This window comes from Snodgrassella sp. W8124, from assembly GCF_016100875.1.
Classification (GTDB): Bacteria; Pseudomonadota; Gammaproteobacteria; order Burkholderiales; family Neisseriaceae; genus Snodgrassella; species Snodgrassella alvi.
On the sequence record NZ_JACFRP010000001.1, the window covers coordinates 1476696 to 1534201 of the forward strand.

A 57506-nucleotide genomic window follows, 5' to 3' on the forward strand; every position below is an offset into this window, starting at 1 on the left:
CAACCATATAGACCAAGCTTATCGAAGCAGTAAATTGCCAGTATCTGATTAGCGTAAACAAAATTTTGCGTATAATAACGATATTATACGCAACGATATCCCTGAAGGATTACCTATCATGAGCACTAAACCTACCGCACCGGAAACAAAAAACAAAAAAAAAGCGGTTAAAACTGGTCTGAGTACATTCACCAAAATTCTACTGACTTTATTTCTGATTCTGGCCATATTTGTTGTCTGGTTTGTTTTTCACGCATGGCAAGTTCTGAATTCCACCTCTGAAACCACAGAATTTGCCTCGCAGGCAAGCTTTGAAGTACTGACCCCGACCGGTGCACCGGTAACAGGCAGTAATGTTCCAACACCAGTATTTTCACCTAATCCTGCTATAGCTGCTTCAGAGAGTACAGAACCTGACACTGCTTCCGAACCTGCTCTACCTGCTACTACCGGCAGAGCTAATACCAGAGACAGAGCCACCCCGGAAAATACACAAGAAATTCGGCCTATTACGCCCACAAACGTACCCGCTGCCACTAATAGAGAAAATAACTCTGAAACTCCTGTTAATACCGCTCCGACAACAAAACCAAAACCCGCAGCAAACGGAAATAACGGCAAACCGCTGGATAATCTGTTTTAAACCAATATTCACAGCAACAATAACGCCCATCCTGATAATGGGCGTTATTTATGGCCAACTGGTGACCCTGACAAAATTTCATAGTTGTATTTAATCATTTTAAAGGCAGCAGAAAACCATAGCTATGTACACAATAAATTAGCATACATAACCAAATATTCAGAACTCCGGCAGATAAAGTTCGATGAGTGCTTAAGCAGTACACACTATCAATACATTATTGATAGGGGTTCTCCACTGAGTTCATCAGTTCGCTCAGATAAGCGCGTAACTGCTTTTCCTGACACCCCATCAGTAATCCGTCTTCAAAAGCTTCCTGTGCCAGCTCATAGATCTCCTGCATATTTTGCTGCATCACCTTAATTTTTTCAGTGCAAGAGACCACATTACCCGCATCATCTACCCACTTCGGCATCGGTGGTAAAGGTTTCATCAGTGTTTCACCCTGCGCGCAGTCACAAAAGCACGAGACCAATAACCCTGTTCAATACTGGTAATTTCAATATTCTTACCCGTACGCGGCGCATGGATCATCCGGCCATTACCGATATACATACCAACATGGGAAATTCCACCACCACCCGGACTAAAAAATACCAGATCCCCCGGCTGCAAACTGGTTCGGCTGACTGCTTCACCTACCGTAGCCATCTGCCGTGAACTGCGCGGCAAAGTAACACCCATACTGCGCCGAAAGATATATTGCATAAAACCACTGCAATCCAGTCCGCTTGTGGGTGAATTTCCACCAAAATGATAGGCAACACCAAGCAGTCCCATTGCGTTCATAATCAGGTCACTGGCGTCATCACCTGTACGCACAGCCGGTGTAGCAGTCCTGTCACGAATCAAACGCTCCAGAGCTGCATTATCCAGACCTTCATCCGGAGCCGCCATTACCGGCGAAATCAGAATGAAATTGGCACACAAGCATACCGTTGCCGTCTTCATTAATGTTTTTATCCACTTCATGCCAACATTATTCCATCAGTTCATCAAACAATTCTGCTATCCTGTAAATAGCAATTGTTCGGGACATCATCATATGTATTCACCCAGCTCATCCCATATCAGCGATTGGGCGCGTATGCGCGAAATTATCACCATTCTGGCCAGACATGGTCTGGGTGAATTTCTTGTTCGTATCAAATTACCAAGACGCTGGTACAAACACTCCGACCCATCGGGCCAGAATCACCAGCACTACCTGAGCACACCAAAACGAGTGCGGCTCGCCTTTGAAGAGCTCGGACCAACATTCATCAAACTCGGACAAATATTGGCTACCCGTACCGATGTCTTCGGAGAAGAATGGACAGAGGAATTTGCCCATCTGCAAAACAACACACATCCTCTTCCGATTCCAGACATCAGAAATATTATTCAGGCTCAGCTTAACCAGCCACTGGAAAGCATTTTCAGTAATATAGAAGCTCAGCCTGTCGGCAGCGCATCCATAGCACAGGTTCACCGCGCCACACTTATCAGCGGAGAGCAGGTCGCCATTAAAGTTAAACGCCCGGGTATTGAGTCAACCGTAGCAGCTGATCTGCGTATTCTTAACCACATAGCACAACTGCTTGAATCGGAAATACCCGAGTCCAGACGTTACTATCCGGTACAAATGGTGCAATATTTTGCCCGTTCACTCGAAAAAGAAACAGATTTGTCTGCCGAACGTCGCAATATGCAACATTTTTCCCGTCTTTACAACCATCAGCAGCAAATCCATATACCAAAAACTTATGCGGCATATTCTAACCGGCAAATATTAGTACAAGAATATATTGACGATACTTTACTTAAAAATCTTGATTTCACCGGCTGGGACAAGCAGCAGCGAAAAAATCTTGCAGCCACACTGGTCGACACCATCCTTGATATGATATTACAGCATGGTTTATTTCACGCAGACCCGCATCCGGGTAATATTTTAGTACGAAATGATGGACGAATCACCTTAATTGATTTCGGGCTTGTCGGCCGGCTAAGCCAGCAACGCCATCAGGAAATCATCACTCTGATTCATGCACTGCTGGAACACGACCAGTTTGCACTGCAATATGTTCTGTCCAACTGGGCGCAGGGAGAAATTATTAATGAAGACCAGCTTGGAACAGATGTATTGGAAATGCTGAATAATTATGAGCAGCTTAATAGTAAAGAACTGCGTATCAGTCAGATAATTAACGATATTACCCATATTATTCGTGAACATGGTCTCACCCTGCCTGCGGATCTGATTATCCTGTTCAAATGCCTGATTACCCTTGATGGCGTGATAAAAAAAATAGACGGCGACTTTGAACTGTTAAATCATGCACGAAACACCATCAAAAACGTACTGCGCAATCGCTTTAACATCCAGTCAATCTGGCGCCACAATAAAATACAGTTACATCTTTTAGCTCAGTTAATAGATACACTACCCCAAAATCTATTACGTCTAAGTAAACGCATCCGGCACGGACAGCTCCCTGTTAACCTGAACATTCAGCACATCGATAAATTTAACAACCAGCTGGATAAAGTTGTTAATCGCCTGACAATGGGAATTGTTACAGCGGCACTTATCATTGGCTCATCTATTGTTATGAGTATTAATTCCGGTCCGAAAGTATTTGGCCTGTCGTTTTTCGGACTGATTGGCTATTTACTGGCATTCAGCAACAGCCTCTGGGTAATCTGGTCAATCTGGCGCTCAGGACGACACTGAATCAATCCCGCAGTTACTCAGTTACCCTTGTAAGAAAACAGCTGATACCATTAAAATATATACTTGAAGTAATAGAAATCCCTTCACACAGCAAATGTGTTATTGAAAACTGAATAACCACGTGGTTCGCAATCCATCCCACGAAAAAAAACTAGGAGCCCTGCTACACATGTATCAACTGTATTCTGCAATATCATCTTCTCTTAATGACAAATCTTTCTTCTTTGGCTTTTAGACAGAAAATATGTTTAAAATCGCCAAAGAATTCCAGTTTGATGCCTGCCATATGCTGGACGGGCATCAGGGCAAATGTCATAACCTGCACGGACACACCTATCGCCTAATTGTCGAAGTAAGCGACCAGCTACATCAGCAAGGATCCAGCAAAGAAATGGTTATGGACTTTTCCGACATCAAAAAAATCATTAACCAGCATATTATCAGCCAGCTGGATCATGCCTATCTGTATGATGAAACCAATAGCAACGAATGTAAAATCGCAGCCCTCCTTCGCCAAATGGAGCGAAAAGTATTTGCCTTTCCCTGTCGCACTACTGCTGAAAGCATAAGCCGGTTTATCTTCAATAAGCTTACAGCTCATCTGCCAGTATCCAAAATTACCCTATGGGAAACTCCTACTTCCTATTGCGAATATCAGAATACCAGCTATGATCCAGTTTAATATTGTCGAAATCTTCGAATCCCTGCAGGGCGAAGGCTACAATACCGGTATGCCTGCTATTTTCATCCGTCTGGCAGCCTGTAACCTCAAATGCCCATGGTGCGATACTGACTTCATGAGTTACCAAAGTATGAGTCTGGAGCACATTCTCAATACCGTCAGTCAGTTTCAGAGTAAAAACATAATCATTACCGGCGGCGAACCTACTATCAATAAAAAACTGCCCTTACTTTTACGCGCACTTAAACAGGAAAATTATTATCTTGCCATCGAAAGCAATGGTTTGGGCACAGTAGACCCGCTTATCGACTATATAGCCCTGAGCCCGAAATTTTATTATCGTCACCAATATCCGTTTCCACTACAGCGTCAGGCTGACGAAGTACGCATCGTAGTTGAAAACCATCCGGATTTTCTTACCTTCTGCCAGAACATAGAACAACATATTCAGGCCAGACACTATTTTCTTTCGCCCTGCGAACAAAACAACCAGTTCAATATGCTTACGACATTACAATATCTCGGCAGACTGAATCAAAACCGCAATAATAATAAATGGTTGCTAAGTATTCAGACACACAAACTGGCCAATATAGAATAATATTTCTGCTCATCTATGTATTCTGCCGGCGATTCAAAATCCTTGAAAAAATCCAAATCAGCCTAATATTATTAGAAATATATTTAAAAATAAAAATCAACATTTTTATTGTAACAATTCATCATTATTGTGCATATTTTGCCAACAATTGTTACAATATAATCAACCAGAGAAATTATTTACTGACAAAATCACGGAGAATATTATTCATGAAATCTCGTAACACTTACGATTTTACCCAGCTGGGTCAGGCAGAGGACAACCAGCAAACCGTTGTTCTGCGCAAAGCCTACAGCCTGCTCGGACTTTCTTTCCTGCCCTGTGCCGCAGGTGCTTACGCAGGTAATTATATAAATTTCTATGCTCTGTTTAGCAATTCATGGCTATCAGTTGTAGCGTTTTTTATTCTCGCTTACGGGCTGATGTTTGCAATTGAAAAAAACCGTTATAACAATCTGGGTATAGCCTTGTTAATGGTTTTTACTTTTGTTATCGGATTTTTCATCTCTCCGCTTTTACAACTTGCTGTGGCTTCTGCTGTCGGATCACAAATTGTAGGTATGGCAGCATTAATGACAGCAGCCGTATTTTTTACCATGGCAACAATTGCTCATCGTTCCAAATCTGAAATGAAAGGTATTGGTCAGTTTCTGGTTGTTGGAGCAGTTGTTTTAATTATCGGTATGATTCTGAATATGTTTATGCATTTACCGGTTTTGTCACTCACTATTGCAGCCGGTTTTGTCATTTTCAGTTCACTGATGATTATGTGGCAAATCCGTACAGTTATTGCCGGTGGTGAAGACAGTGCAACCAGTGCAGCACTCACTCTGTTCGTCTCTTTGTACAATATCTTTACCAGTCTGATACAAATTCTGCTGGCTGTAATGGATAACCGCTAAAATACATACCAACTACAAAACTGCCTGAACATCTGTTAAGTTCAGGCAGTTTTTATTTCTGCAAAATCATGTACACCCAATCCACAGCCATATTATTTACCTGCAACCCCGTTTAACATATTATTCTCTTATATAATGCCTTTTATATAACAAACCAACATGAACGAAACCATTCACTGGACAGAAAACGCACAAAACATGCAGGCAGACTGGGGAGGCGACAGCCGCCATCCCGCTCCGAAACACATTCAGACTATCACTCAGATCAGCGCTGAACAGGCGATTCAACTTATGCGTCAGCATACTGCATTGCTCTGGCGCGGTGATTATCATCAGGGTAAACAACTACTGGCTGCGATTAAAAAACGTGTTCGCAGTAAAGCTCGTATTCATACTGATTTTCATAAACATCGTTTGCAACAGGCTCAGCACAGCCGCCTGTTCCAGCTTCTATTAGTAGAGATTCAACCTCAGGGCATACTTAACAATAGTCGCGCACCAGACATTGCAGCTGCTCTGAACGACGTATTCGGCAAACCCAATCAGAACGCCCTACTTCTGCCATTGCATCTGTTATTAGGCTATATTGGCGCTTATGAGTGGCATAAAACCGGTGTTTCCATTCCTGCATTGCAAGGACAAAAAATCCATGTTCCTTACGGTGTATTTTCGCCCGTACGCGGTGAATATCTTGCACTAGTTGCCGAGGCAACACTTCCCTCTGCCTGTCAGACAGCATGGGACATCGGAACCGGCAGTGGCGTACTGGCTGCTATACTCGCACAGCGTGGAATACCTGAAATCATTGCAACAGATAATAACTCGCGCGCCATTGCATGCGCACAAGCAAATATAGAGCGTCTGGGTTTAAATAAACAAATTCATATTCAGCATACCAGCCTGTTTCCTGAGGGCAAGGCCGATCTCATTGTCTGTAATCCTCCATGGTTACCCGCTAAACCAAGCAGCGATATAGAAACCGCACTCTATGACCCCAACCATCAAATGTTGAAAACATTTCTGGAAAATGTCAGAAACCACCTCTCAGCAAACGGGCAGGTATGGCTGATTATGTCCGATATAGCTGAACATCTTGGCTTACGCCCCACAGAAGCCTTACATCAATGGATAGAAGCAGCAGGGTTAAAAATTATTCATAAAATCGATACTCAACCCACGCATCAAAAAGCCCGGGAACAACACCATCCACTTTCCTATGCCCGTAATCGTGAAATCACTTCTTTGTGGCAATTGGGCATTCAATAAAAAGGTGTTTGCATAGTAATGCAAACACCTGTTTTATTCCTCATCAGTACATACAGACAAAAATCTATTCACAGACATAAACTATAATTTAGTGAACTTAATAGCACCGGTAACCACTTTCAACGTCCAGCTCACCCTTAACATAAAAATTATTGATTTATTTAGAATTACAAGTTATAAATATCTTTTTCAGATATATCACCATTGCCTGGCGCCAAATTGAAATTAATTTCAGTTTGTAAGAAATTCAGTTGAAAAGCATATATTTTAATTACTAATCCAGACACATATTGCAAAAACCTTCTTTCTTAATCAATATCTGCTTCATCATTTTTATTACTCAAAACACCATCTGTACTCTTTACTTGCAGATACAGTAAACCTTTTACTTAAACTATCTAAATACAATTCCAGATAATTACAGATATACTTAATATTGAGTGTAAATATACAACTGAATTCAAAGCTGAAATATATATCAATAAAACATCTGAAATTTTGTATTAATTACTTATTACATTTCTATTACTTCCTGCTATTTATCTTTGAATAAAACATTGATTGCAGTAAGATATATTTTTCATTCCGAGTATATGAACAAAACCATTTCTTCATTGTATGATTTATCTTATTAAGAGATCATCAATTTATATACATCACATCATTATGCATTACTTAATTGTTATTTGTTTGCTTACAGCATCCAATCTGGTCATGACTACAGCATGGTACTGGCATATTAAACCCAATAATTACCAATTTCCGCTTTGGCAGATTATTTTGATTAGCTGGGGAATTGCTCTATTTGAATATTGTCTTGCAGTGCCGGCCAACCATCTGGGGGCACATTGGGGGATAAAACCGTTTCAACTGAAGATTATTCAGGAAGTAGTGACACTGGTCGTATTTACCCTGTTTGCGATTCTTTATTTAAAAGATGAATTCAGACTTAACTATTTAATCAGCTTCGGCTTTATTCTTGGTGCAGTATATTTTGCTTTTAAACGCTAATCTGTAAAACCGCCGCCTGAACATCCAAATTTTTAAGGACGCAATCGCGTCCTTTTTCAAACACAGACTTATATCAAGCTTTAGGTAGAGTTACGCCCGTCTGCCCCATATATTTACCGGCACGATCCTTATAAGAAGTAGCGCACTCTTCATCACTTTCAAAAAACAATACCTGTGCCACCCCTTCATTAGCATAAATCTTTGCCGGTAATGGCGTGGTATTGGAGAATTCCAGAGTTACATAGCCTTCCCATTCAGGTTCAAATGGCGTGACATTAACGATAATACCGCAACGTGCATAAGTGGATTTACCCAGACAAACAGTCAGAACATTGCGCGGGATACGGAAATACTCCACAGTACGTGCCAAAGCAAACGAGTTAGGCGGAATGATGCAAAAGTCGTCTTCAACAGTTACAAAATTACGCGTATCAAAATTTTTCGGGTCTACAATAGTACTGTTGATATTAGTAAAAATCTTGAATTCGCGTGCACAACGAATATCGTAACCATAGCTGGAAGTACCATAGGAAATGATTTTTTCACCGTTTAACTGCTTAATCTGATTAGGTTCAAACGGTTCAATCATGCCGTGCTCTTCACTCATACGGCGTATCCATTTGTCTGACTTAATACTCATGACAGTATCCTTAATAAATTTAGCGCATTATACCGAAGCCAATGCCACTGTTGCAGGCAAATTGCGACTATTTACGCCGTTTAAAGCCATTATTCCGGTAACCAGCCGCCCAGATGATGCACCAGCTCAGCAAGCAGATCGCCTAAGGCTTCTGCCATCAGTATTTGTGATGCGAAGGTTATACTTTGCATATCGTCTCCCTGCCCTGCAGCTTCCTCCTGAATCACATCCAGAAACTGAATACGTTTAAGAGTAAAATCCTGCGTCAGCACAAAACGTACTCTGTCCTGCCAGCATAACCCCAACTGAGTAACAACCTTACCATTTTTGACCAGATTAACCACTTCCTCTGCGGTTAAATCCTGATGGCTGATACGAACTACTGGTGCAGCATCACCCAGTCCTTTGAGTTCACAATCACAGTCCAGCTCAAAATGACCGGCAGCATCTCCTCTTAACAGCCATTCCGTCATCAGACTGCCTGGCGACTGCTGAGTGCGTGGCAGCTTCGCTTCCAGCCCGCCCAGTGCCTCACGTAATTTCGTAAGCAGCATTTCAGCACGATTGGCATTGGCCTGATTAATCATTAATAAGCCGCGCTGAGTATCAATAATGGCTTCTGTTTTACCACTTTTAGTAAAAGCACGCGGTAACAAATCATCGGTGATGGTTTCTTTCAGTTCCATCTTCTCCTTACGCCCGACATTCCGCCCCTCAGCTTCTCGTATTTCATTAATTTTTTCGTCAAGAATATCGCGCACCACGGCTGCGGGTAATACTTTTTCTTCTTTTTTTAGCGCAATGCGCCACGTATTCTGTGCCGGAAATACCATCTCAGGGCTAAACGATACAGGACTGGCAAAACCAATACTGTCCCAATCCAATCCCATACACGGCTTAAACTGAGCTTCAGTCAGCTTATCAACCAAAGTTTCTAAATTCGGCAGATTGTCTTTATTGAGCGGATAAATACTTAATTGCTTAAACCACATGCGTAATTTCTTTCACAGCCAACTAGGAAATGAGTGATTATACGGCAGCTTGAACCTAAGTGCGTTATCTATACAACTTAATAAAATAATAATTGCTCAAATAAATAACCAAGTTAATTTCTTCAAAAATATTAATATAGTATAAGAATTGACCTAGTTAATCATCTCAATAGCTTTATACACATCAAATTTATTGTACATAAAACAACACAAATTAATAAATTATTCCATTTCAAATTAAAAAAAGCCAAATAACTTGGCTTAAATATATATATGGTCGTAATATCTAAAAATATATTTACATAAAATGTGTATTAGGCAGTCAGCTTTTGTTTGTTAACTATTTCTATATGTTTTTAACATTGAATTAAAGTGGAATGGCATTTTATAAAATGGTGATTTTTACTTGTATAGCAATTTTTTTTTCATTAATAATCATCTTTTCCAATAAAAAGCAAAAACCACCAGCTCCAACATCACGCAATCGTATTCAGAAAAGCTCGGCTTCGCAAATAGCCAAACCTCATCAAGATAATATTTTGTCTGTAGAAACAGAATCTGAAAAATCAGAATATGATAGCAACACGCAACAACCCTATTCTCAAAATAATATCAATTCAGTTATTATCGAGTTATCGACTCAATATAATAATGATAAACAATCAGTTAATAAAAATGAAGATGATGAACTGGTAACTTTTACAATTACCTCCGATAATTATTCAAAAAAATCAGAAATTCAGGATATCGAAGACGGACGCTGGCTCCCGCAGGATAGTTCAATTACCATTCAAAACCGGGAATTGAACAAAGGATTTATTTTCTACGGCAGTAAATTAATGGGATTAAACGGATACAGTAGTGAAGATAGTTTGATTGATCCTGCTTTACCTGTGTCTGAACCAGTTGAAATTGAAAATGAGACTGAATTCTATACTGATGCTACATTATGCTATTGGCCAAGCTATTCAGAACTTTCTCCTCAATGTCGCGGGATATATTTAGATTGGCTGGCATCTGATCGTTCTCATCCCAATATGCCTATAGGCTATGTTTTCCTATATTTTTATGGTTTGGAACGTCGCATCATTGCCAACAAAAACTCCATTCATTTAATTGATACAAAAGAATATTTTGAAATATTTTATGAAATAATACGTTTACGGAAAATTTATGACAGTAATTATTCTTTCAATAATTATTCGGGCAATTTACTGGCATTAATGATCTATTTACGTCCAGCTATTACCAAACAGCTGAAAAATGAATTATTCCAATTTTCAAATGAATTATTTTTTAAACTGATACTGGCTGTAACAGTAAAAAATGAAAAACCTGTAAAGGCAAGCTTAGCATTAGACTGGTTAGATTACACTCCTGAATATTATTTCAGAACAGCTGCACGACGCTGTAAAGAGGAGTTTCGACAGCTTTTCTTTCTGAAATTTAATGAACATTTTCCTGCGGGTATCCTGATTAAACCTAATAAGACAAGATTAAAAATCGACTATCAGGCTGCAAATCGCTCCATTGGTTTTTGCCAATGGGATAATCCCAATTTACCAGACCCAAGCATATTAACAAAACCTTTAAAAAGCTTGATTGCAATAGCGGAACTATGTACAAATTTACTGGGTGAATACAGCCGTTACTTAGCAAGAGAAAATTCTTCCCGTAACGATATTACTGCCCTAACTTTGTTGCCGGCAGAACTGTTTAATAAAAATGATTCTGCTGTAATTAAACAGTTCAGAGCATGGGTCAATCATGTCTTGCTGGAGCAGAATGGTTTGGCTTCGGTAAAGGATTTTTGGAAAAATATCAATACCGAATTACCAAAAGCAATTAATAAAAAAGAAAATGAGCTGATGCAGCGGATGGCAAACAAATTTGGTTTAACTATAATACCTGACAGCCGCATTCAAACAATTAAAATCAATCCTGAAGATAAAATTGTACTACATGATTCTCTGGATTTAGTGAATTTTCAGCCCAGTGCAGAGTTTCGATATACTGAGCTATTAATAAGACTAGGCGTAATCGTAGCAAATATTGATGGTTTCATTCATGAGAAAGAAATAGAATTACTAAAACGTTTTATAGATTCTAATCAAAATTTACAAGATACAGAAAAACAGTATTTACAACTTTTTTTATTATCGTGTTTGAATAATACCCATGGCATGCAAGGTTTAAGAGATAAAATAGCAAAACTTGATTCCAACCAAAGAAAAATTATTAGTCATCTGCTCATTTCCATTGCTCTGGCAGACGGTGATGCAGCACCTGCTGAAATCAAACAGATTGAAAAATTATACACTGCTTTAGGATTAGACAAATTTACCGTAGTCAATGACATTCACACACTATCAGCATCCTCCAACAAAACTCTGCAAAAACAACCATTAGCAGCATCAGAAAATAATAAAACTGATACAGATAAAAAAAGCGATATTATCCTTGACTCGGCTATTCTTAAACTGCATGAAAGCGAAACCAGTGATGTGCAATCGTTACTAAGCTCTATATTTACTGATATTGAAGAAGAACCGACAGTACCTCAGCCTGAATTGCCGGATAACCAGAATCTTGATAGCACTCATCAACAGTTCTTAAACATTTTGATTACAAGAGAACATTGGAAGCGTGATGAATATATTGAATTATGCAAAAAATTTAATTTATTGCCCGACGGTGCAATTGAAACCATAAACGAATGGGCCTATGAATGTGTAGATGCACCACTTATAGAAGAAAATAATGATATTTATATAGATTTTGAAATATTAACTGAATTACAAGGATAAAATGATGACAGAAAAAAAATCAGAGCAAAAGAAAGAGATGCAATTATTCAATCTCTGAAAGCAGGTGTTACTCCGAAAATCGGTATTCAGTATATACAGGTGGGAAGAGTTAATGAATTAAAAGCCATGATACAAGATATCCAGCGTATAGAAGATGGAGGAGCTGCTTTCAGGCTGATTATTGGTGACTATGGTTCAGGCAAAACTTTTTTTATGAGTGTAGTAAGAGCAATTGCACTGGAACGGAAATTTGTAACATTACATGCAGATTTATCTCCAGACAGACGCCTGCATGCTACTGGTGGTCAGGCCAAAAATCTCTACTCAGAATTAATGAAAAATATGTCTACACGTAATAAACCTGATGGAAACGCCCTGACCAGTGTTGTAGAAAAATTCATTACCCAAGTTCAGAAAGAAGCAGAAAGCAACGACTACAGTGTAGAGAAAGTTATTCATAAAAGACTCACAGCCATATCTGAAATGGTTGGAGGTTATGATTTTGCCAAAGTTATTGAAATATACTGGAAAGCAAGCGAAGAGGATAATGAACATTTAAAAGCTTGTGCGATTAAATGGTTAAGAGCAGAATACAGCACCAAAACCGATGCCCGCAATGATTTAGGGGTGAGAACCATTATTTCCGACGCTTTTTTTTACGATGCTTTAAAAATAATGAGTCTATTTGTACGACAGGCTGGTTATAGCGGATTATTGGTTAATCTGGACGAAATGGTAAATTTATATAAGCTAAGCAATACACAGGCCAGAAAATCAAATTATGAGCAAATACTACGCATATTAAATGATTGCTTACAGGGAAATGCTGAATATATTGGCTTCTTATTAGGTGGAACACCTGAATTTCTGCTTGATCCTTACAAAGGCTTATATAGTTATGAAGCATTGCAAACAAGACTTGCAGAAAATAATTTTGCTAAACAAGCAGACGTAATCGATTACTCATCCCCAGCATTACATTTAGCCTGTCTTTCCCCTGAAGAATTATATATTTTACTAAAAAATCTTCGGCATATTTATGCCTCAGGAGACAGTACTAAATACCTTGTCCCAGATGATTCTTTAACGGCATTTCTGATTCATTGTAACCAAACCATCGGAGAAGCCTATTTCAAAACGCCACGTAACACTATTAAGGCATTTTTGGATATGCTTACCGTTATAGAACAACATCCAGAGATTTCATGGCAGCAACTACTTGAATCACTCAAAATAGAAGAAGAAAAAAACTCTGATATGGAAATAGAAATTGAAAATGATGATAATCTGACAGATTTCAGACTGTAATGCAAAGCTATCATTTACTAAACCAAAAAGTAAAGAAGTGGATTTACCAGCAAGGTTGGAATAGCCTGCGAGAAATTCAGCAACTTGCTATTGCTCCGATACTTGCTGGAAAAACCGATGTACTAATTAGTGCCTCAACAGCTGCAGGCAAAACAGAAGCTGCATTTTTGCCTGCCTGTAGTAAATGCATGGAAATACAAAATGGAGTAAGTATCTTATATATCAGTCCATTAAAGGCATTGATTAATGACCAGTATCGTCGCCTTTATAGTCTGACGAAAGTGCTGTCGATGCAACTTACCCCATGGCACGGAGATATTCCTGCAAACCAGAAAACTAAATTTAAAAAATCTCCCTCTGGTATTCTGCTAATTACACCAGAATCGTTAGAATCAATGCTTCTCAATGATTCTGGCTGGTTCCGAAAAGCTTTTCAGTCATTGCAATATATCATTATTGATGAATTTCATGCTTTTATCGGTCAAGAAAGAGGCATACAATTATTATCATTGCTAACTCGTACTGAACACCTTATAGGCAAGCTAAAAACACCAGTTCCACGCATTGCCTTAAGTGCTACATTAGGCGATTTAAACAGTGTTCCTTTGTCGCTACGACCAAATCAAAGACTCCATTGCCAGATAATTCGCGAAACCCATGCTCATTCTTCACTTAAATTACAAGTACGTGGCTATATTGATCAATCTAAACAGGATGAGATAGAAAATCGTTTTTCTAAAACTACTAATACTGTTACAGATCAAATTTGTCAGGACATATTTCGCTTTTGCCGCGGTAGTAACAATCTTGTTTTTGTTAATAGCCGACCAAAGTGTGAAAAAATTGCTGTTTGCCTGAGTGATATGTGTGAGCAAAAAAATCTGCCGAATGAATTTTTCCCGCATCATGGCTCTTTAGCAAAATCATTTCGGGAATCCTTAGAACAACGTTTACAGAAAAGTTCACTTCCTACTACTGCAATTTGCACTATGACTCTTGAATTAGGAATTGATATTGGTAAAGTTAATTCGGTTATACAAATAGGTAGCCCGCATTCAGTTTCTAGTTTGCGACAGCGGGTAGGACGAAGTGGCAGACGTGGCAATTCATCAATATTACGGATGTTAATAGCTGGAACAAAAAAAACAGAAACATCTAATTTTATCGATTTATTACATCTGGAATTAATTCAAGCTTTAGCGATGGTACGTCTGTTAATCAGCAGTAACTGGTTTGAACCAGTCGATAACGGCTTGCTTCATTTCTCAACACTTTTGCATCAAATTTTGTCTGTACTTGCTCAATGGGGTGGTATCCGGATAGAACAGCTTTACCAATTATTATGCAAGGAAGGACCTTTTCAAAACGTTACCACATCACAGTTTAAAAGTTTGCTCAGACATATGGGTTCAGAGCAATTAATTGGCCAGACACACAACGATATTCTGATTTTAGGCGTAAATGGTGAAAAACTTGTTAACCATTATACTTTTTATAGTGTCTTCCAAACTCCGCTTGAGTATCGGGTAATAACCAAAAACAAAACGCTAGGATCTATACCTGTCACGAATATACTCATAAAAGGACAAAATATCATTTTTGCTGGCCAGCGCTGGCAAATAATCAGCATTGATATTTCAGATAAAATCATTTTAGTTGATAAAACAAAAGGAGGAGTTCCTCCGACATTTCAAAATAATAGTTTAAATATTCATGGAACTATCCGTAAGGAAATGTATCAAATATTATGCGATGAAGATTTCAGGATATCAGCTGCAAACGGGAAAGCAGATTTTACCGATAATAATGCTAAAAACCTATTTATTGAAAGCTGTCGTTTTTTTAAATATTTTAAACTTTCTACAGAAAGATTAATCCAGTACGATAACACAGTGTATATATTAACGTGGGAAGGAGACAAACTTATTAATACTCTCTTTGCCCTTTTACATCGGAAAGATCTGACTCTAGCGATAAATAATGGAATAATTTTAGTATATGATAAATCAATTGAAGATGTCGAAAAAATATTAAAACAACTTGCTGAGGAAGATTTTGGTGAAGATTGGGCACTTGCACAACTTGTTCCAGAACAAAAACAGGAAAAATTTGACTCTTATCTTCCTAAACATTTGTTATTAATGAAATATGCCCGTCAGGCTTTTGATCTACAAGCAACAAAAAAATGGTTACAGCAATTTGCTCATACAAAATCATAAATTACTAAAACATAATATTCATATAATAATTATTTTCAAATCAATAATTAAAGTTATTTTTCCGGCACGATGCGAATAAATCCAGCTGAGTTTGGTATTCACTGGTTTTCACATCCATTAGTCCCAATACTGAATGAAAAATATTATCATGTGAAAATTCTTGCTGATGCGCATACCGGCGTAAGCAGTTCATATCCAGATTACTGATTTCGGCAAAATCATGGTTTGCCCAGAACAACATAGGTACACGGGTTTGCTTTTCCGGTGCAATAGCATAGGGTGTTGCATGCAGATATATACCATTTTCACCCAAAGATTCTCCATGATCAGAAAAATACCACATCGCACTGGCCAGACCGGATTCATTTTGTAATAACTTAATTATTTCTGCCAGTATATGGTCTGTATACAGTACTGTATTATCGTATGTATTACGCAATTGCTCCCTGGTACACTGCTGAATCTGATTCGTATCACAAGTCGGTGTAAAGCGCCGGAATGCCTCAGGATAACGCTGATAATAAGCGGGGCCGTGACTACCCATTGTATGCAATACCAGTACAGCATCATCAGGCATATTGGTAATTATATCGTGTAAATTAATTAACAGGCTTTCATCCAGACAACCATCACTATTACATTTCAAATTCGGCGCCCAGTCCCGTACATCCTGATGATGGATACGGTCACAAACACCTTTACACCCGCCATCATTATCACGCCAGCTTACCGCAACTCCTGAATGTTGCAAAACATCCAGCAGCCCTTCCTGATGTTTTGCCAGATTAGCCTGATAATGCTGGCGTGGCATATTCGAGAAAAGGCAGGGTAAAGACACAGCAGTTGCTGTACCACACGAACTAACCTGAGGGAAATTGACAACCTGATCACCCATAGCAGCAAGCTCTGGCGTAGTCTGACGCGGATAACCATTCAATCCCCAATTCTGAGCGCGCGTGGTTTCACCCATCACCAGTATCAATAACCGTTTATTCCCATGACGCTGATGACTGGCATCCAGTCCTATGCGTTGCAAAGGCTGATGAGCATCATATGTGTTATAAACTGTTTTTACTGCTGCTCCGACAAAATTAGTGGGCACTATTAAATGATTCACAGTTTTATTATTCCGGAAAAAAGAAATATAACTGCCATACGCAAGCAGAATAAGTGTAAAAACCGTAATCAAAGAAACAATTATGACTACAATTCGTTTGCCGAATTCACGATACCATGGTTTTGTATAATGAATATTAACACCCCAGCAATACCACTGCGCCGGCAATAAACCGGTAATGCCCAGCCACATCCAGAATTGAGGCGTCAGCCAGGCACCGGCTTCACCTATATTAGTTTGCATAATGTTTTGCAGCATATTGGCATCAAAATAAATATGCTGCATCATCACTGCATAGCTTACAGCTGAACCCAGCAACAGAAGCAATGGCACCATCAACCGATGTAAATATGGCCAGAATAACAACTGCATACAAAAATTCATTGCTGCCAGCATCACAGCAGGCACGGTAAACCAGAAAATAACATTATTTTTCAGGGTTACATGCTGAAACAGATAGCTCCAGAAACCTAAATTAAATATTAATAAGATATAAATACTGAGCAATAATATGGCCCGATTGCTGCTTAATACCCATTTCGACTGCATCATCAGCCCCTGTTAACTAAACAGCGGCAAGTGTAAAAAAACAGCCTTAAGTGAAGCTTAAGGTAAACCATGCCAATAAGAGGCGTCATTGTGGTACGGTAATTAATATGTCTGCAAAGTACTAATTTGTACTTATCAGGAGCCCGAAATGAGCCAGTCATGGCATGACGAACAACATTTTTCTAATCGTAACAATTGGTTACGCGCAAGCGTTCTTGGCGCTAACGATGGACTGATTTCCACTGCCAGCCTGCTAATGGGGATGGCAGCAGCCGATCCGGATCAGCATACCTTGCTTATATCCGGTATTGCAGCGCTTGTTTCAGGTGCCGCCTCTATGGCTGCGGGAGAATATGTTTCCGTTTCCAGCCAGCGCGATACAGAAGCAGCTGATTTACGCAAAGAACTGGACTCACTTATCCGATATCCGGAAATAGAACTGGAAGAACTGGCTAATATTTATCGTCAGCGTGGTTTAAACAAAACACTTGCACAACAGGTTGCCGAAGCTCTAACCAAACATAATGCTCTTGAAGCCCACGCCCGTGAGGAAATCGGTATCACCGAAGTCAGTAAAGCCAATCCGCTTCAGGCAGCTTTGGCTTCTGCACTGTCTTTTGCTTGCGGTGCTTTATTACCAGTATTACTATCTCTGTTAAGCTCTACCGTATGGCTGATGAGCATACTGTCTGTTACCACCATAGCCGGTCTTGGTATTCTGGGCTGCATATCAGCACATCTGGGCGGAGCTCCCAAACGTCCGGCTGTAATCCGAATCGTCATATTAGGTGCACTTGCACTGGCCTTTACCAGCATGATAGGTCGGATTATTGGTATCATTATATGAAAAAATATGCGTATACTGATTCTTGAAGATGACAGAGACATTGCTGACGGCCTCACTGCCGGTCTGAGCCAGCATGGTATGGCTTGTGATATTTTTGCATCCGGCCGCCTTGGAGAACAGGCATTAAGTGTAGCACCATACGATGCTGTAATACTTGATTTAAGTCTGGCGGAAAGAGATGGTATGGACGTTTTAAGCCATTGGCGCAGCAAGAATCTCAGCACACCGGTTTTGATTCTCACCGCCCGTGATGCCCTGCCCGACAGACTTGCCGGTCTGAATGCCGGTGCTGATGATTATTTATGTAAACCTTTTGCGCTTGATGAAGTGATTGCACGTTTACATGCGCTTATTCGTCGCAGTCAGGGCATCAGTCAGACCGAAATTAACTTCGGGCAGCTGAGTCTGAAACTTAACTCCTGTCATGCCTGCCTGTATGGCAAACCACTTAATCTTACCCAGCGTGAATGGCTGTTATTACAGCTACTCGTCACTCATCCGCAACATGTTTTCAGCCGCGCTCAAATCGAAGATAAACTGTATAGCTGGGAACAGGAAGTCGAGAGCAATGCCATAGAAGTACACGTGCATCATTTACGTAAAAAAATCAGTACAACCATTATTCGTACCCGGCGCGGATTGGGCTATCAGCTCGGAGAGGCACCTTGAAGCCAACCACTGCTATCAGCCGGCGCTTAATTATCTATCTTGGTATCACCCTGCCACTTCTGTGGATTCTGACAGCCATCATTAGCGCAGTGGCGGTAATGCATGAAATCAATGAAGCCGGTGATACCCAGATGAGTCAGCTGGCACAGCGATTATTACATACACCAATCAACCTCAATTCCAGCCAATATCCCGCTTTACCATCTATTCCAAAACCACAGCGCGGGCTTATTGATGCCAAAGAATCCGGATACGCCATCTGGTATAAAGGTAAACTCATTAATGCCGATGAAACTGGTCAGTCTATTCCCTATCAACCAGATTATCAGGGATTTATCAATCAGGGATACTGGTGGCAAAGCCATGCATGGCGTATTTTTTATCTGAACAGTCCTCAGCAGCAACTCAAAGTAGCCGTATCATTCAGTATGCACGAACGTTTGCAAACTGTATTGCGTGCAGTATGGTCTCAACTGGCAGTATCTATACTTGCTCTGCCACTTTTACTATGGCTGATTGCATGGAGTGTACGCCGTGGTACACAGCCACTTCAGACACTGGCACAAACTCTGTACCATAGAGAACCGCACAGTATTACACCTCTTTCTAATATTGTGCCTACCGAAATTCTGCCTATTATCAATGCATTGAATGATTTATTTCAGCGTATAGAACAATCTCGCGCACGTGAACTGCGCTTCACAGCAGATGCAGCACATGAACTGCGCAGCCCGTTAGCCGCACTTAAAGTACAAACAGAAGTGCTGGCACTTACCAGTCTGAACGATGCTCAGCAAAAGCGTGTACGCAGCATTGAACACAGCATCGACCGCACTACCCATCTGGTCGATCAGCTTCTTACTCTTTCCCGCCTTGATCCACTTACCGAGTTACCCCATACCGAAGCAGTTAACTGGACAGATATTACCAACGACGCTATAGAGAGTGTCAGCTTGCTGTCACGTGAACACCAATGTCGTATCCTGCGGCAATTTAATACTGATGCGATGGCAGTATTACCTATTTGCGGTGACCATACCCTGCTGACTATTCTTATCCGTAATCTGCTTGATAATGCCATTCGCTATAGCCCTGAACACAGTATTATTAATTTAACCCTGAACACAAACTCTATCAGCATTACTAATCCCTGTAATGATATTGCCTCAGAAAACCTGAAACGTCTGCGTGAACGCTTTTTCCGGCCGGCAGGGCAAGAAAGCAGTGGCAGTGGCTTAGGGCTGTCTATTGTTGATGGTATTGCTCAGCTGCACTGGCTGCAAATGGAATTAGATATAGTAAAGATTAGAAAGTATAAAAATGAAACTATTAATTTCCAGGTTAAACTGCAACAAAAAGCATCATAATACAATAATATTAACTAAGGATTTGTTTGTAAGATGGTGGGGCTTTTAGCTAATGTTTGCACTATTCGCACAGCAACAGACTTGTTAATCGGCGCCCAAAATTCATATAAATGAACCAAATCTTATGTTAAGCGATTTTATTCACTCGACCAAAGAAAATATAGGCAATAACAGCAATAACACCAAATACAAGAGATACAAAAAACATTACATGATAAGCATTGTTTACTGAAATTAATTGAGCTTGCGTCAGGTAGATAAGTATTCCTGATAATACTCCCCCAAATGCACCGCCAATCTGCTGTACAACACGCGTGACAGCACTCGTGTCCTTGATTTGATTTTTATCACAAAACTCGAATGGAGAAGAGAGAACAGCAATCGTGGCGATGCCTAATCCGGAGCCTCGGACAGTAAAACCGATGATTTCAGAGGCGTTCCCACCAACTTGAATAATTAATATACTGATTGCTGATATTATTAATCCTACACCAATAATTAGAAATGAATTTATCTCACTTAGAGATTTATAAATAAATTTTCTAGCCAACCAGGCACCTACACCTTGCAGGGCAAGCAGCATACCAATATATGTAATAGATACATTATCCTTTATTGCTTGTATTAAAGGAAAAAAAATCATAAAACCAAAAAAGATAAACGATGTCAGAAACCCCATCATTATTGACATTGAGTATTTAGAGCTATTAAATGCACTTAAATCGATCAGTTTACTGTCTGACTTGTTATTAATAATAAGCGAAACCATCATCAAACCAATACCTAAAACCAGCATAATAATATTAGAAATATCAAAAAAATGCCCAGATGCGATATTTTTAATAGAGATAAAAAATAGAATTAAAGAAATTAAAAATGTCAAAAATACATAAATATTCATATTGTATTTAGACGTTTTAATATCAGGTATTTTCGTCCAGCCAAAGAAAAAAGCCAAAAGCACTAAAGGTATATTGATAAAAAAAGCTATTCTCCAATTTAACTGTTCTGATATGATTGCTCCAAAAACTGGTCCTAGTGCAGGGGCAAAGACTGACGGAATAGCAATCAATGCCATAACCGGCTTTAGTCCTTCCTTACCAAAATAAGTCGCTATTGTGGATTGAGTAATTGGAATTAATATTCCTGCACCAAAACCTTGCAGACATCTAAACAGGATTAAAGACATTAGATTATATGAAAATCCAACCAATATAGAACCAACAAGAAAAACAAAAATTGAGCATATCCATGCTTTCTTGAGTCCAAAATTTTCATGTATATAAGGAGATAGTAATATACACGTAGAACAGGCCAGCATATATACAGTAACAGCCCATTGTATATAAGCATAAGAGGCATTAATGTCATTCGAAATTGAGGATAAAATAACATTAACAACGCTGCTATCCAGTAATGGCAATATACTAGATAGCGTCATAGCAAACACTAACTTTCTTTCTGCGACCGTCAGCTCAACTGAATGTGCCATGTCAAACTCTCTCTAGAGATTAATAAATTTGAAAATAACCAATAAATTTGTATAAAAAACTATTATTTTGCATATCTACAACTTATCTATTTATTGCTAACTTGTTATCTTCAATACAATTAAGAGGCTTCAGGATAGACAGTAGAATAGAGTTTTACTAACCAATTTAAGCCACAAAATATCCCATAGGGGCCATATAAATGAATACTCCGCTCATTTCTCCACAGATCGCTTCTTCTGATAGCGAACCAATGATCATATCGACAGTCAGCCACTCTTCACAAAGAGTGACACAACGCCATGGTCATGCGAGAGGACAATTACTCGGCACATTACAAGGTTTAATTTCAATTGAAGCAGAAAATTGTCAATGGGTAGTGCCCGCAACTCATGGTGTCTGGATACCTCCGAATGTACAGCATAGTCTTCTTGGATCACATGGACCATTCGAAGGATGGAGCATCTATATACAAAAAAACGCATGTACTAAACTACCTGTCAAACCATGCGTTTTAGAATTATCTGACTTACTGCGTGAAGCAATTACACGAACCATGTCATGGCATAATTCAGAACTGGAACCAGAACAGAAGCGATTAATTGCCGTAATCCTTGACGAGATTAGAACAATGCCTCAAGTTGAGCTAGCACTTCCAATGCCCAAAGATATGCGTCTGTTAAAAATCGCTTTAGCTTTGTGTGATAATCCTGGTGATGATAGGAAAATAAACGACTGGGGCATCTGGGCTGGCATTTCCCGACGCTCATTAACACGTCGGTTTACAAATGAAACCGGGTTTAACTTCACAGAATGGCGTCAGAAACTGCGCATGTTAAAAGCGTTAGAATTGCTTGCTGCCGGAAAACCAGTCACAGAAATCTCTTTATATTTAGGTTATGATAATATTAGCGGGTTTATTGCTATTTTCCGACGAAATTTCGGGGTAACGCCGGGAAGCTACCAAAAAGCTATGAGAAACCGTCTCATGGCGAAACTTTACTCACACTACTATCTAAAATAATAATCATATTAATAGTAAATTAACCAAATAAATCTCTACAGAAAAGTATATTCGCTTTTTACCTATGGCAATACATAATTATCGTCACTCTAAAGCACAACAACCTCTCATTCTTAAATTTAAAGTGTAAACTTGCTGGCACGTGAACACCTGTGTCCTATCCTGCGGCAATTTAATACTGATGCGGCGGCAGTATTACCTATTTACGGTGACCATACCCTGCTGACTATTCTTATCCGTAATCTGCTTGATAATGCCATTCGCTATAGTTCTGAACACAGTATTATTAATTTAACCCTAAACACAAACTCTATCAGCATTACTAATCCCTGTAATGATATTGTCTCAGAAAACCTGAAACGTCTGCGTGAACGCTTTTTCCGGCCGGCAGGGCAAGAAAGCAGTGGCAGTGGCTTGAGGCTGTCTATTGTTGATGGTATAGCATTTTTACATAGATTATAATTATACTTAAATGATTTTAAACATTACAAAAGTATCAAGGTTAAATTTCAAGCTACTATAAAATATAAGAAATTTATAATATGACCAATTATATAAATTTAATTTACGTAAAAATATTTAACAATTAAAATGAACGTGTAATTTGGACATGCGTGAAAACCTTATCCATTGATCAACGATCGATACACAAAATAATTCTCAAAAAAAATATATTATTTATATTGAAAATATAAAATATAATTTTAGTAATTACCAAAAGATATAAATTTACCTACTTTATTTAATATAGTAATTTATTTATTGAACTCCAATATAATTGCTTATTTCAGAATTTTGATAAAAATAATTTGCAAGAATCTACTTTTAGCTTTTTCATTTAGTAAATTGTAATATGAATATTGTAAATACCCCATTGTTAGCACACAAACCAAGTAGAAAATCATGCTATTTGTTTCATGTTTCTATATTCAATTGGTGTCATATTATTTAATGCTTCATGCGGTCTTTCTGTGTTATATATTTCTAACCATTCTTCCGTTATTTTTCTTGCTTGTTCCAGATTTTTGAATAAATACAAATCTAATACCTCCGTTCGATATGTTCGGTTAAATCGTTCTATATAGCCGTTTTGATAAGGACTACCAGGTTTAATGTAATCTATGCTTATTCCATGTAATTTTGCCCAGCCTGTGAATCTATTGGCAGTAAATTCTGCTCCATTATCAACTCGTATTTTTAATGGATAACCATAATATTGAGCTAGTCTATCTAAATACCGGGTAATTCTACCTGCCGATAAACTGACCGCAATATCAATGCCTAATGCCTCACGATTAAAGTCATCAATAACATTAAAGGTTCTAAATCTACGATGATTTTCAGAACGATCACTCATAAAATCCATTGACCAACATTCTCCCAGACGACTTGGTACTGATAATGGTTGTGGATAACGCTGGGGTAATCGTTTATTTCGTTTAGAGCGAATGTTGAGTTTTAATTGACAATAAACCCGATAAACCCGTTTATGATTCCACTTATATCCCAGTTTCCTGATTCGATGAAAACACTTAGGAAATCCCCAACGTAAATGCTTGTCTGTTATTGACTTGAGTAACGAAATAATCCTAGAGTCATCTGCCGATTTAGGTTGGTAGTAGTAAGCACAGCGACTTAAATTCACAATGGCGCAACTCATTTTAATTGTCACACAGTATTGTGATTGAAGTGTTTGTGCCCAACTCTTGCGAACTGACGTCGGCACTATAGCTTTTTTATTATTTCTTGCTGAAGCTGAGAGGTTAAGCTTAATTCGGCATACATTTGTTTGAGTTTACGATTTTCAGCTTCCAGCTGTTTTAAGCGCTTAATATCCGAAGATTGCATACCGCCATATTTATCTCGCCATTTATAAAAAGTAGAAACGGCCATACCATATTTACGGCAAAGCTCTTTGACAGAGATGCCAACTTCAGCTTCATTTAAAATAGATACAATTTGATGCTCTGAAAATTTTTTCATATTGAAATTCTCCTTAAAAATATCATAGAGAATTTTCTACTTTCTTGCTGTACTATTTTAAGGGATAGTTACACTTTTAATTCATCGGGAACTAATTTAAATAATTTTTTAATACATTCAATATGTATATTATAGTTTGGTGATATTCTATTATTACAATTTTCAAAATAATATTTAGCCTGATAATTCAAAAAATGCACATCAGATTCATTAAAATCTGAATTCAAAAGTTTTAATGGCAAATTATGTACCAGTTGAGATTCTAAATAGCAGGATTTATCCAAAGTTTTTTAAAGCATACCATGAGTTTGAAGATTTCTAATATGAGTAATGCCCAATAAAGTATCTCTATATAAATTTCTCTTTTATCCATTATTTTTTCCCTTTTTGGGAATCGTCCAGACATACTTAGTGGGTATTCCTGCCTTGTTAAGTTACTTTTTTAATAGTCTATAAATATTTAAAGAATCAATGTTTTTACTGACTACCTTAGCACATGTTCTTTCACGATAATATTTTCCTTCTTAAAAATTTTCAGTTCCATTAAATAATAATAATTTTCCAGATTCTTTAAATTATAAAAGCCCAGCATAAGCTGAGCTTTTAATTAAACTATATTTTAGCTAAACATTCTGGGAAAATACTCACTAATTTTATCATTATCGAATATTCTATCTTTTGTAAAATCCACCGTATCAGATACGACGATTACCGGCCACAACTCTTTCGGTAAATCTTCGATTGAAGCATAGATTGTTGGAAGATAAGATCTATAATAATCCCCGGTTTTAATTTTTCCTATATAATCAACTAAAAAATAATTTTCCTCATAATCAAGAAATCCATAATATACAAACACCCCCTTTTTTGCAGATAGTCCCTCATCTAAAAGTACCTTCTGCTTAGATAACTTTGCTACTGACTTTTCAACATCTTTCCTTTTTTTTAAATCCGTATAATTATTAGTATATAAATCCAATATTGTTTGTCCATGTTTGTTGTATGAATATTGACTATATTCATCCAGACCTTCATAGATGTGTTCAAAAAAAGGATTTAGTAATGATTTTGCATTATCATTGGATAATAGAGCTTTAGGTAAATCTCCCCAAGATTCATTCACCATTATTGCAATTTTTCCATTTTTATCCATTGCAGGCCAATCATATGTTGATAAACCATCTGCTTTCCAGTTTATATTTAAATCTTCAATAATCATCTGAATTTATCCTTAGGAAATGTCACTCAACAACTATTACGATTTTCATACTACTAGTTTCTTTTCTTCAGAACTATCTCATCCCTTTCTTAATCTGAAGAAATCGATCAAATGAATCTTTTCTATAGCAATATCAATCTTTAAACAATTAATTTACTAAATCACTTGAGTAAATTCTTTTTGCGATCATTCCTTATCATTATAATGCTGTATAAATCCAATTCAATATCGTCTCTTAACAACACATATTAAGAAAAATAATATTGTTAACTGATTTTACTTTTAATTATAAAGCCCCAGTTAACCGGTTTTTTTTAGTTATTAAAGCAAATAAAACACGACAATCCCTGATAATTAAACCGCTATAAAAGCGCTCCTTTTATCTTTTGAATATATTGTTAAAATTTTAATAAAAACTAGTGAAAATTAAAAGTCACAACTAGAATTGTGTTTTGGAAATTATTTAGGATAAGTTATGAAAATTACATCTAAAATAAGACTTGAAAATTTAAACCTATTAGTCAAAGAAGCTGGAGGTGTAACGCAACTAGCTAAAAGAGCAGGATATAAACAGTCTAGTTACTTATATCAAATAATTAATCGCACACCTGTTCAAAATGGCAAAGCAAAAAATATCGGATCAAATATGGCTTCAAAATTAGAAGAAGCCATGAATAAACCTAAGGGATGGATGGATCAAGAACACCAAAAAAATTCAAAATCAAATTCTGTGTATCTCGGCACTCTAGAAATCTGGGGCTATTCTAAACCTTCAGGTGACATTGAAATAGAAGTACCGTTTTATAAGGAAATTAGTTTTTCGGCAAGTAATGATTTTGCAGAATACATCAAAGATTACAATATATATAAACTTTGTTTTGCGCGTTCTATTTTTGCAAAGCACGGCATTAATCCAGAATCCGTTGTGTGCGTTACAGCAAATGGCAATAGTATGTATCCTGTTATTCCAGATAGCAGTACTATCGGGATCAATACAGATGATAAAGATATTCGAGATGGCAAAATATATGCAATAAATCATAATGGATTACTGCGTATAAATATTTTAAAAAGACGCCCAGGAAACAAATTATTGATCCAAAGTTTTAATTCTTCAGAATATAAGGACGAAGAAGTCAATCGGGAAGAAATACATATAATTGGTAGGGTGTTTTGGTGGTCTGTTTTAGCTTAATGCGTAGATCTATTTAAGAATAAATTATAATAAAACTTTCTATCGATATTTATTACAAATAAAATGCCTAGTACACTAAGAGATCGTTTAATAGAATTAATGGCTGAGTGTGGGCTCAGCAAACAAATCGAACTAGCCAATCTTGCTAAGTTTAGTAAAGAATTGGTTAATCAATGGTTTAATGGTGATACAGGCTTAGTAAAAAACCTTTGTTAGAACTGTCAAAAATACAGCTTTTTCAGCTCAATGGTTAGTAGATGGAACAGATCCAAAATATAAAACAAATGACACTGATTCATTAGCTCAAAAATCAAGCACATTGGAAACAGTAAATAGCAATTCTACAATCCTGAAATTATATGATAGGAGTGCTTTTTGCGGTCAAGGAACCATAATTTCTGAATTTCCAGTACAGTACTTCTTAGGACAGTTGAGATTCCTAACGATGCTATTATAAAGCTATTGGGCACAACAAATTTACAAAGTGTCCAGCTTATGCCTCCTGACGGGGATTTAATGGAATCTACTATACCCAGACGCTCCATAACATTCATTAAAACTGATATAGATAAATTTCAAGATAACCGAGTTTATCTTATAACATTTGATGGTTATACCTATATTAAAAGACTAGCAAGAGGGAAATCGGGGGTAATCAATGTAATATCTGATAATAAACTTTATTCATATACAGATTTTGATATTGCACCAGATGATTTAGATCGATTAATAATTCACGGTAAATTTTGGAAAGCATTACCTTTAGATTTTTTTGATATATAATTTAAATTAACAGTTTATTTTCATTATTTAAATGATTTCAGCCGTATTAACACAGTATTTTTGCATGTAAATACCGGCAGCTGTTTACCGGTGTTTTTTGTTTGAAGGACATCTAAATCTCTATAGTATACATTCCAAGCAACCATAATAAACTTGGCAGAAAAACTAATTAATTCTAAATGTTACACAGCTGATCAATTTCTAGGTAAACAATAGATTTTACAATTAACTATAATTCACAACTCTAATATTAGGATTTAAAAATGGATAGACGAGATAAAATATTGTATTTAATAAATAATTCATTCAACGGAAGCCAAGTAAAATTTGCAGAGGCAATTAAAAGATCTCCAGCTCAAGTTAATCAATGGGTAACTAATCGCAGGGCTGTTGGCAACGTTTTGGCTTTACATATAGAACGAACTTTAAATCTACCATCAGGTTGGTTAGCTAAAGAAGAAGACAATAAAATCAAAATTAATCAATCAAATGCCTTTCATCTAGGAGCACCCAGATATATATATGACGAATCATGCCCATTGGGGAATGATGAGATTGAAGTTCCTTTTTATACGGATAATATTTTAAGCGCAGGTAACGGATTTGTATCAGATATACAAAATTTTAATAATATGAAAATGCGCTTTTCACGAACAATGTTAAATCAAAAAGGTATTGATCTAAGATGTTTAGTATGTATTGTGGCTGATAATGATAGTATGGAACCAGCTATTCCAGATGGAGCAATTGTTGGAATCAATACGAGTAATACTCAGATTAAAGATGGTAAATTATACGCAATTAATCATGACGGTTTATTATATATCAAAATCCTAAAAAGACGACCTGGCAACAAAATTCTGATACAAAGTTATAATTTTAACTCATATCCTGATGAAGAGGTTGATACAGGAGCAATTACTGTTATTGGAAAAATATTTTGGTGGTCAGTTTTGCTATAACATAAATTTATGTTTTAAATTGCAAGAAAAGAAAAAGAGAGAGATTATTACATTAAATTGCTATTTTATCTAAATAGCCGAAAATCTAGTCATTTATAGTGTGGAGGACATCAAAATTCGCACATATTAAATGGCAATACCTTGATAAATGTTGCCGCCCCAGTTGATTTTTTTCGCCCAGCTCCTTGGCTGCCTGTTGCATGGCTTCATTAATTGCAGCGAATCTTCGGGTCGTTATCTTTCCTATTGATAGGGTACGGATAAATAACCACCGCGCGCCTTGTTGCGTGCTTACTCGCCAGCGGTGTACTTACCCAAGTCACTTTTTTTCATTCGGCCGCGCGTATTTCGGATCAACTCCCTTTTTCACGCATTCATTAGCTGTACGCCCTTTACCGTAATTGATGAAACACTGTTCCTTACTTCTTTTCTCCTCAATAACGGTAAAATCCTGCTTAGAGATTTCAATGGCTCGCTTAACGACCTTAACCAGATTGGCATCAACGTCGCGTAAATTGTTCAGAGAACGATTGCCTAATTTGTACATATCAAACCTTTCATAAATAAAAAAAGCAGTCAGAACGGCTGCTATGTATAGACTATTTACATTTATTAATGTATTATTAAATTTAATCCCCTTTAATTAATTTAAAGCCCTCAAAAACTCCTCCGTCTTGAGGGTATTTTTTTGCCATAAAAAAAGCTGCCTACTGGCAGCTTATTCAATTCCCAAAAACTCACTTAGTCCATTTAATATCAAGCTTACGCTTATTTTCGGCGCAATCTTTTAAATACATATTCATTAAAACCTGATACGGTAATCCGGTTTCATCAGCCATATCTTTGAAATAAGTAATACTATCTTCATCAATCCGAATAGTGATTGTTTTCTTTAACTGTCCGGAATACGGATTGCGTTTTGCTTGACTAAAATCGTACTCTTTTTTCATAAATGTGCCTCGTATTGTTTGCGTTCTTGCTTGGTAGCAGTCCTTGCAGAAATCAAACGGATTGTATCGCCTCTTTCACAATGAATAACCACTAATATGCGTAAATTCTCACTCATCCCTAGCAATATGAAACGGTCTTCATCTTCGGAATGATCTGGATCATTAATTATCAAGGCATTTTCGTCCCAAAATACTGTAACAGCTTCATCAAATGATACACCGTGCTTTTTGATATTGCTTGCTGCTTTTCCCTGATTCCATTCAAAGCCATTAATCATTCTATCCCCTTAGTTGTAAATATATTATATTTATATTTTAAATATATAACAAGTAGTTAATTTTCATATAGATGATTTTTTCATATCATCTATAGTTACAACTGTATCAATGGCACCAGCGCTCCAAATAAAAAAGCCGGCATTTAGCTGGCTTAAATCAGTTAAATAATCAAAAAACTACAATCAAATCACTATTTCTGCTTATCATCTGTATCACCGATTATCTTTTCTGCCCTGTTACACACAGCATTAATCAGTTTTTTAGCCAGCTTTGGCGCAGTTGCTTTGTTAGAAGCCATTCCGGCAAACACACCGGCACCGGCAAACAGCCACGGGTGATCCTGTGTAAAGAAATACTCTGTTACTGCGGCTGAAAAAACCATGCCTATAATGATGAATGTCACAGTGAGCATGACGCCATAGCGTCGGTAATCAGACACTACCAGCGAGCCCAGAAAGCCACCGGCAAGGGCAAAATAAGTCGCCAGTGTAAATGCTTCATTCATCATTCACCGCCTTTTTTATCTTCTGCCTGTTGCGTGTTTTTAATCAGATTCCTGCCGGCCAGTGCGCATATGATGGCAATCAGCGGATAAGTGGTCATGCCTGTGGACAGTGGCGGATAGGCGGCGATAAACGTTCCGGATATCACAAACCAGATCAGTGCCGACCACAATAGGCAACAACCGGAAAGAATATTGCTGCGGCTGGAATGACAAAAGGCAGTAAATAGCTGCCCGATGGCAACCATAATTAAAATGGTCACAAACACCTTAGGGTATAAATGCGGGAATTTGCCGTATAAATCCTCCTTAATTATCTCGTCACCATGCAGGCCGAACACAAGCGCAAAACCCAGCATAGCGAATCCGTTCAGTACTTCGATTATTCGCGTACCGGTACCGAACAGCCAGTTTTGCAGTCTGTCCGGTAAAAACCGGAAGTCCAGTAACCAGTAAAACCATTTAATCACTTTTGTCATGACATATTTACTCCATAAAAAAAACCGCTTTTCAGCGGTTATCAGTTAATAGTTGCTTTTAGCTTCTTCCCATAGCCGGAACAGCCTGTCCTGATCAATATCCAAGGTATCAGTAAAAAACTGCCAGATATCATCATTTTCCAGTGTGAATGTCTGTGCTTCCATGATGGCATTACGCACTTTAATCAGATGAATACCAGTTAATTCTCGCTCAGCGATTTCCACCAGTTTTTCCTTATTTTTCCCGTACTCCAGCTCAATCTGAGTTAATATCTGGCTGCGATTCAGCATACCGGCATTTTTTCTTTTATCGAGCTGACGCAATTCATCGGCATTAGACACTTCTATCCATGTTTCTGCCTTTTCTAACCATTCGCTATAGGGTAATGGCGCCTGCGTTGTTACATCATCCGGTAGCACTCCCAGTTCAGATATGCGAATGCGTTCGCCGGTTTGTTTGCTGTAAACGGTTTCGCCGCGATGATCTTCAATATATTTCCAGACGTTGCCCAACCATTGCGGAATATAGCCTGCTTTTAATTCAGGCTCATCAGCGATGATGCACAGCCAAGGTATCAGGTAATTACCATCCGTGTTAAGAGGGTCTAAATCCGCTATAGTCATACCGATAAAATAGTTATTTTCGTCCAGCTGGCAGACGGGAATAGTTGGTGAATATTCTTTCATTCATTACTCCTTAAATTTTAATACAGGCAAGCAGTGCAACATTGCGTGGTCGTGTTTCTGCTGATGTTCTTGCTACTTCCGCATTGTCAAATTTAACTTTAAAGTTTAGTGTTAATGGTGTGACCGTTCCGATTTTTGCTGTACTCACATTCTCTCTGCTAAAAACACCATTGGAATAATCCTTACCCACGAAAGTGATATCACCAATTTCACCAGTCATACGCTGTACTGTATCTGACTGGGTGGTACCCAACTGCCTGCCATCATCAACGCCTCTACCCTCATCATATGCGCGTAAAAACTCACCTCTTAAATCCGGCAGGTTAAAGGTAGTTTTCCCGTCCCCTGCACCGAAGCGTGTACCAATAGCCGCATACAGACTGGCATATGATATGCGTGATACTGCTGCGCCATTAGCCTTTAACCAGCCGACAGGTGCGGTATCCATAGCGAAAAACTGCACAGCTCCGGCAGGCGTGGCATTAATATCTTTGCTACCGTCAAACGGTATGCCATTAATACAGACTGCATTCTGTAGCCTTGTGGCAGTTGCGGCATTGCCTGTTGTATCTTGGTTACCTCTGGTATTCACGCCGGGCAGATCTATGTCCTGCGTACCGTCAAAGAAAACCCCGCCAATATTGCGTCCTTCAAATAATTTTGAGGCTGAAACAGCGTTAAGCCCTATGCCGGCAATAACCTCCCAGTATTGGGGATTCTGATTAGGGTTGTTGGTGTTCTTATCTGCAACTGAGATAAATACTTTCGTACCATCATCAGCCAGCAATATCGCACCTTTCTGATACCCGCCAAAAGCATCGCAATAGGCTTATCAAAATAGAACAGATTGCCTTTCTGCATATGTACAATAGTGGCGGATAAAGCGTTAAGGATACCGTTAAAGTCCATCCCCTTTGGAGGCAAGCCGCCCGATTCTATCGGCTGCATGGTTACGTTCGGGAAACCGTCGCTCCATGTTGCATCCTCTGGATCTTGCCCAGTCTGCCTTGTGTTTTGAATATTGTTTTTACTGCCGTTAGCCGCAAACGCCTGCGGGATTAATACTGGATTTTTACTCATGCGAAACTTCCTTGGTTAAATGGTTGAAAACCTGTTCCGGAAAAACCAAAAATCCCCGCGGGCGGGGATTCACGATAATCAATTAAAACGCCAGACGGGCGCGGTAATAATTGCAGGTTATAGATAATATGCCTTTCAAATTTATTGGGTATGAATTCAAAAAAATACCGCCCTTTCATGTGGCCGGTAATTAAAAAATACACGCGCTTTTCCGGAAATATCATACGCAGGTATTTATTAATATTCGGTGCCGTTGCATGAAGAATATTGGCTGCCGCCTTAATCATAATAAGCAGGCGGAAACGCTCATCCGATAATTTATAAGCAGCAAACCGCGCTCCGGAGGCACTGAACGGCTGGTTATTAAACGGTGTAAAAGCCTGCGGAGTGGTTTTAAAGCCGAAAGTATCAATATCATCAGGCGGAATACTGATATTACGATTCACCCCTACAATCCGCCCCCAGATATCCAGCCCGAAACTCTGTGCAGTTTTCACATTGAAAGCCAGCCGGTAAAAATCATCAATTGATCCGGCAGGGTCTATGCATTCGTTCATGCTTTCAATCAGATTGCAGATAACCGGACTGTTTGCATACTGTGACATTAAAGTGTCTTGAATATTTTTCATGATATTTTAATTTGATAAATTGAGGCTGTCGGGTATTCATCCACGCCGATTTCAAGCATGTCTGCCCATTTTTTACCGTCCTTACTCACCCGCAGGGACACTATACTTAAATGAGGAATGGCAGCAGCAACCGGACAGATAAATTTAGAAGCAATAACCGGCTGTCCGATTGCAGCCTTTGCGGGTCCGGTTGTAAAACCGGTAATAATGGCCGCTTTTACAGCCTCGCTATCCTGATATGACAGCAAATCAGGATCATCAACCATCACCTGAAAAAAAACCGGCACAAAAGCCGGTCGTAAAAATTTTACGGTGTATGTCGGCGGTCTGACGGGGAAATTTTCTGTATCCGCTATCACGCATTCTGTATTGCCATTAAAAGAACAGCCCGAACCGGCTTTATTCAAAATGGTACGGGCAATGGTTTCATCATCTCCGCCTACTACGGAAACCAGAATACTGTTACGGATAACCGGATAATTGGTGGCACCAACCTGTATAGTCTCATCTGTCGGGTTGTCGATAACATACACATCTTTCACATCGGCTAAATCAGCCACTGCGCCATAAGTTGAGGCATTGGTATTTTTGCTGTTAATCGCTACCGATGCCCGCCGGCGTTTTTCAAAATCCAGACGACTTTCTTCTTCAATACCAGCAACGGCAGCATATGGGTTAGTTACCCGATCTAAGCCAATAATTGCTTTAGGAATGCCGGTAATCGTATCGGGCACGGCATTGATATTCCCGGCAGATACGCACTGCGCATGCGCGCTTACTTTACCGTCTTGAGTAATGGTTGCTTCGTTAGTTAACTGCCATTTATTGCCGTTATCGTCGTTAAATACCGTACTGGCAGGAATAGTTACCCCGGCCAGCCCATTTAGCATCAGCATCACACTGGAATGCGTAGCCTGTTTGCGGGTCATAAAATAGATATAGCCTAACCCGTCCTGCCAGATACCCTGCGCATAACGCGGGTCGAACTGATTTAACAGGGTTATCATCTGATTGCGCTCATCGGTAATAATGGCTGCCAGAGAAGTTACTAACTGCCCTTGCGGTGTATTCATGGCTGTATTCAAGTCCTGTCCGAAAGCATTTCTGAACAGCTCCCATAAGCCACTAATTATCTCATCTACAGACGGTGCAATAATCCCCTTATCAGTCACCTGTAATTGCGGAATGCTCATAAACCAATTACTCCCGTTTTATGATTGCTGTTAGTAAATTCAATTTGTCAGCGGATAACGTCCGTTGCCAAGAATGCGCGTTAAATACGGTATTCCCTCCTGCTGGTTAAAATACATATCTTCTTTCATGGTACGGCAGGCACTGGCAATGTCCTGCGCTTGCTGATAGGTGCTTTCAGCGACAGCAATGTTGCCCTCTGCATCAAGCGCCAAATCCCATGTATCAGGCATTAAAAATAATGTTTTCATGAATTGGGCTTCCCTGTATTGCCGTTGCCAGTAGTTACACCTTTGTGAGTGTGATCTTGCAGACTGACTGAACCGGCTTTAATATCTCCATCGGCACTGATACCGCCGCCACCGGTAAACTGCGCTGTCTGTAAAGCATTAACTGCATAGCTGCCTGTCGTAGTAGTTACCGATGAAGCTTGCATGCTGATTGATGGTGCCTCCAGCGTGATACTGGTCGGTGAGTGAATCACTATGCCGCTGTCTGAAAAACTGATGTATTGCTGCGGCGTGCCGTTTAAAAATCCGCCGATATACAGCCCGTCATTCCAGTCATGCTGGCGGCGGCTGCCGGGTGCCGATTCGGCTTTATTGCGCTTAACTGCGGATATATCGCGTGAGGCAAATGCACATAAACCGATATCGCCTGCGACCGGATCACAGATAACAGCATTGCTGCCACCCTGTAAGCGGAAATACGGAACGCTGAATATTCTGCCTGGTGAGTAGACATTACCTGCACCGTCAAGCATCTGCACCAGCGGCTGTACGTTTACTTCACCCACCGGACTGACACCGGTACCTGAAACCGCCAGCACTTTGACAAGGGTTACGGTCTGAACCCGCGATATCAGGTTGGAAATAACCGCGTTAAATTCTGCTGATTGCTGCATCTTTGCTGTCTCTCCATGTTGCGGCTATATCACAAAACCAGTTCCCGTCCGGCTGATTGGATTCAAGGCTTTTATGCATGCCGTATATGCGCCATTCGCCGTTACATACTTCAACCTGGCTATCCTGTATCTTGCAGATACCGCCGAAACGCAATAACGGGTCGTACAGGCATTTAAAAGTTACGCCGCGTATATCGGGTACCGGATAGCTGATCAATCCTGAGGCGGGCGTAATGACCGGAATTTTGATGTTGCGTGAGCCGCCTTTCGGTGTAACCGCAATCAGGTTATTCTCAATGTACATATCAAACTCAAAATCATGTTCAAGCGTTTTAAGCTTATCCAGATTAGAGCCGTTTAAAGTCAGGTTTTTGGTGATTGCAGATACGCCGTTATTCTCAAGCTGATAACCCATGCTGTCGCAGATATCCTTGATTGCATCGGCAATATCCACCTCGCCTTCTTTTTCATACGGCGGCTGCGGTTTTTTGTACTCCAGCATGGCCGCCTGAGATTCAATAACCAGACAGACATCGGGAGCCACGGAAAAATCCATCGTTGCAAAAGTAATATTGCCTTCAAATTCAGTAATCAGCTGCTCACCCTCTTCTCCGACTTCAACTTTTACCCTGTTCATCAATGCATCAAGCGTATTCCAGTGTACACGGAACAGTTTGGCCATTTTCTCCAGTGCCAGCCCGTAGATTCGTATTTGTGCTACCGGCATTACTGAGTCATAACCGAACATGATATTGCACATCACACGAAAGCCTGTTGCGCTGATCTGGTTATGATTGCCGGCAAAAACAATATGCTCACCCTGTTTGTCCTTGTCCCGCAGGGTAACGGTTACTTTTATCTGTTTACGTTTCATCGGTATATACCAAAAAAAACCGGCTATTTAAGCCGGTGTAAGTCGGGTTATCGCTGCCATGGGTATCTATAAATACAAGATTTTTGGTTATCGGCGTTCTGTTGAGACAGACGCGGTTTTGTACCTGTACGCCGTCTTTGTCGTTTTCTACGCTGGCAAAAAGCTGTCCCAGCCGTGTAAACAATCGGATATGCCAGCGACTGCCGTTAATCACAAAAGAAATATTCTGATTAGGATTAGCATCCAGCGGTATGGTTACTGTTGTCATTTAAACCACCCTTTAATAGCGTTTACTGCCTGAGATAACAAAGATTCCCCGGGTTTTTCGGGCTGTTTTTCTCCGCCGTCGCTTTCTTTTGCATCATCAGGATTTTTTACCTCTTCGGTATCGTATTTCACTACCACTTCGCGCACTTCTTCTAGATGTAGATTTACTTTAATCAGTTGCGCCCCGTCTGACGCTTCGCGCGCTGTGTCGTAACCAACAATACAGGCGTTGGTATAAACATATTCAGGTGTAATGATGTAAAACAGCAGTGTACTGGCCGCCAGTGTTTCAACCTGTCCGAGAAACACGCCGCGCATTAAGGTGCCTCCTGAGCCTTTGGTAAGCTGTACGGTGGCTTTATACGGATTAGCGACTTTGTTGTAACAGGCGAATGAGCCTTTTTCAACCGGTGCCTGTGCTATTTTGGCGGAATTACTGTATTTGAGAGAGGTGACGTTATCAGCCAGCAGAATAGGTATTCCGTACTCGTTAAACACGCCCCAGTAATTACCGAAAACGGCATTTATCAATGCCGCACCGCCCAGACTGATCAGGGCATTAGTACCGGCAACATTCAAGCCTTTAAAGTTTGGTATGTTAGGAATACCTTCAATTGGCAGCATAGTTTACTCCAATAAAAAAGCAGCCCGAAGGCTGCAATAGAAAAGCCAGCGCATGGCCGGCTTTGATTATTTATATTTACCTGAGGTAAATATAAAAATAAAAAAAATTTGCTTTAACTTAAGACGAAACTTTCTATTTTAGCAATATCATCTTTATTAACTAATTCAATTCGTGCTTTTTTTGCATCTCTAGTTATTAGCTCAAAAGCTTTTTTTTGCCTTTCAGTTTGATCTTGAGCACTCTCAAAAGGAAACATTATTTTAGTATCCTCCTCAATAGAAGAAAAATCTCTCAATCTATTAATAACGGAAATCCATTTATCTGATTTCTGTATAATCTCACTAGAATTATCCTGTCCAAGATATAATGGCTTGATAATTTTTCTGATTCTTTCCCCTTGTTTCTGAACCAATGGGAAATTTGCATAGTATTCATTATCATCACCTACTTTTACCTGAACAAAAGGAAATGGTGTCTGTATCTCCCGAATCATCTTTTGAATATTCTTTGTCAGAATCTCTTCACGCTGGTCTTTAGCAAAACTATGTTCCGCATAATAACTAAAAAGACGATCCAATTCTTTTTTTTCACTTTCCCCCGTTGTGACACCTATATCGCTTGTGCAAATAATTGCATCTCTGGGTCTGGCTAAATGATCTAACAATGCTCGAAAGAGTTCTGGGTCTCTGTTAGAACTTCTCTTTAAATTCTCTTTAATTCTCTCTAATTCATTAGAAAAAGAGTTCATTGCTTGTTTGAAGATTCTGGCATCGAAATATCTAAAAAATTTGCTTAAGCGCTGATATTTAAATTCTAAACTATAATCAAAAAAACCCGTTTTCGGACAAATTAAAATAATTCCTACATTTGCAAATTCTCGGGTCTGAATATAAGGCATAAAGCGGACGACTGCAAAACGCATTGCTAGCATATTCATGTCAGTCTCCATAATTATCCATTATTTAATCTATTCAATGTATCAAAAGAAAATTGAAAATTATATTCTGCTTTCAAATCTCTTTCGTTATTCAACCATTCCCATTCAGGAGGTAAATTATTGCATGCATCATGATATGCAGGCAATGCAGGGTTTAGAAAATCAATTAGCTTAGATTGTAAATCATAATCCGAAATTATACTTTGCATAGCATTTCTAAAGATATGATTTTCTAAAAATTCGCTACCAGTCAGCTTTGAATCAAAAGCTAAATTATGATCAATAACCACTAATTCTTGACTTAATGGCTGAAAAAGTAGGTTTGAATTTCCTCGTGTTCGATCGCCATTTTTTATAAGCCAATCAAAAGCAACAATTTTTAGCTGAATATCAAAAGGGATTTTTTTAATGTTTGCTTCTTCAAAAATAATTACATCATGCACAGTTTGCGAACCAAAACAACATCCTAATCCTATTTTTTTCTGTTTGTCTGATAATTCTTCAAAAAGATATGATGGCACATTTAACAAACTAAATTTTGCTATTGGTAGTTGAATAGCAGCGGCCATATTTGCACATAACCACTCATTAATCTGACTAGCTCTAGTCGATCGTAAACCTTTTGCATAATATTCAGTGTCGTCTTCAGCTATACACCGGTACGGCTCAGACATCCCTTGATCAGAAATATCTGTAATAGTTTTTATTATCTTAGCAGACAAATTCTAACCTCCGAGCCTTATTATTAAGCTTTACTGTAATTATATATTAAATTAACTAAGATTTCAGCTTATTGTAAAATCCACTTTTCAATATTGGAAACAAGCACATGGCTGGCTTGTTTTGTTAGATGGATAATGCTGTATTCAGTGGAACTACATCAGCATGTGATTTCTGGCTAGCTTTCCATAAATCATAATTTACCTGCATATTGAGCCAGAATTGCGGGCTGGTATTCAATAAGATGGATAACCTTACTGCCATATCCGCACTAATTCCGGTTTTCCCGTTAATGATTCTAGAAAGAGCCGCCCGCGTCACTCCTAAATGTTTAGCGGCTGTACTAATGCTGGTATCACCTAAATATTCTTTTAAAACTTCACCTGCATGGCAAGGGTTGTGCATACTCATACGCTTAACCTCCTAATGATAATCTTGGTAATCTACTATTTCAGCGTCATTTCCATTAAATTTAAAAGTTAAACGCCAATTACCGTTTACAGTAACCGCCCAATGTCCCTGCAAATTACCTTTTAACTGGTGCAATTTCCAACTAGGCGCATTCATATCTTGAGGCTGTGCAGCAGCATCCAGAGCAGTTAATAAAACCCTTAACTTGGTGCTATGTGCAGCCTGAATGCCTGCTTTGCTTCCTGTACGATAAAATTGCTCAAGTCCTTTGTGGTTAAAACTTTTTATCATAGCTGCCTCTATAGTGTATAGCATAAGTATACACAAAGCCCAGATATTTTGCTATAAATAAAACCACTCCGTAGAGTGGTTTTATTGTGATTACAATCAAATAATAATTTTAGCATGCAGCTCTTCAATCGGGCGATCTAACCTTGAGCTGTCGCATTCTCCATATATTACCCTCATGCGTTTTGCCAGCTCCATCAGATACTCTGCCTGCTGCTTTGTCTGTATCAGCAGTTTTTTAAACACATCAGCCTTGATACAGTTATAACCGTTGATATTCTCTGCATATGTAACTCTGTTATTTTTGACAATTACCAGCCAGCGTCCGTCTGTATTGATAGTGCGCAAAACATTGTTTTCTACAACAGCAGATTTAAACATATCAGGCGCATTCGGTATGCTTTCCAAGTATTTCAGTGCAGCGGTGTAATGTTCAACCGGCATGGCTCTGTAACTGTCGATGTTCAGATAGGTATGCAAACCAGCATATATTTTCTGATACGGCTCGCCTGTTCGCTGGCTGCGCTCTTCTACTGCGCGTTGTATTGTGTCTGCCTGTTCTTTATTGATTAGGTGGCTGATGGCTTTATGCTGTATTCCTATAAATCGCTCACGCTCACATTGAATAAAATATTTTCATACCTGACGACCTACCTCAGTTTTTTCTACCATCGCCAGTTCTTTAGCCATGTCTAAAATTAGATGGTATTCAATTTTGTTTTGTCCACCTCGTTTAGAATTCTTCCTATTAGATGAATTACTTAGATCGCTCACCAAATTTGGCAAGCGAATAAAATCTACACCTTCAACGAATCCGTACTCTTCAATTCTTCCTTTAATCCAATTTGATAAGTTCCGAACAACAGTGTAATCACATGTATTACAACAGATCACATTTAAGTGCTAGATGTTGTGTAAAGAAATTTCCCCATTTGTATATATCAGCAATTTTACAATCACCATCTTTTTGACATCTTACCAAATAAGTAACAGTACCTTCTACATCCGTCTTTTTGGTTGCACCTACTGTTACTTGAACCATGTTTTCACTTGGCTCAGAAAACGTTAATTTAGCAGAAGGATCTAGATATAGACCCATCCATATAAATAGATAATAAAAATAATTACAATCTCTGCGTAGTCCGAGCGGTGTCTCATCTAAGCTCTTTTCTTTGGTATATATAGAATATAGTCTTTTTATATTATCATCCAGATATTTTGAAAAAAAGGAGTAATGATCTTTAATAGTTCTATAATCTGATTTGTTATCTTTTGTTTCGTCTGCTTTTAATTTAGATATATTTGAATCATACATCCCCTTTATAAATTGTAATTGTGGACTTTCCGCATATGCACATGCACTAATAAACAAACCTAATAAGACAAAAAGAATTTTTTTCATTTTTTCTTTCTGATAAAAAATTTCAAAATATTTATTTAGCTAAGTTATGTTATTGAAACTCCAAACTGGTTAAATAAATAGTTTATTTATTTCGATGTTTTTTGATTTCGGTGCGATAAAAATCATCAAGACATTTAGACATTTTTTTGGTAAAAGGTTTTCCCCTTTCAAATATTTCGGTAATTTTGCAATCCCCGTCTTTTTGACATTTAACCTGATAAGTAACTGAACGCTGCTTCAAGTCTTTGGTTGCACCTATTGTTACTTTAACCCTACCTGTGCTTGGTTCGGTAAATGTTAGCTTGGCCTTTGGATTTAACTCATTCACCTGCCATAAAACATCATAATCAATACAAGCTATACCCTCAGTTGCCTCTCCGTATTCATCATTTCTATCGTATAATTTTCTGATGTTGCTATCAAAATATTTTACATAGGAATCATAATCATAATTTGTTTCTCTGGTCTCAAGCTTTACGCTTTCTTTGTACATTCTTTTTATGTACTGCACTTGAGGGCTTTCAGCAAAAACGTCTGAACTGATACATAATCCCAAAACAGCAAGTAATAGTTTTTTCATATAACAGAACTTTCAAGTTAATTAAATATATAATTGTTTATTTTCTAAATCGCACGCTGTCGATTGTGTACAGCATGGCTGTTGAAACAATTAATTTCTTAATCATGTCATCAATACTCTAAACTGATTAAAAATATAGTTTTGTGTTTCTTTCATCGCGACCATAGTATTCAAACTAACAGTATTTGATAAATATTTAACATTTATGCTTTTATATTAACCACAACATTGCAACGTTCTTTTCCGAACACTTTGGCTACAAATTCACTATTTGATAGCACTGATAATCTCAGGCAATCTCCATGCAATTATAATCATCAGAATAATTAACGCAGCCGTCCACATGGTTTTACGTAATTCTTTGGGTGTGAAATTAATAGCTTCCATATGCACTCCTTGAATTAAAAAAATCACTCCGAAAAGTGGTTTTGATTGCGTAACAGAATCAAGATTAAAGTTTATATCCCTCAAGCTCTTTGGTTTTGGCTTTTATCAGCTTTATTCTACAGTTAAACCGGTTAATTTCTGTCTGCACCTCCGTATCAGCCGGCTTTTCTGAATTGCATTCATTATCCGCACTCTTAGTCCAACTTTTAAGGTTTGAGCTTAACTGATCTCTAATTGATTCTGGTATAGCATCCCATGTTGTTTCTAGTGTTTTTATTGAATCATCTGCTTCTTGCTTTAATTTCTGTAGCTTTGCTTCTTTTACGTTGGCATAAACTTGATCCTGCTGTGCTTGAAGTTCTGAAATACGGCTACGCGTCAATTCAGTCTCACAGTTTAAATATGCTATTTGGTTTTCTTCAGGTGAGGAGTACGCATTAGATTGACACTGTTTTTTCTTATCACGATTCCAAATGACTTGTTGAGATTTTAAATAATTTCGTACATCTACATCCATATTCTTCCATAAAGTATTTATTTCGTTATTCACTGCCGTATTTTCAAGTTTTGCACTTTGTAATAAAGCTTGAATATCTTCCTGAGATGTATTTTGATTATCTGTATTAGCAACTGTCTGCGTGTTATTTGATACTGGAGTATTTTCAGTCGTTTTTTTGTTACTTGAGCATGTTTCTAACAATACACCAACCACCACAAAAAAACCAATCGTTGCCAAGATGCTTTTTAAACAGCCGCCATTTTTGGCTACAGCAGTCGCGCTAGATGATGCAGCCGCAGATGCACTTTGATTAATGATAATCTGCGGCTTTGTCTCAGTTGGCTTTGTTTGAGCTGGATCACCATACCCATTATTATAGGTAGATGTATTACGGGCTTGGTTTAGTAATAAAGCTTTGTGTTCTTCATACTCTTCCTGAGTTATTGCCCCTTTTTCCAGTAATTCATACAAGCGTGTAAGTTCATTTGTTAATGATGGTTTAGACATAAAAAATCCTTATGCAGTATCAAAGTTTTTATCTAAGTTACTACAAACAAATCAAGATGAACAAAACCTCAAACATGCTATACCGGATAAAACAGATTTCTTCATGTTCTTCAAATTCCAAGCTGGTTAATCATATAGTTTATTTATTTCGATGCTTTTTGATTTCAGCGCGATAAAAATCATCTAGACACTTAGACATTTCTTTAGTAAAAGGTTTCTCACCTTCAAATATTTCGGTGATTTTGCAATTACCATCTTTTTGGCATTTAACCTGATAAGTGACCGAGCGTTTTTCTAACCCTTCTGTAGCTCCAATTGTTACTTTAACTTTGTTTATGTTTGGCTGGGTAAATGTTAGCTTAGCCTTTGGATTTAAATCGTTTCCCTGCCATAAAACATCATAATCAATACAACCCGTAGTACCCTCAATTGCCTTCCCGTATTTATCATCTCTTGCGTATAATTTTCTGATGTTGCTATCAAAATATTTTAAATAGTAATTATAATCATAATTTGTTTTTCTTCTATCAATCGGTATGCTTTCAAGCTTTACGCTTTCTTTATACATTCTTTTTATGTATTGCACTTGAGGGCTTTCGGCAAAAACACTTGAACCGATACACAACCCAAAAACAGCAAATAATAGTTTTTTCATATAACAAAACTTTCAAGTTAGTTAAATATATAATTGCTTATTTCCCAAATCGCGCACTGTCAATTGTGCACAGTACGGCTGTTGAAACAATTAATCTCTTAATCATGTCATCGATACCCCAAGTTGATTAAACATATAGTTTTGTGTTTCTTTTATCGCCGCAACAGTATTTCCACTAACAGTATTTGATGAAGTGTTAACATTCATATTTGGTATATTAACATTAACATATTTTCTATTGTCTGTATGTGTTGCTGTATTACCTCCAGCTAACTGGTTGCTTTGGCTAACTCCTTTTGATATTCGATTTGCGTTATACACCATTTCCATATTAGCGGTCTGTTTAAAAAAAGCATCCCGTCTGTCATGCCCGCTCTTGTATTTTGGGTCATCCTGTCGCCAGATAATATAATTATCACCTAATATTTTGTGCCCTTTATCGTATGCGACATTCGGATTATCCAAAAATTCTTTTTTGGTTTTGGAGTACGCGGGGTTGTTGGATATTTCAGACAGCATATACTTAACCATTTCATCAAGTGAAGCTTTTGATCTGGTTATTTTCCCGTTTTTATATAAACCCTTTGCTGTTAATTCCGCAATTAGCTTTTTAGCCCGAATTCCCTGCCAAGAAATCAGTCCAACATTTGTTGCGCCATTTTTCGGGTCTGTATGCGAACCAAAAAGAAAATCAGGATTAAATGAATTTTCCCGACCAATCTCAGCAGTCATTATTCTTGCTTGCTGTGCGGATAAACCGTGTTCACGAAGAGATGCATAAATTTGCTGAGCATAATTCATATTTCCTTTTGCAGGTACACTGGCTGCCGTTTTCTTCTGGTTTGGCGTTTCTGATGATTTCATGCGCGCGATGGTGGGAACTGATACACCATTTACGATATTTTTATATGAAACATCATTGGTTGCAGCAGTATTGCCTCTGGTATTTTTTTGAACAAAGTCTGATACCCAATATCGACCATTCCAGATAGCTACATGCCCAGCTTTGGCGTCCTGTCCAAATCCAGCTGGGATAGACATAACATCTCCAATTTGTGGAACATAGTCCTTACTATAGGCAATACTTTGGAACTTGCCAGTAGCAATCAAATTCTTCGCCACATCTTTACCATGTCCCCACGCTTTAATTCCTTGCTTCCTGAAGGATTCGTTTACATAGTATCCACAGTTTTTGCTACTTTTAGGCAATGCATGTTTTGTTGCGTAATCCGCTGCTTTCACTGCTGTATCAGCAGGAGCACTGTTAGAAGCTCCTTTCTTTCCAATCACAATTGGCTTAGTTGGTGGTTTATAAGAGCCGTTTACTTCTTCATATGTTTTGCCTCCGTGAAATAAACGATACGCACTTTCACCGATGAAATCGGATATATCCTCTTTTTTCTCACCCGTCGCCTTGGCAATCATTTCGGTAGCCATATCAGAAAATGATGCGCTTAATTTTTTAAACGACTCCCCAAGTGCATCAATCATTATTTTGCTGTTTTTAATGCCATTAGCAAAGGCTGTCCAGTCAAACAGAGATTTACCGCCCTTAGCCCAAGTGTCGTAATCGTCGTACAGAAGTAAAAAGGCACCCGCCAGAGCAGTTACCGCAGCAATTGCCGGTGCAAACGGAGCAACAAACCCTAGCAGCGCACGTCCGGCACTAAGCAAGGTAGGGATCAGCAGCGTGCCGATTACGATGGCTGCGGTCTGGAATACTGCTTTAACAACTTTTTCATGCCGTTGCAGAAACTCAAAGAAGCTGTTTACTACCTTAATCAGAGTAAGCAGTATCGGCGTTAATGCGTCACCTACCAACTGCTTCATGCTTTGCCAGTGTGCGCTCAATATCGCCTGCTGTTTGGTTAATTCGCGACTGCGGGCAATGGCTTCCCCGTCTGAGTGATACATTCTTTTCTGAATATCCAGAATTTCCTGTAACTCTTTGCGACCAGAAATTAAGGCGTTGATTGTGCCGTCATCAAAGCCCATTTTTTTGCCGATTGTATAAGCCTGTTCCTTTGGCATTTTCTGGAATGAATCAGCCAGATCAAGCATTACATCATCCAGCTTGCGAACCTTACCGGCATCATCAACAACACTGACGCCCAAAGCATTAAAATAAGGCAGCATGCTGGCGTCACCAAACATAACCAGCCCGTTCATAGCCTGTTTAATGCCGGTTAAAGAGGCTGTCATACCCTGCGCACTGCCACCGAAAGCACCTGCCGCATTCTGCCAGTCTGTAATACTCGCAGTAGCCATACCTAGCTGACCGGAAAGCTTTGACACTTCCATATTGGCATGCGCAGCATCATTAGCCAGTTTAAACAGCCCTGTAGAGCCGATGATGGCACCAAAAAACTTAGTTAGTTCCTTAGTGACTTTGGCTAATTCCTGTCCCATTTTTGCAATCTGTTCAATTGAACTATGGTATTTCTTAGCCAGTTCTTCATTAGCTTTTCCGGCTTGCTTTGAGGCTTTTTCGGTTTTATCCAGAGACTTTTCTAGTGCCTGATTTTTCTTTTCCGCTTTATCTGCCTGCGCAGCAAATTTAGATGTATCAAGCATTAGCTCGACAAGCATTTGTTCAACTATATTCGTTGTCATACTTATTCACCAACATTTTGTTATGTTCAGAAACCTGATAAACCTCAAGAATATTCAGTACATCCTCAAGCCCCAGTACACTATCAAGCTCAACGTAAGAAGCCAGTCCGGCTGTAATAACCTGACTGGCTAAAGAAGAGACATTCACTGTTTGCGCAAGCACGCCCTCACGGAAAGGCAATCCCGCCGTTAGCTCATATCTGGGGAATTGCCGTCCGTTAAAAAATCAATATGCACCAGTAAAGCCGCTTTACGTAATTCAAACAGTGTTTTTAAATCCTCAATATCACTTTCTATGTCCAGACTGCGCGCTAGTCCGCCAGATGGCACTATCTGCACGCAGGTAAGCAGTTCATCCAGCAATTCACCGCCTATCTGCGGGTCTATCTTGCTGATAACGCCAATGGCGAGTTTTGCCATTTCCAGCATGCCGCCGTTCGGATTGATACCCGCTGTATCAATGCCGCTTCCGGCAAGGGCAAACAGCGCACGCTGTGCCCATTTATCTGCCTGCATAATCGGCATTTCTGTGATCAGAAAGGTTTTACCTTTATCTCGACCGGTATCTATGCAGATTGTTCTTGTTTTACGTGCCATCAGTTAATCTCCTCTGCGCCATTCAGAACTAATCTGAATGTGTACTGGCTGCCTGCCAGTAATTTCTGACCGGAAGCCCCGCCGGTTAATTTAACTAATGCACCAGTGGCGCTATAGCGTTTTTTTACAGACGGAATCTCAACCACAATATCAATCGGGCGTGTTTCCATATTGGCATTAAAGTCTTTGCGGATATTTTCCATATGCTCAATTGACGGGCTGTTTGCCTCTAGATGCAGCGTCCATTCCACTTCATGCGGCGTGTAGCCCATTGACTGTTTACCATCCACACCCATGCGGGTTTCTGCGATATTGGCATCACCAAAGCCCCAGGCGTTATCCGCCTGAAAGCCTTGCATCGTAATATAGTTGTCGTATACACCTGCGCAGCGCAACATAAGTACGGAATTGGCTGATGTAATCGTTAGCGGGTTATGTCCCATTGGCATGATTTAATCCTTTTACTTAATCCATCTGTTTAAAAAGGTCGAGCTGATTAATTGCAGCCAGTTGCATTTCAAGCTGCCGTTTTTCTAATTTGCGCTGATTTAAGGCTTTACCTGCTGCACTGCCGCGCGCCTCAGATTCAGCCTGCTGCTTTTTTAGCAGTTCCATTTCCTGCAAAATTTTTTCACGATTGGCTATGCCGTTAGTCCAGTACTGCCATAATGCATCGTCACATTCATTCTGATAGCGGATAATGGTTTGCCTTTTATGTGAGGCTACTTTGTTTGGGTTAATGGTCATCAGCCAGCCAAAAAGTTTTCTCAATGGAAGGCAAAGCATTGAACGATTTCTTTCATCATTGGCAACCGTTTCGATCTCCATAACGGTTGATTTAAATCTCTGTTTTATCTTTATAAATTGACCACCCCAGCCCAGCCCCATGCCCTCAACAACCGTACGCATAGCTACATAAGGCTCACCATCGCGGTCAATTATCATTATTTCTGAACCTAAAAAATTAACGTTTAAATATTCCATGTTTAACTCCGAATGAATAAACAAAAACCCGTACATCTGTACGGGTTTTCAGGGTGGTTTTAGGGTTGTTCCCTTATTTGATTTCAGTGTTATTGCACCGCGATAGAAGCCAGATTCACAGTATGAACACTGCCGCCGTCTGCATACCAGAGCTTTAACGGCAATGATTCGCGCTGACCGCGTACCTGTGCTGAGGCTTTATTTATCAGCAGGCAGTAACCGGCTGTTTCAATCTGCCGGGCCGCGTCAAAACCGGCCTCATAATTAATCTGCGATTTCTGTGCTTCGGAAAGGTTTACTCCGCGCTGGATACCGCCAAAATTCAGCATTTCATTAATCGGGTCTTGTGCGGCTGCGCGGTGAATGGCAATACCCTCAGCGTTATACGGGATAGCTTTATAGCTGATAAGCATATTCATAAACGCCAGTTGCAGCTGAGCGTTGAAATACACCTGATTCAGGTAAGTATCTACCCAGGCAAAATCGCCGCTTACTCTGGTATTTCTGAAAAAGATAAACCGCTCATTAGCTGTTGCCCACGCGCCATAATAGGCGTAGCCGTTGCTTTCCAGTGCCGTGGCATCTTTAAGGGCGGTGACAGAGGCGGCGATACCACTTTGCCGCTTGAATTCCATAGTCGAGCGACCGTTTCTTTCACTAAAGTTGATGGAGGCGGCATAACCGCAAGCCAGCCCTGCCTGTTCGAGTGTGCCGTAAATCGCTGTTGTTCCGGATATGGCATTTTCTTTCAGCCATGAAGCAAAGCAGTTGGTGTTATTGGCAATCAGGGCGGTTGGCTCCTGCGCATAATAAACAAACCAGTAACGGCTGTTCTGTTTGCTGTTCCACTTAGCCAGTGCTTTCAGAACATCCTGAGTAAATGCATCGCCGATGGTAGTAATAACAGCATAATTCAGGGTATAGCCTGATACACGCTCCATTACAGAATCCGGACTGTCTGCCTTAGTGGCATTATCAGCAATCGCCCCGGTATTTTCAGTTAAGCAGAGGGCTTCTGCTGCTGTTCCGCTGGCAAAGGAAATAGCCGAACCTGCACCGGCAGACGGCGAGCTGATAATAAATGCCTGTAACTGCGTATCAAAGACAACATCGTTAGTTAAAGCCTCTTTGATTTTTACCGCAGCATCACTAAAGCTTTTGGCTTTGCTCAAATCGATTGTTGCAGTGATTACCGTGCCGTCTATGGTTAGGGTTAGATCCCCTTTGATGGCTTGCAGTTCATTCAACTGCAATGATTTGACACTGGCACCAATCAGCCGTGCACTAATATCTGTCTGATTGTAACGGACGATAAACAGGGTTGCGGGCTTGATGGTTGAACCGACATAACCATCAAAATAACACTGGGCAAACTGATACTGTTCACTGTTATAACCGTATACAGTGCCTACATCGGCGGCACTGGCATACTGATTTATCGGATACACACTGTTGTCTGACAGTACAACGGTATTTAAGTCTAGTGCATCACCGCCTGTACCGATTACCGCCGGATTGACGGTAACAATATTACTTGCAGGAATTGAAGGTAACATAATATTTCCTATGGGTTTTTCAAAGTTATAACCGGCATGTCCAGATAAGTCTGTTCATGCGTAAATTCAGGGTTGTATTGCAAAAGCAGCTCGACCATCCAGCGTTGCTCATAGCGTGACTGTTCATTGATAAACGTCATCTGTACAGGGTCTTTGCAGTAAAGCGGCTGGCAGGAGATAAGCCGCGCCGTGGTATAGTGGCTTTTCCAGAGATTGCACAGCTTGCGCGCTTTATCGCCTGAATCAGCCCCGTAAAAATCAATCTGCATGGTTATCTCAACTGACTGCTGCACAAAGGTCTGATTGTCTGCCGGCTCGTAATAATGCGCGGAAACATCCAGTGCCTGCTCAAACAGAATTGACATAACAATTGCCTGATCAGGTAAAGGTGCATCATTCTGGTAACCCTGTATGACTGATTCAGGCGGACATAAAAAAAGCCCGAGCAGATATGCGCGGACTTCTGTGTAAATCTGTTTATGCGTTACTGTCGCCATAGCAGCACCTTGCACCATGCCGGAAAGGATTCCAGCACCTGTTTAACCATCCATTCTGATGTTTCGTTTTCGCCGTATGCGGTAAAAATTACCCGTTCCGCACCTTTACCCTGTGAGCGGCGGATTGCAGCTATCTGACCGGTTAGATAGGCATAGATAAACTGCCCTTGCTGGTTAATCAGATTAAGGTGCTCAAGGTCGGCAGAGGAAATACTTTGCAACTGAATAGTTATAGGCTTTTCCTCAAAGCATGGCGCAATGGCACCGGATTCATCTACTGCTGAGCCTGAATTGATTTTTAAGACTGCCTCCTGATTAGGATTAACCCCGGCAATAATGCTGTTAGCCATTCCTCTAAGATTCATCATTATCTGATACCTCTACACCAATCGATCTGGACATCTGCATAGTGTCACGCAATGGAGCATCTCTGCCTTTTCTGGCGATGGTCGCTTTTGAGTTAGGCGGGTCTGTCCATGTCATGATTGATTCAACCAGATCGCCTTTCATAGCCTCACCGACCAGTTCCAGTCCTTTAGCCGCGCCATGCTGGCTAACCAGCCCCGGTAAAGCCTTAATCCATTCGCCCTTATGTGTCCGTACTGTTTTACGAAAGAATGAGCGCGCCGGAATGTTGATTGTGTGCGCCGGTACGGTATGAGTAGTGGCTAAATTGGCTTTAGACTGTTTAACAAAGCGGCCGTTAAGCCGGAAATCCCCGGTTTTTTCACTAACCAGCCGGTAAACGGTTATCTGGTGTTCCGGAATCTGAATCTGTGCGCCGTATTCATTCCAGAACGCCACCTGCGCAACGGGCAAGGGCTCGCCATCGGCTTGTGCATAGGTTGCACTCTCAAAAATACCTGCCCGCACCTTTTTGTTTTTGCCGGCTGCATATTTTTTCAGTGCATCCGATAAATCACCGGTTTTTTTCATACTAACGCCTAACCGGCATGGGAAACTTGCCGAGCACATAAAAGAATGAGCGGTATTGTTTGATCAATGCCCAGTAGCGCGCCCCGTATGGTGTCTGCTGGTACCACTTTTCCGACTGGGTAGTCTGGCCGTTATCCAGTGATACAGACACACTGCCCTCAGAAGCACTGGCAATACGACCGACTGCCTCGTTACCGCTGTCTGTACGCTGCTGTAAGGTGGCAATATGCGCCACCAGCAGAAACAGCAACAATTCACGCTCATCAGGATTTTTAATAATGCTTTTATCGGTGTTATTGCACTGCATGCAGGCTTCAACAAAAAACATACTAAGCTGATCATCAGTTGCGCTAATTTTCGGGTACAACTTTCTGAATCTGGAAGCATCAAACCTGACTACACCGCTCATGGCTGCTCCTTATTTTTCTACCGGCTGAACACTGGTTTCTTTTGACGGATCTACCGGCTCCATGTTTGACTGGTTATCTTTTTTTTCAGCGGCTTCGTCTTTCGCGGACGACACATTGGCATTAGCAAAAATCAGCCCGTTTTTAACCAGATCACGATCCTTGTTTTCTTCCAGCCATTTTGCCCAGAAAGCGGCGGAAACATTATAAGTAAGTCCGTAACCACAAATAATTCTTGAGGAATTGCATCCGTTTATTCTTTGTACCTGTTCACCCACCTGCAACAACAGCCCGTTAGGTAGTTTGCACCCTACTACTACAGTATCTTTTGCCATATAAACTCCGGAAATAAAAAACCGCCCACCTGGGCGGTTGTCTTAAATAAACACATCAGGAAGCCAGCATGCTGGCAATGAACATCGGGCGGTAAATCAGGGCACCCACAGTTCCCTGTGTCCGTTTCTGCTCATAACCAGACTGTTTCTGGATTAGTGCATGTACACGCATTTTTTCGGTAAATCCCAGCTCCACTGTTGGTATTGCTTCGTATTCATCAACAACCAACTGTACCATTTCGCCGGCTTTTGTCTTGTATTCAGGAATAGTGACGATTTTCAGATTCGGAAAATTTTTCTTAATCATGTCACTAACATTTAAGCCATACATATTAGTAGCTGTTATTGCCGCATTCATGGTTGGAGATAACAGCATGGTCATACTGGCATCCACATCAATTAAACCACCTGTCTGACTTACCAGTTGCGTATACAGACGCTGAATTGAATCATAAATACCCTGAACATCCATTTTTGCCCAAGGTTTACCGGCTATAGACGGCAAAAGGGACGGATCATTGAGCATGCCGAAAATCTCTAACCCTTCAATACCGAATAAATAACTTTTGTTCTGAAACTTATTCAGTGCCAATGCCGCAGATGTCTGCTTCTGTGTCGCCCAATCCAGCCGTGCACGGCCTGCTTTCTCCATCTCCCGCTCACCTATACGGATAATGGTCTGATAATGGTAGGTCTGCCGGTATGGATAGTTTACGTTGGCATCACTTAATGCATTATCGTTAAAGTCTCCGTATGTGGTTACACTGCCGACATTTTCAACAACCGGCACAGAAACTGTCTCATCCGTCCATGAGCCCAGCTTACGCTCATTAAACGCCTTGGCTGCGTTCATCGGTGTAACCAGAACCTCAATAACCCGCGGATCTACATATGTAGTAAAAAGTGAGGGAATCCCGGCATTAGGCATTGTTTGCAGTTCAGAATCCTGTGCAATCCGCATGCTGCTGCGTTCATCAAGTTCTACCGGTGCTTGTCCGGCAGCATATACAATACCTGCCCGTTCTCTCAGTGCAGAAAAATTTAATCTTGGCATATTTTCATCCTTAATATTTAGTAATTTTCGCCAGTGCACCAGCCTCAGCTTTCGACGCGACGATAAAGCCGGTATCTTCTGTATCAGCGGGTGCTTCTGTTGCTGCAATAACACTGCCGTCCGCAATGCTGGCAAATACTTTTTGTCCGATCTGCGCACCGGCAGCAAAGCGCGCCCAGAAATCCCCGCCATCGTAAAGCGTTATGCCGAATCCTTTCGGTATCAGCATATTTGCTTCCTGATTAAACTGGATAAACATGGCTGTGTTATCGCGCCGGATAAAACCAATCAGGCCGTTTGCGCATTTAGCATTACTGGCTGTACCGGTTTCCGGATCAAACCACGCAAACCGACCGACAGTTACGCCGTTTTCGCCGGCTTTAGCTTCACCCTCTCCGACAAGCATGGTGTGATAGGGATTTGTTGAAGCAAAATCACCCTCGACACCTACCGGTAAATCATTATTTAAATTCTTCTGAAAACTCATGTGCTTATCCTTTATTTGAATCGGTCTGTGTACTTATCAGTACCGGTAAAAACGGCACTATCCATTGCCACGCCAGTTTTAGGTGCCGTTGTAATCAGCATTCCAACCATTGCCTTGTATGCACTAGGGTGCACGCCATTAATATTTATGCCTTTTTGCTGTAAGGCATATTTATAAACCGCCTCAGCACTGTCCATAGCCACGACACCAACCAGCGGCTTGACCTGTTCGCGTGCTTCAAACAGCGCAGTAACATCCTTTACCGCTGCGGCACGGATTGAATCGGCATCCATAGCCGGCTTGGATTTTTCTGTATCGTCCGGCTCTTCGTCTTCTGCCTTTTCTTCCTTGCTATCAGATTCCTCATCTTCGGCGGTTTTTTCTGTTTCCTCTTCGTCTTCCGCTTCTTTTGCCGGCTCTTCTGTGTCACTGGCAGCGGGTATCAGCATATTGTCTGCAACCGTTTTAATCACTCCCTCGACAACATCCGGCGTAATATCGCCATCCATGCCCATAATAGGCTTTAGCACTTCTGCTACAGCCTCAACTGCACCTTGTTTCAGCTTCATTGAATTCTCCATAAGTCCGATTGGTAAACCATCTGCAATAACTGCATCTCTTCCTATCCGTCCGCGCTCAACCATAGCTACATGATTGCCGTGGATATTCCTCATAATTCCGTCATATTTCTGTCCCTCAAATTCGCCCGAAGTCATATCTGCGGTGTAGGCATACCCGGCAGACAGTTCGTTAAGCTTTTCGTTTTCAATCAGTGCAATGGCTTCTTTGTCAAAAATACGCAAGCTGGCATAAACATCGTTACCCTCTAGCTGCGGGTTAATTACTGTTCCTACCGTAATATCGTTATGCGGCTCTTCTGCGCTGACCGGCGTATGCCTGAGCAGCAATTGCACCCCGTTAAAAGAAAGGAGAGCTTTTTCAAGCTCTCCCTTGTCACGTAGCAGGTAATAGATTTTGTCCGGTTGCAGTTGCAGCCTTTCGTAATCCGGTATTTCCCTCCCGAAATACGGATTAACGGCAGCCTTACTGATAATTGTTCGCTCAACCAGTAAATGTCCGTTACCGTCATAAGAACGCATGGATTTATCCATGGCCAGAGTTTTTTCGGTCATTGTCCTATCCCGTCTATAATGCTTTTACTGCCGCAGCGGCAATTAATCAGCATGCCCGGCTGTACCCATTCACCGTCCAGATACATTCCTTTGCTCACATCAAATACTTTACCGTTTGCCTGTAAATGTGATTGCCGTGGCTTTTTGCTACGATGTGAGTGTAACCAGATTGCTTTGGTAATACCCAGCTCCTGCCGTTTGGCACATTCAATGACCGCATGTGCCTTTGCTCCCTGATCTCTTGCAATCAGTTCAGCACGGCGTTTACTGATGTCATAATTTTTTTCAAGTTCTGTCGCCAGTCCTGAAAGGTCGTAACCACTGGTAACACACTGCCATACCTGCTTCTGTACCCGCTCCAGATACTGTGAAGCAATGGATTTAATCTCACCGACATTAGTTTCAATTGTCGCTTGTAACGCTTCACGCTGATATGGTGTTATCTGAAACCGGACAGTAAAACCGGCTTTACGCATGTGTGTTTTTAACAGGCTTTCGTAGTTGGTTACGGTTTTGCTGACAAATGCCTCAGCAATTTCCGGCGCCAGCCTGTCTAGATTGTCTGACCATTTAGACGCCAGATAATCAACCACGTGGGCAACCCAGTCGACTATGCCGTCCATGGCCATCTGAGCTTTTTCCTGAGCAGCACGTTTGCGAAATTCTGTCACCAGCACCTGATTCACTTCATCGGAAATCTGATTAAGCAGTTTAATAAGTGCTTTGCGGTAGCTGTTTTCTATACCGGCATTAGGCCATAGTGCCGGCAGTGTTGTCGGCTTCTTCCTGATTATTGCCATGATTAAAATCCCACTGCGGCTGTTCCGGTACATCTTCCACATCAATACCTGAGTAATCGCCGCTTTCATCTTTAGCCAGACGCGCGCGTACTTCTTCCTGAGAAAGCACACCGGCGTTAATCAGCGCATTGTCTCTTTCCGCCTTAACTTTATCAGTGTTGGCTTCCTGCTCTTTATTCAACTGCTCCAGCGGTTTAAATACAAAGACAATCTGCGGGTCTATCTCCCCGAACAGATCAAGCTGAATCAGTTTGATAATGGCAGTAAGCTGCGGCAGTAAATGCGCCTCCTGCATGCCGGAAATGTACTCGTGATAAACCTGAATCTCACCATCACTGCTGGCATTTAATCCGCTTGGTGTAATCCCCAGCAATTTAACCAGTGGCGTACGGCTTGGTGCGGCCATTTGTTCCTGTGATTTCTGCAGCAGGTTATCCAGCGTGGATAGCGGTGTGTTGAATTGGAAAAACTCTTCATTATCGTTATCCAGCAGCATCAGATTCTGATTGCCGCGTAACTGCGAAAACAGTTTGGAGCGCCGCAGTAACTGAGTAACCCCATCATCACCGCCGGCCAGAATGTTGCTCATATCGGTTTTAATGCCGGTGAGAGAAAACGAATGAATCAGCTCAGACACACTGTCGACTGTACGCTGCCACCTTTCCACATACGGCTGCATAAGCTGCAGCATGGATATACCACTGAAGTTATATGCAGGCTTAAGTATATCCGTCACCGGACGCATAACCAGTGTTAGCAAACGGTCTGCATGTACCTCTTCGCCCATAACAAACCATTTTGACGGCTTAAAGAAATCCGCAGCAGTTGCATCACTGGCGTTGTAAAAGCTTGGTGTTGTCCAGATCGGCTCAATCAGTTTAAGCCCTTTAAGGCAGCCTTTACCCAGTACCGCCTTATCAATCAGCAGCGGTATGTCTTTTTGGTTTTCATGCCCTTTGATATTAATGAATATTTGCGAACGCCCAAAAATCATTTCATTTTCAATATGGCGGCGCATCAGCTCACGAATATTCAGTGCTTCCATACGCGCTTCAATGCTTTTGATTTTGTCGCGGTGGTCTTTGTCATTACTGTCACTGGAGACTTTGACTTCGCCCCATGTGCGGGTCATTTCCTGCGCTGTGGCTTCATAAACGCAGCGGTAATCCGTAGACTGTGACATGCTGGCCAGTGCCTGATACCCGATAAAACATGGGTAAAAGTGAGGCGCATTAATATCAAAAGCATATGAAGAGGTGAGACTGTCCTGAGCAATAGCCGGCTTTCTGCCCTTCGGTACCACACCGGCAGGAATATCAGGCATTTGGTAGCCTTGTGGCCCGGTATTCGCTGATTGCATTTCTTGCATAAAGGCAATTGCCCGCTCATTGGCTATACTTTGCTTATGCTTGGCTTCCAGCTCAAGCTTTTTAAGCCGGTTAGCCTCTTCCTGCGCAGCCAGCTCACGCTCTCTCAGTTTGTTGTGTTTCCAGAATTTCATCATAAACCACTCAGAACATTAGGATTGATATTTAAACCAGCAGATACCGGAGCAAAAGCCATGATTAAGGCATCAGCACGGTTAGGTGACGGAATGCCGCGTTTTTTCATATCCTTTTTACTTTCTACCCGTACCCGCCCGTTATCGTCATACGCTACCTGCGGCCGGCTTAATTCAGCCTTGAGATATTCAATATCCCTGATACTTCCATCCAGACTGATCAGCTCATCCGCAGGGTAGTTATCGCCTTTCTCAACTGCGCGCCACGTTTTGTAAAACCGGTCACGCACATGCCACCATGCCTGCGCTTTGATATTGGCAAACATATCTTTGTTCTTTTTAGCCGGCATATACGGCGATTCAGGCTTATAAACCTTGCCGCCAGCATTAAATCCCACTGTCTGAATGCGGCCTTTTTTACGCGTAAACTGAGCCTTGACGCCGGCACCCACACCAATACTGTCAAATATAACCTTATCAATATTGGCTTCCATTGCGTCCTGATAGACTTTATCAGCGGAATAGATGACATCCTGTCCGCGCCATTCATCCATACAGAACACAATCGAGCCATGCCGGCTGACAGTTGCGTTAGCGTCCTCACCCTCGTCTGCCACATCAAACCCTAAAATGCGTTTGCCTGCTGCGGTTAAATCCAGACGAGTATGCGCATTTGTTGCCGCCTCAATCCATGCCGGTTTAATAATAGCCAGCTCACTGTCTGCAACCGGCTCACCAAGCCAGATATGCCGGTACAGCTC

The 57506-nt window shown here is 40.1% G+C and carries 68 protein-coding genes and 1 riboswitch (1 of these 69 only partly in view); of the genes, 18 read left to right on the forward strand and 50 right to left on the reverse strand.

Annotated features, from left to right (window positions below; all coding sequences use genetic code 11):
* Positions 1 to 118: 118 nt before the first annotated feature.
* Positions 119 to 643 carry a hypothetical protein gene (locus tag H3U73_RS06515; protein WP_025330205.1) on the forward strand — a complete coding sequence of 175 codons (525 nt, stop codon included), beginning with the start codon at positions 119 to 121 and terminating at the stop codon, positions 641 to 643.
* Positions 644 to 860: 217 nt separating this feature from the next.
* Here the strand turns inward: H3U73_RS06515 and H3U73_RS06520 are convergent, their stop codons facing one another.
* Positions 861 to 1076 carry a hypothetical protein gene (locus H3U73_RS06520; RefSeq protein WP_198190224.1) on the reverse strand — a complete coding sequence of 72 codons (216 nt, stop codon included), beginning with the start codon at positions 1074 to 1076 and terminating at the stop codon, positions 861 to 863.
* Positions 1076 to 1615, reverse strand: a complete 540-nt coding sequence (locus H3U73_RS06525) for a C40 family peptidase (protein ID WP_025330203.1) — start codon at positions 1613 to 1615, stop codon at positions 1076 to 1078. Before H3U73_RS06525 ends, H3U73_RS06520 begins: the two co-directional genes overlap by 1 nt.
* Positions 1616 to 1688: 73 nt before the next feature.
* Here H3U73_RS06525 and H3U73_RS06530 point away from each other — a divergent pair, with 73 nt between their 5' ends.
* The 6 genes from H3U73_RS06530 to H3U73_RS06555 all read left to right on the forward strand — a co-directional run bounded on the left by H3U73_RS06530 (position 1689) and on the right by H3U73_RS06555 (position 7821).
* Complete coding sequence (locus H3U73_RS06530) at positions 1689 to 3359, forward strand: AarF/ABC1/UbiB kinase family protein (RefSeq protein ID WP_198190225.1); 1671 nt, start codon at positions 1689 to 1691, stop codon at positions 3357 to 3359.
* A gap of 115 nt (positions 3360 to 3474) precedes the next feature.
* Positions 3475 to 3520: riboswitch (PreQ1 riboswitch) on the forward strand.
* An 83-nt stretch (positions 3521 to 3603) separates the two neighbouring features.
* On the forward strand, positions 3604 to 4041 hold the full coding sequence (gene queD / locus H3U73_RS06535; protein WP_100125202.1) for a 6-carboxytetrahydropterin synthase QueD: 438 nt from the start codon (positions 3604 to 3606) through the stop codon (positions 4039 to 4041).
* Positions 4028 to 4642 (forward strand): 7-carboxy-7-deazaguanine synthase QueE, encoded by a 615-nt coding sequence (locus H3U73_RS06540; protein WP_100125201.1) that lies wholly within the window; start codon positions 4028 to 4030, stop codon positions 4640 to 4642. Before queD ends, H3U73_RS06540 begins: the two co-directional genes overlap by 14 nt.
* Positions 4643 to 4851: 209 nt before the next feature.
* The gene (locus H3U73_RS06545; RefSeq protein WP_084565467.1) at positions 4852 to 5544 is read left to right on the forward strand and encodes a Bax inhibitor-1 family protein; all 693 of its coding nucleotides are present in this window, start codon (positions 4852 to 4854) and stop codon (positions 5542 to 5544) included.
* Positions 5545 to 5703: 159 nt separating this feature from the next.
* Positions 5704 to 6810, forward strand: coding sequence for a class I SAM-dependent methyltransferase (locus H3U73_RS06550; RefSeq protein WP_232336208.1), 1107 nt, complete (start codon positions 5704 to 5706; stop codon positions 6808 to 6810).
* Between the two features lie 666 nt (positions 6811 to 7476).
* Complete coding sequence (locus H3U73_RS06555; protein WP_084548254.1) at positions 7477 to 7821, forward strand: DMT family protein; 345 nt, start codon at positions 7477 to 7479, stop codon at positions 7819 to 7821.
* Positions 7822 to 7894: 73 nt separating this feature from the next.
* On the opposite strand, the gene dcd is transcribed toward H3U73_RS06555, so the two are convergent.
* The gene (gene dcd, locus H3U73_RS06560; protein ID WP_025330196.1) at positions 7895 to 8461 is read right to left on the reverse strand and encodes a dCTP deaminase; all 567 of its coding nucleotides are present in this window, start codon (positions 8459 to 8461) and stop codon (positions 7895 to 7897) included.
* Positions 8462 to 8550: 89 nt separating this feature from the next.
* Positions 8551 to 9453 carry a recombination-associated protein RdgC gene (locus H3U73_RS06565; protein WP_025330195.1) on the reverse strand — a complete coding sequence of 301 codons (903 nt, stop codon included), beginning with the start codon at positions 9451 to 9453 and terminating at the stop codon, positions 8551 to 8553.
* Positions 9454 to 9830: 377 nt separating this feature from the next.
* Between H3U73_RS06565 and H3U73_RS06570 the strand changes: the two genes are divergently transcribed.
* The 3 genes from H3U73_RS06570 to H3U73_RS06580 are packed head-to-tail and all read left to right on the forward strand — an operon-like array spanning position 9831 to position 15787.
* Positions 9831 to 12260: a TerB N-terminal domain-containing protein gene (locus H3U73_RS06570; RefSeq protein WP_198190226.1), complete on the forward strand. Its 2430-nt coding sequence runs from the start codon at positions 9831 to 9833 to the stop codon at positions 12258 to 12260.
* A gap of 18 nt (positions 12261 to 12278) precedes the next feature.
* The gene (locus H3U73_RS06575; RefSeq protein WP_198190351.1) at positions 12279 to 13568 is read left to right on the forward strand and encodes an ATP-binding protein; all 1290 of its coding nucleotides are present in this window, start codon (positions 12279 to 12281) and stop codon (positions 13566 to 13568) included.
* A complete protein-coding gene (locus tag H3U73_RS06580; RefSeq protein WP_198190227.1) occupies positions 13568 to 15787 on the forward strand; it encodes a DEAD/DEAH box helicase in 2220 nt (739 codons plus the stop codon). The genes H3U73_RS06575 and H3U73_RS06580 overlap by 1 nt, the downstream gene beginning before the upstream one ends.
* Positions 15788 to 15827: 40 nt before the next feature.
* On the opposite strand, the gene H3U73_RS06585 is transcribed toward H3U73_RS06580, so the two are convergent.
* Complete coding sequence (locus tag H3U73_RS06585; RefSeq protein WP_198190228.1) at positions 15828 to 17456, reverse strand: phosphoethanolamine transferase; 1629 nt, start codon at positions 17454 to 17456, stop codon at positions 15828 to 15830.
* Between the two features lie 145 nt (positions 17457 to 17601).
* On the opposite strand from H3U73_RS06585, the gene H3U73_RS06590 reads away from it, so the two are divergent.
* From H3U73_RS06590 to H3U73_RS06600, 3 genes are read left to right on the forward strand one after another with little or no spacing between them, the layout of a single operon-like run.
* Positions 17602 to 18300 (forward strand): VIT family protein, encoded by a 699-nt coding sequence (locus H3U73_RS06590; RefSeq protein WP_025330190.1) that lies wholly within the window; start codon positions 17602 to 17604, stop codon positions 18298 to 18300.
* A 6-nt stretch (positions 18301 to 18306) separates the two neighbouring features.
* A complete protein-coding gene (locus tag H3U73_RS06595) occupies positions 18307 to 18969 on the forward strand; it encodes a response regulator (RefSeq protein WP_025330189.1) in 663 nt (220 codons plus the stop codon).
* Entirely contained in the window at positions 18966 to 20336 is a 1371-nt protein-coding gene (locus H3U73_RS06600) for a histidine kinase dimerization/phospho-acceptor domain-containing protein (protein WP_084551861.1), read from the forward strand. Before H3U73_RS06595 ends, H3U73_RS06600 begins: the two co-directional genes overlap by 4 nt.
* A 127-nt stretch (positions 20337 to 20463) precedes the next feature.
* On the opposite strand, the gene H3U73_RS06605 is transcribed toward H3U73_RS06600, so the two are convergent.
* A complete protein-coding gene (locus H3U73_RS06605; RefSeq protein ID WP_084551862.1) occupies positions 20464 to 21828 on the reverse strand; it encodes an MFS transporter in 1365 nt (454 codons plus the stop codon).
* 200 nt (positions 21829 to 22028) lie between these two features.
* Here H3U73_RS06605 and H3U73_RS06610 point away from each other — a divergent pair, with 200 nt between their 5' ends.
* A complete protein-coding gene (locus H3U73_RS06610) occupies positions 22029 to 22850 on the forward strand; it encodes a helix-turn-helix domain-containing protein (protein ID WP_084551863.1) in 822 nt (273 codons plus the stop codon).
* Positions 22851 to 22982: 132 nt separating this feature from the next.
* A complete protein-coding gene (locus H3U73_RS06615; protein ID WP_084551864.1) occupies positions 22983 to 23312 on the forward strand; it encodes an ATP-binding protein in 330 nt (109 codons plus the stop codon).
* A 439-nt stretch (positions 23313 to 23751) separates the two neighbouring features.
* On the opposite strand, the gene H3U73_RS06620 is transcribed toward H3U73_RS06615, so the two are convergent.
* Both H3U73_RS06620 and H3U73_RS06625 read right to left on the reverse strand, forming a co-directional pair.
* Positions 23752 to 24833, reverse strand: a protein-coding gene (locus H3U73_RS06620) for an IS3 family transposase (RefSeq protein WP_370570144.1) whose coding sequence is annotated in 2 segments (ribosomal slippage) — positions 23752 to 24590 and positions 24590 to 24833 — 1083 coding nt in all. Because the reading frame shifts where the segments join, the coding sequence is not laid out codon by codon here.
* Positions 24834 to 25452: 619 nt separating this feature from the next.
* Positions 25453 to 26052, reverse strand: a complete 600-nt coding sequence (locus H3U73_RS06625) for a hypothetical protein (protein ID WP_038648669.1) — start codon at positions 26050 to 26052, stop codon at positions 25453 to 25455.
* 475 nt (positions 26053 to 26527) lie between these two features.
* On the opposite strand from H3U73_RS06625, the gene H3U73_RS06630 reads away from it, so the two are divergent.
* The 3 genes from H3U73_RS06630 (at position 26528) to H3U73_RS06640 (ending at position 28992) form a co-directional block, all read left to right on the forward strand.
* Entirely contained in the window at positions 26528 to 27247 is a 720-nt protein-coding gene (locus H3U73_RS06630) for a helix-turn-helix transcriptional regulator (protein WP_025330151.1), read from the forward strand.
* 495 nt (positions 27248 to 27742) lie between these two features.
* Positions 27743 to 28030 (forward strand): S24 family peptidase, encoded by a 288-nt coding sequence (locus H3U73_RS06635; protein WP_084551406.1) that lies wholly within the window; start codon positions 27743 to 27745, stop codon positions 28028 to 28030.
* A gap of 263 nt (positions 28031 to 28293) precedes the next feature.
* Entirely contained in the window at positions 28294 to 28992 is a 699-nt protein-coding gene (locus tag H3U73_RS06640) for a S24 family peptidase (protein WP_084551407.1), read from the forward strand.
* A 319-nt stretch (positions 28993 to 29311) separates the two neighbouring features.
* Here the strand turns inward: H3U73_RS06640 and H3U73_RS06645 are convergent, their stop codons facing one another.
* The 42 genes from H3U73_RS06645 to H3U73_RS06850 all read right to left on the reverse strand — a co-directional run.
* Entirely contained in the window at positions 29312 to 29539 is a 228-nt protein-coding gene (locus tag H3U73_RS06645) for a hypothetical protein (protein ID WP_084551408.1), read from the reverse strand.
* A 190-nt stretch (positions 29540 to 29729) separates the two neighbouring features.
* Positions 29730 to 29942 (reverse strand): BrnA antitoxin family protein, encoded by a 213-nt coding sequence (locus H3U73_RS06650; protein ID WP_025330149.1) that lies wholly within the window; start codon positions 29940 to 29942, stop codon positions 29730 to 29732.
* Entirely contained in the window at positions 29939 to 30220 is a 282-nt protein-coding gene (locus tag H3U73_RS06655; RefSeq protein ID WP_084551409.1) for a BrnT family toxin, read from the reverse strand. Before H3U73_RS06655 ends, H3U73_RS06650 begins: the two co-directional genes overlap by 4 nt.
* A 191-nt stretch (positions 30221 to 30411) precedes the next feature.
* Complete coding sequence (locus H3U73_RS06660; RefSeq protein WP_144363201.1) at positions 30412 to 30729, reverse strand: hypothetical protein; 318 nt, start codon at positions 30727 to 30729, stop codon at positions 30412 to 30414.
* The gene (locus H3U73_RS06665) at positions 30726 to 31202 is read right to left on the reverse strand and encodes a hypothetical protein (RefSeq protein ID WP_084551411.1); all 477 of its coding nucleotides are present in this window, start codon (positions 31200 to 31202) and stop codon (positions 30726 to 30728) included. The genes H3U73_RS06660 and H3U73_RS06665 overlap by 4 nt, the downstream gene beginning before the upstream one ends.
* Positions 31203 to 31247: 45 nt before the next feature.
* A complete protein-coding gene (locus H3U73_RS06670) occupies positions 31248 to 31889 on the reverse strand; it encodes a hypothetical protein (protein WP_025330145.1) in 642 nt (213 codons plus the stop codon).
* 10 nt (positions 31890 to 31899) lie between these two features.
* Positions 31900 to 32676, reverse strand: a complete 777-nt coding sequence (locus tag H3U73_RS06675; RefSeq protein WP_198190229.1) for a phage tail protein — start codon at positions 32674 to 32676, stop codon at positions 31900 to 31902.
* Positions 32574 to 32969: a hypothetical protein gene (locus H3U73_RS06680; protein ID WP_084551412.1), complete on the reverse strand. Its 396-nt coding sequence runs from the start codon at positions 32967 to 32969 to the stop codon at positions 32574 to 32576. The genes H3U73_RS06675 and H3U73_RS06680 overlap by 103 nt, the downstream gene beginning before the upstream one ends.
* A complete protein-coding gene (locus H3U73_RS06685; RefSeq protein ID WP_198190230.1) occupies positions 32966 to 33574 on the reverse strand; it encodes a DUF2612 domain-containing protein in 609 nt (202 codons plus the stop codon). The genes H3U73_RS06680 and H3U73_RS06685 overlap by 4 nt, the downstream gene beginning before the upstream one ends.
* A gap of 20 nt (positions 33575 to 33594) precedes the next feature.
* A complete protein-coding gene (locus tag H3U73_RS06690; protein WP_084551414.1) occupies positions 33595 to 34791 on the reverse strand; it encodes a baseplate J/gp47 family protein in 1197 nt (398 codons plus the stop codon).
* Positions 34792 to 34830: 39 nt separating this feature from the next.
* Positions 34831 to 35040, reverse strand: a complete 210-nt coding sequence (locus H3U73_RS06695; RefSeq protein WP_084551415.1) for a hypothetical protein — start codon at positions 35038 to 35040, stop codon at positions 34831 to 34833.
* Complete coding sequence (locus H3U73_RS06700) at positions 35037 to 35693, reverse strand: Gp138 family membrane-puncturing spike protein (protein WP_198190231.1); 657 nt, start codon at positions 35691 to 35693, stop codon at positions 35037 to 35039. The genes H3U73_RS06695 and H3U73_RS06700 overlap by 4 nt, the downstream gene beginning before the upstream one ends.
* Positions 35671 to 36567, reverse strand: coding sequence for a hypothetical protein (locus tag H3U73_RS06705; RefSeq protein WP_198190232.1), 897 nt, complete (start codon positions 36565 to 36567; stop codon positions 35671 to 35673). The genes H3U73_RS06700 and H3U73_RS06705 overlap by 23 nt, the downstream gene beginning before the upstream one ends.
* The gene (locus tag H3U73_RS06710; RefSeq protein ID WP_198190233.1) at positions 36557 to 36835 is read right to left on the reverse strand and encodes a hypothetical protein; all 279 of its coding nucleotides are present in this window, start codon (positions 36833 to 36835) and stop codon (positions 36557 to 36559) included. The genes H3U73_RS06705 and H3U73_RS06710 overlap by 11 nt, the downstream gene beginning before the upstream one ends.
* Entirely contained in the window at positions 36832 to 37458 is a 627-nt protein-coding gene (locus tag H3U73_RS06715; protein WP_041880584.1) for a phage baseplate protein, read from the reverse strand. Before H3U73_RS06715 ends, H3U73_RS06710 begins: the two co-directional genes overlap by 4 nt.
* 113 nt (positions 37459 to 37571) lie before the next feature.
* Positions 37572 to 38396, reverse strand: a complete 825-nt coding sequence (locus H3U73_RS06720; protein WP_198190234.1) for a DUF3037 domain-containing protein — start codon at positions 38394 to 38396, stop codon at positions 37572 to 37574.
* A gap of 14 nt (positions 38397 to 38410) precedes the next feature.
* Positions 38411 to 39118: a HipA family kinase gene (locus tag H3U73_RS06725; protein WP_198190235.1), complete on the reverse strand. Its 708-nt coding sequence runs from the start codon at positions 39116 to 39118 to the stop codon at positions 38411 to 38413.
* A 124-nt stretch (positions 39119 to 39242) separates the two neighbouring features.
* Positions 39243 to 39527 carry a HigA family addiction module antitoxin gene (locus H3U73_RS06730; RefSeq protein WP_078474829.1) on the reverse strand — a complete coding sequence of 95 codons (285 nt, stop codon included), beginning with the start codon at positions 39525 to 39527 and terminating at the stop codon, positions 39243 to 39245.
* A gap of 12 nt (positions 39528 to 39539) precedes the next feature.
* On the reverse strand, positions 39540 to 39818 hold the full coding sequence (locus tag H3U73_RS06735; protein ID WP_084551422.1) for a type II toxin-antitoxin system RelE/ParE family toxin: 279 nt from the start codon (positions 39816 to 39818) through the stop codon (positions 39540 to 39542).
* A 96-nt stretch (positions 39819 to 39914) separates the two neighbouring features.
* Positions 39915 to 40295, reverse strand: coding sequence for a hypothetical protein (locus H3U73_RS06740; protein WP_084551423.1), 381 nt, complete (start codon positions 40293 to 40295; stop codon positions 39915 to 39917).
* Between the two features lie 156 nt (positions 40296 to 40451).
* Entirely contained in the window at positions 40452 to 40709 is a 258-nt protein-coding gene (locus H3U73_RS10830) for an antA/AntB antirepressor family protein (RefSeq protein ID WP_084551424.1), read from the reverse strand.
* Positions 40696 to 41217 carry a hypothetical protein gene (locus H3U73_RS06750; RefSeq protein WP_084551425.1) on the reverse strand — a complete coding sequence of 174 codons (522 nt, stop codon included), beginning with the start codon at positions 41215 to 41217 and terminating at the stop codon, positions 40696 to 40698. Before H3U73_RS06750 ends, H3U73_RS10830 begins: the two co-directional genes overlap by 14 nt.
* 82 nt (positions 41218 to 41299) lie before the next feature.
* Positions 41300 to 41797 carry a hypothetical protein gene (locus H3U73_RS06755; RefSeq protein WP_084551426.1) on the reverse strand — a complete coding sequence of 166 codons (498 nt, stop codon included), beginning with the start codon at positions 41795 to 41797 and terminating at the stop codon, positions 41300 to 41302.
* A gap of 451 nt (positions 41798 to 42248) precedes the next feature.
* Positions 42249 to 43190 (reverse strand): SHOCT domain-containing protein, encoded by a 942-nt coding sequence (locus tag H3U73_RS06760; RefSeq protein ID WP_084551427.1) that lies wholly within the window; start codon positions 43188 to 43190, stop codon positions 42249 to 42251.
* A gap of 139 nt (positions 43191 to 43329) precedes the next feature.
* Positions 43330 to 43845: a hypothetical protein gene (locus tag H3U73_RS06765; RefSeq protein WP_198190236.1), complete on the reverse strand. Its 516-nt coding sequence runs from the start codon at positions 43843 to 43845 to the stop codon at positions 43330 to 43332.
* 102 nt (positions 43846 to 43947) lie between these two features.
* A complete protein-coding gene (locus H3U73_RS06770) occupies positions 43948 to 46458 on the reverse strand; it encodes a phage tail tip lysozyme (RefSeq protein ID WP_198190237.1) in 2511 nt (836 codons plus the stop codon).
* On the reverse strand, positions 46439 to 46639 hold the full coding sequence (locus H3U73_RS06775) for a hypothetical protein (protein WP_025330135.1): 201 nt from the start codon (positions 46637 to 46639) through the stop codon (positions 46439 to 46441). Before H3U73_RS06775 ends, H3U73_RS06770 begins: the two co-directional genes overlap by 20 nt.
* Before the next feature lie 8 nt (positions 46640 to 46647).
* The gene (locus tag H3U73_RS06780) at positions 46648 to 47055 is read right to left on the reverse strand and encodes a hypothetical protein (RefSeq protein WP_198190238.1); all 408 of its coding nucleotides are present in this window, start codon (positions 47053 to 47055) and stop codon (positions 46648 to 46650) included.
* Entirely contained in the window at positions 47055 to 47504 is a 450-nt protein-coding gene (locus tag H3U73_RS06785; protein WP_198190239.1) for a hypothetical protein, read from the reverse strand. Before H3U73_RS06785 ends, H3U73_RS06780 begins: the two co-directional genes overlap by 1 nt.
* A gap of 16 nt (positions 47505 to 47520) precedes the next feature.
* Complete coding sequence (locus H3U73_RS06790; RefSeq protein WP_198190240.1) at positions 47521 to 48039, reverse strand: phage antirepressor N-terminal domain-containing protein; 519 nt, start codon at positions 48037 to 48039, stop codon at positions 47521 to 47523.
* A gap of 89 nt (positions 48040 to 48128) precedes the next feature.
* Positions 48129 to 49595, reverse strand: coding sequence for a DUF3383 domain-containing protein (locus H3U73_RS06795; protein WP_198190241.1), 1467 nt, complete (start codon positions 49593 to 49595; stop codon positions 48129 to 48131).
* A gap of 8 nt (positions 49596 to 49603) precedes the next feature.
* Positions 49604 to 50110 carry a hypothetical protein gene (locus H3U73_RS06800; RefSeq protein WP_084551434.1) on the reverse strand — a complete coding sequence of 169 codons (507 nt, stop codon included), beginning with the start codon at positions 50108 to 50110 and terminating at the stop codon, positions 49604 to 49606.
* Positions 50080 to 50460 carry a hypothetical protein gene (locus H3U73_RS06805; protein ID WP_232336209.1) on the reverse strand — a complete coding sequence of 127 codons (381 nt, stop codon included), beginning with the start codon at positions 50458 to 50460 and terminating at the stop codon, positions 50080 to 50082. Before H3U73_RS06805 ends, H3U73_RS06800 begins: the two co-directional genes overlap by 31 nt.
* Entirely contained in the window at positions 50447 to 51028 is a 582-nt protein-coding gene (locus H3U73_RS06810) for a hypothetical protein (RefSeq protein WP_084551435.1), read from the reverse strand. Before H3U73_RS06810 ends, H3U73_RS06805 begins: the two co-directional genes overlap by 14 nt.
* Before the next feature lies 1 nt (position 51029).
* Positions 51030 to 51437, reverse strand: a complete 408-nt coding sequence (locus H3U73_RS06815; RefSeq protein WP_198190242.1) for a DUF4054 domain-containing protein — start codon at positions 51435 to 51437, stop codon at positions 51030 to 51032.
* Between the two features lie 9 nt (positions 51438 to 51446).
* Positions 51447 to 51770, reverse strand: coding sequence for a hypothetical protein (locus H3U73_RS06820; protein ID WP_084565058.1), 324 nt, complete (start codon positions 51768 to 51770; stop codon positions 51447 to 51449).
* 55 nt (positions 51771 to 51825) lie between these two features.
* A complete protein-coding gene (locus H3U73_RS06825; RefSeq protein ID WP_084565061.1) occupies positions 51826 to 52824 on the reverse strand; it encodes a major capsid family protein in 999 nt (332 codons plus the stop codon).
* 10 nt (positions 52825 to 52834) lie between these two features.
* A complete protein-coding gene (locus H3U73_RS06830; protein ID WP_198190243.1) occupies positions 52835 to 53311 on the reverse strand; it encodes a hypothetical protein in 477 nt (158 codons plus the stop codon).
* An 11-nt stretch (positions 53312 to 53322) separates the two neighbouring features.
* Entirely contained in the window at positions 53323 to 54444 is a 1122-nt protein-coding gene (locus H3U73_RS06835) for a DUF2213 domain-containing protein (RefSeq protein ID WP_198190244.1), read from the reverse strand.
* Complete coding sequence (locus H3U73_RS06840) at positions 54441 to 55244, reverse strand: phage minor head protein (RefSeq protein WP_025330123.1); 804 nt, start codon at positions 55242 to 55244, stop codon at positions 54441 to 54443. Before H3U73_RS06840 ends, H3U73_RS06835 begins: the two co-directional genes overlap by 4 nt.
* On the reverse strand, positions 55195 to 56748 hold the full coding sequence (locus H3U73_RS06845; RefSeq protein ID WP_198190245.1) for a DUF1073 domain-containing protein: 1554 nt from the start codon (positions 56746 to 56748) through the stop codon (positions 55195 to 55197). The genes H3U73_RS06840 and H3U73_RS06845 overlap by 50 nt, the downstream gene beginning before the upstream one ends.
* Positions 56745 to 57506, reverse strand: the 3' portion of a protein-coding gene (locus H3U73_RS06850) for a PBSX family phage terminase large subunit (RefSeq protein ID WP_198190246.1). It continues 582 nt past the right edge of the window; the window shows 762 of its 1344 coding nt (coding positions 583-1344); its start codon lies beyond the right edge, outside the window; its stop codon occupies positions 56745 to 56747. The genes H3U73_RS06845 and H3U73_RS06850 overlap by 4 nt, the downstream gene beginning before the upstream one ends.

Coding starts and splice junctions, on each gene's coding strand:
- H3U73_RS06705 (WP_198190232.1), bottom strand. CDS start 36,567: ATGAAACGTAAACAGATAAAAGTAACCGTTACCCTGCGGGACAAGGAC.
- H3U73_RS06550 (WP_232336208.1), top strand. CDS start 5,704: ATGAACGAAACCATTCACTGGACAGAAAACGCACAAAACATGCAGGCA.
- H3U73_RS06830 (WP_198190243.1), bottom strand. CDS start 53,311: ATGAGTTTTCAGAAGAATTTAAATAATGATTTACCGGTAGGTGTCGAG.
- H3U73_RS06720 (WP_198190234.1), bottom strand. CDS start 38,396: ATGAATATGCTAGCAATGCGTTTTGCAGTCGTCCGCTTTATGCCTTAT.
- H3U73_RS06685 (WP_198190230.1), bottom strand. CDS start 33,574: ATGTCACAGTATGCAAACAGTCCGGTTATCTGCAATCTGATTGAAAGC.
- H3U73_RS06660 (WP_144363201.1), bottom strand. CDS start 30,729: ATGATGAATGAAGCATTTACACTGGCGACTTATTTTGCCCTTGCCGGT.
- H3U73_RS06525 (WP_025330203.1), bottom strand. CDS start 1,615: ATGAAGTGGATAAAAACATTAATGAAGACGGCAACGGTATGCTTGTGT.
- H3U73_RS06710 (WP_198190233.1), bottom strand. CDS start 36,835: ATGACAACAGTAACCATACCGCTGGATGCTAATCCTAATCAGAATATT.
- H3U73_RS06715 (WP_041880584.1), bottom strand. CDS start 37,458: ATGCTGCCAATTGAAGGTATTCCTAACATACCAAACTTTAAAGGCTTG.
- H3U73_RS06780 (WP_198190238.1), bottom strand. CDS start 47,055: ATGGCACGTAAAACAAGAACAATCTGCATAGATACCGGTCGAGATAAA.
- H3U73_RS06580 (WP_198190227.1), top strand. CDS start 13,568: ATGCAAAGCTATCATTTACTAAACCAAAAAGTAAAGAAGTGGATTTAC.
- H3U73_RS06595 (WP_025330189.1), top strand. CDS start 18,307: ATGCGTATACTGATTCTTGAAGATGACAGAGACATTGCTGACGGCCTC.
- H3U73_RS06655 (WP_084551409.1), bottom strand. CDS start 30,220: ATGATTAATGGCTTTGAATGGAATCAGGGAAAAGCAGCAAGCAATATC.
- H3U73_RS06670 (WP_025330145.1), bottom strand. CDS start 31,889: ATGAAAGAATATTCACCAACTATTCCCGTCTGCCAGCTGGACGAAAAT.
- H3U73_RS06695 (WP_084551415.1), bottom strand. CDS start 35,040: ATGAAAACATTATTTTTAATGCCTGATACATGGGATTTGGCGCTTGAT.
- H3U73_RS06625 (WP_038648669.1), bottom strand. CDS start 26,052: ATGATTATTGAAGATTTAAATATAAACTGGAAAGCAGATGGTTTATCA.
- H3U73_RS06800 (WP_084551434.1), bottom strand. CDS start 50,110: ATGGTGCAAGGTGCTGCTATGGCGACAGTAACGCATAAACAGATTTAC.
- H3U73_RS06555 (WP_084548254.1), top strand. CDS start 7,477: ATGCATTACTTAATTGTTATTTGTTTGCTTACAGCATCCAATCTGGTC.
- H3U73_RS06665 (WP_084551411.1), bottom strand. CDS start 31,202: ATGACAAAAGTGATTAAATGGTTTTACTGGTTACTGGACTTCCGGTTT.
- H3U73_RS06545 (WP_084565467.1), top strand. CDS start 4,852: ATGAAATCTCGTAACACTTACGATTTTACCCAGCTGGGTCAGGCAGAG.
- H3U73_RS06630 (WP_025330151.1), top strand. CDS start 26,528: ATGAAAATTACATCTAAAATAAGACTTGAAAATTTAAACCTATTAGTC.
- H3U73_RS06590 (WP_025330190.1), top strand. CDS start 17,602: ATGAGCCAGTCATGGCATGACGAACAACATTTTTCTAATCGTAACAAT.
- queD (WP_100125202.1), top strand. CDS start 3,604: ATGTTTAAAATCGCCAAAGAATTCCAGTTTGATGCCTGCCATATGCTG.
- H3U73_RS06570 (WP_198190226.1), top strand. CDS start 9,831: ATGGCATTTTATAAAATGGTGATTTTTACTTGTATAGCAATTTTTTTT.
- dcd (WP_025330196.1), bottom strand. CDS start 8,461: ATGAGTATTAAGTCAGACAAATGGATACGCCGTATGAGTGAAGAGCAC.
- H3U73_RS06645 (WP_084551408.1), bottom strand. CDS start 29,539: ATGTACAAATTAGGCAATCGTTCTCTGAACAATTTACGCGACGTTGAT.
- H3U73_RS06610 (WP_084551863.1), top strand. CDS start 22,029: ATGAATACTCCGCTCATTTCTCCACAGATCGCTTCTTCTGATAGCGAA.
- H3U73_RS06585 (WP_198190228.1), bottom strand. CDS start 17,456: ATGATGCAGTCGAAATGGGTATTAAGCAGCAATCGGGCCATATTATTG.
- H3U73_RS06605 (WP_084551862.1), bottom strand. CDS start 21,828: ATGGCACATTCAGTTGAGCTGACGGTCGCAGAAAGAAAGTTAGTGTTT.
- H3U73_RS06820 (WP_084565058.1), bottom strand. CDS start 51,770: ATGGCAAAAGATACTGTAGTAGTAGGGTGCAAACTACCTAACGGGCTG.
- H3U73_RS06650 (WP_025330149.1), bottom strand. CDS start 29,942: ATGAAAAAAGAGTACGATTTTAGTCAAGCAAAACGCAATCCGTATTCC.
- H3U73_RS06520 (WP_198190224.1), bottom strand. CDS start 1,076: ATGAAACCTTTACCACCGATGCCGAAGTGGGTAGATGATGCGGGTAAT.
- H3U73_RS06690 (WP_084551414.1), bottom strand. CDS start 34,791: ATGAGCATTCCGCAATTACAGGTGACTGATAAGGGGATTATTGCACCG.
- H3U73_RS06565 (WP_025330195.1), bottom strand. CDS start 9,453: ATGTGGTTTAAGCAATTAAGTATTTATCCGCTCAATAAAGACAATCTG.
- H3U73_RS06750 (WP_084551425.1), bottom strand. CDS start 41,217: ATGAAAAAAATTCTTTTTGTCTTATTAGGTTTGTTTATTAGTGCATGT.
- H3U73_RS06835 (WP_198190244.1), bottom strand. CDS start 54,444: ATGACCGAAAAAACTCTGGCCATGGATAAATCCATGCGTTCTTATGAC.
- H3U73_RS06735 (WP_084551422.1), bottom strand. CDS start 39,818: ATGATAAAAAGTTTTAACCACAAAGGACTTGAGCAATTTTATCGTACA.
- H3U73_RS06765 (WP_198190236.1), bottom strand. CDS start 43,845: ATGAAAAAACTATTATTTGCTGTTTTTGGGTTGTGTATCGGTTCAAGT.
- H3U73_RS06770 (WP_198190237.1), bottom strand. CDS start 46,458: ATGACAACGAATATAGTTGAACAAATGCTTGTCGAGCTAATGCTTGAT.
- H3U73_RS06515 (WP_025330205.1), top strand. CDS start 119: ATGAGCACTAAACCTACCGCACCGGAAACAAAAAACAAAAAAAAAGCG.
- H3U73_RS06845 (WP_198190245.1), bottom strand. CDS start 56,748: ATGATGAAATTCTGGAAACACAACAAACTGAGAGAGCGTGAGCTGGCT.
- H3U73_RS06840 (WP_025330123.1), bottom strand. CDS start 55,244: ATGGCAATAATCAGGAAGAAGCCGACAACACTGCCGGCACTATGGCCT.
- H3U73_RS06815 (WP_198190242.1), bottom strand. CDS start 51,437: ATGAGCGGTGTAGTCAGGTTTGATGCTTCCAGATTCAGAAAGTTGTAC.
- H3U73_RS06680 (WP_084551412.1), bottom strand. CDS start 32,969: ATGAGTAAAAATCCAGTATTAATCCCGCAGGCGTTTGCGGCTAACGGC.
- H3U73_RS06540 (WP_100125201.1), top strand. CDS start 4,028: ATGATCCAGTTTAATATTGTCGAAATCTTCGAATCCCTGCAGGGCGAA.
- H3U73_RS06795 (WP_198190241.1), bottom strand. CDS start 49,595: ATGTTACCTTCAATTCCTGCAAGTAATATTGTTACCGTCAATCCGGCG.
- H3U73_RS06785 (WP_198190239.1), bottom strand. CDS start 47,504: ATGCCAATGGGACATAACCCGCTAACGATTACATCAGCCAATTCCGTA.
- H3U73_RS06810 (WP_084551435.1), bottom strand. CDS start 51,028: ATGAAAAAAACCGGTGATTTATCGGATGCACTGAAAAAATATGCAGCC.
- H3U73_RS06730 (WP_078474829.1), bottom strand. CDS start 39,527: ATGAGTATGCACAACCCTTGCCATGCAGGTGAAGTTTTAAAAGAATAT.
- H3U73_RS06700 (WP_198190231.1), bottom strand. CDS start 35,693: ATGCAGCAATCAGCAGAATTTAACGCGGTTATTTCCAACCTGATATCG.
- H3U73_RS06635 (WP_084551406.1), top strand. CDS start 27,743: ATGCCTCCTGACGGGGATTTAATGGAATCTACTATACCCAGACGCTCC.
- H3U73_RS06790 (WP_198190240.1), bottom strand. CDS start 48,039: ATGGAATATTTAAACGTTAATTTTTTAGGTTCAGAAATAATGATAATT.
- H3U73_RS06760 (WP_084551427.1), bottom strand. CDS start 43,190: ATGTCTAAACCATCATTAACAAATGAACTTACACGCTTGTATGAATTA.
- H3U73_RS06755 (WP_084551426.1), bottom strand. CDS start 41,797: ATGAAAAAACTATTACTTGCTGTTTTGGGATTATGTATCAGTTCAGAC.
- H3U73_RS06640 (WP_084551407.1), top strand. CDS start 28,294: ATGGATAGACGAGATAAAATATTGTATTTAATAAATAATTCATTCAAC.
- H3U73_RS06825 (WP_084565061.1), bottom strand. CDS start 52,824: ATGCCAAGATTAAATTTTTCTGCACTGAGAGAACGGGCAGGTATTGTA.
- H3U73_RS06805 (WP_232336209.1), bottom strand. CDS start 50,460: ATGATGAATCTTAGAGGAATGGCTAACAGCATTATTGCCGGGGTTAAT.
- H3U73_RS06530 (WP_198190225.1), top strand. CDS start 1,689: ATGTATTCACCCAGCTCATCCCATATCAGCGATTGGGCGCGTATGCGC.